The following is a 57,671-nucleotide window of genomic DNA, read 5'->3' as shown; positions in this document are numbered from 1 at the left end:
GGCCCGGGCCAATGTGATCCTGCACGAGATGGCGCACATGTGGTTCGGCGACCTGGTCACCATGGAGTGGTGGGACGACCTGTGGCTGAAGGAGTCCTTCGCCGACTTCATGGGCGCGTTCTCGCTGGTCGGCGCGACCCGCTTCACGGACGGCTGGATCACCTTCGCCAACCGCCGCAAGGCGTGGGCGTACCGCGCCGACCAGCTGCCCTCCACGCACCCGGTCACCGCGGACATCCGCGACCTGCAGGACGCCAAGCTGAACTTCGACGGCATCACCTACGCCAAGGGCGCCTCGGTGCTCAAGCAACTGGTGGCGTACGTCGGCCAGGACGCCTTCCTTGAGGGCGCGCGGCGCTACTTCAAGCGGCACGCCTACGGCAACACCCGGCTGGGCGACCTGCTCGCGGTGCTGGAGGAGACCAGCGGCCGGGACATGGGCGCGTGGGCGCGGTCGTGGCTCCAGACGGCCGGGGTCAACTCGCTGACCCCGCAGGTGGTGCTGGGCGCCGACGGCCGGATCGAGGAGCTGGCCGTGATCCAGGAGGCCTCTGTCATTGCCCCGGCGGATCACCCGGAGCTGCGCCCGCACCGGGTGGCGGTGGGCCTGTACCAGCGCTCCCAGGTGGGGGCGCTGGAGCGGTACGCGCGCGCCGAGACCGACGTGGCCGGCGCCCGTACGGTGGTGTCCGAGCTGGCGGGTGCGGACGCGCCCGATCTGGTGCTGGTCAACGACGACGACCTGACCTACTGCAAGATCCGCTTCGACGAGACCTCGCTGGCGACGCTGCGGGAGCACCTGGGCGGCCTGACCGATCCGCTGGCCCGCGCGCTGTGCTGGTCGGCGCTGTGGAACCTGACCCGGGACGCGCTGCTGCCGGCGCGGGACTTCGTCGGCCTGGTGCTGCGCTTCGCCGGCCGGGAGACCGACATCGGCGTGCTCCAGATGCTGCACGCCTGGGCGGAGTCCGCGCTGGTGCACTACGCGGCGCCGCAGTGGCGGGAGACGGGCGGGCGGGCGCTGGCCGAGGGTGCGCTGGCCGAGCTGCGGCAGGCCGAGCCGGGCAGCGAGCACCAGCTCGCGTGGGCGCGTTTCTTCGCCACGGCGGCCTCGGCGCCGAACGACCTGGAGCTGCTGAAGGGTCTGCTGGACGGCACGGAGGAGATCGCCGGCCTGGAGGTGGACCAGGAGCTGCGCTGGGCGTTCCTGGAGCCGCTGGCGGCGCACGGGGTGGCGGACGAGAGGGCGCTCGCCGCCGAACTCGCCCGGGACGACACCGCCTCCGGCAAGCGGCACCAGGTGCGCTGCCTGGCCGCGCGGCCCTCGGCCGCCGTCAAGGCGCGGGCCTGGGAACAGGTGGTGGACTCGGACGCGTTGTCGAACGCGCTGGTGGAGGCCACGATCGCGGGCTTCGGGCAGTCCTCCCAGCGGGAGCTGCTCGCGCCGTACGCGCCGAGGTACTTCGAGGCGATCGAGCGGGTGTGGACCGAGCGGTCCATCCAGATCGGCATGGACGTCGTGCGGGGGCTGTTCCCGGCGTTGCAGGACTCCCCGGAGACCCTTCGGGCGGCCGACGCGTGGCTCACCGCGCACGAGGGGACCGCTCCCGCGCTGCGCCGCCTGGTGCTGGAGGCCCGGGACGACCTGGCCCGTGCCCTGCGCGGACAGGAGTGCGACGCGGCGGCCGGAACGTCCGCCGGCTGATCCGTAGTTCTGGCCAAAGGTCGGGCCTGCGGTAACTGTTACAAGATGCGTGCCCGGCCTGCCGTAACCCCTGGTCCACCCGCGAGGGGACCAGGGGTTTTCGGCATCCGAACAACCGTCCTTTAGGGCGAGCTTGTCCAGGTTTGTCAACGGGCGTGTAACAGCGGTTAACGGCCGCATCCGGTGCGGGAAACGTGCCGGACATGAACCACGAAACCCCGCTCTCCCCCCGCCCCCTGCACCACCTCGCCGAGGCCCCGCGCCGGGTCCTGACCACCGCTCAGCTGCGCGAGCACGGAGTTCCGGCGGCCGAGGCCGCCGCACGGTGCCACGCCGGCGGGCCCTGGCAGGAGTTCCTGCCGGGGGTGTTCCTGCTCCATCCGGGCCCACCGACCAGTGAGGAACGGCTGCACGCGGTGCTCCTGTACGCGGCGCGCGGACCGCTCCCCCGCGCGGCCGCCGGGGTGCCGGCGCAGCCGACCGCCCACGGCCCGCACCGGCCGGTGTACGCGGAGGCGATGGTCACCGGTCTCGCGGCACTCACCCTGCACGGACTGGCCGCGTCGCCCGGCCTGCCGGCGCTGGAGAAGATCGACGTCCTGGTGGAGCGCGGACGGCGGCTGCGCTCGGCCGGCTGCGCGCGGATCGTCCGCACGGCCGGCCTGCCCGCCGCCGAGGCGGTCACCGGCCTGCCGGTGGCCCCGGTGCCGCGCGCCCTGGCGGACGCGGTGGCCGGTCTGTCTGACGCGGGCACGGTACGGCGGCTGCTGACGGAGGCGGTGCGCGGCGGGTACTGCGAGCCGTCCGCCGTGGTCCGCGAGCTGGCCGGGGCCGGGCTGCTGAGCCAGCCGCACGTGGTGGACGCGGTGGACCTGCTGCTGGCCGAGGGGCGGGCGCTCGCGGAGGACCGGCTGTACCGGATGGTGCGTGAGTACGGCCTGCCGGACCCGGTCTGGAACGTCGACCTGCGGCTGCCGGGCGGCCCGCTCCTCGGCGGCGTGGACGCGTACTGGCCGGAGCAGGCGGTCGCGCTGGAGCTGGACACCCGCGCCCACCGCCAGGAGGGCCGGCCGGACGACGAGGCCGCGGTCTCCGAGTACGCCGGCAAGCGCGAGCACCTGGAACGGCTGGGCATCACGGTCGTCCACCTGACCCCCAGAAAGCTGCGCGAGTCCCTGGAGCAGCAGGCGACGGTCGTCCGCACCGCACTGATGGCGGCCACCGACCGCGACCCGGCCGCATACGTGGTGGCGCTCCCCCGGCAGTGACGGACGTCCACCGGGGACGCACCAGGAGGGGAGAGGAGGGGCCGCCTGATTCCGATCGGGCGGCCCCTCCTCGTACGTCAGACGGGGTTTCCCGCCGCCGGGCGGGTGTGCCACAGGTGAAGGCCCACGTCGACCAGGCCCACCCGGGGGAGGGCGGACACCGCGGGCAGGGGGTGCCAGGCCGCCCGGTCGGTGGAACCGGCCGTCTCGTGGCGCAGTTCGCCGCCGGTGACACGGGCCTCGTAGAGGATGCGCAGGCCGTGGAAGTCGGCCTGGGCGCCCTGGGGGCGCGGGTAGTGGCGGCGGACGGAGTCCAGGCCCAGAAGGGCGACCGGTTCGACGGTGTAGCCGGTCTCCTCCTCGGCCTCGCGCACGACGGTGTCGTACGGGTTCTCGCCGTGCTCCATGCCGCCGCCGGGCAGGGTCCACCGCCGGGTGCCGTCGCCCGCCACCCAGCGGGCCAGCAGCAGCCGTCCGTCCCGTACACACACGGCGTAGGCCGCCACCCTCAACTCCTGGTTCATGGGGGGACGTTACGGCAGGAAGGGGGCTGTCCGTGGCGAATCGGCGAGAGGCCCCAGGTCTGCGGGTCCGGTGCGAGGCAGAGTGAATGCCCGTGACGACGGCGGCGGTTGCCCGCCCGTGCCACCGGGGGAAGCGCCACGGTTTGGACCCCTATGCCCCTCGTGGCGCATGGCGGAAGTACGCCATGCGTCCATCCTGTCAGGACCAACTCTCGTCAAACATCTTTCCTTTAGGTAAAGCTGAGCGATCATCCGACTCCGAAATTCGGACGACCGCGATCGACTCCGATCGCACCTCGCTTGGTTCCTTTACCTGCAAGGGATGCCGATGACCCCCGACCCCCAGCGCGCACCGCTCACGGGCGCGAGACGCCTGGCCCGTATCGCCATGGCCGCCGGCGTGGTGGCCGCGCTCTCCGTGGCCGGCCCGATACCCCTGGCCGTCGCCCAGGACGGCCCCGCGTCCACCGACCCGGCCGTCAAGCCGGCGGGCGACAAACTCGGTTCGGCCGGTGCCGAACTGCTCGCCGAGGCCAAGGCCGAGGGCGCCAAGAACGTCACCATGATGATCGCGACCGAGCCCGGCCAGACCGCTCAGGTCGCCAAGCAGCTGAACGCGGTCGACGGCGGCGCCGTGGGCCGCACCTACGACAAGCTCGGCTACGTCCGCGCCACCGTGCCGACGGGCAAGGCGGACTCCGCGATCGCCGCCGCCGCGAAGCTGTCCTCCGTGCAGGCCATCGACCTCAAGCAGGACATCCCGCTCGACGACCCGAGGCCCGAGGCGGACTCCCCCGAGGGCAAGGACAAGGGCAAGGGCAAGGACAAGGGCAAGGGCACTTACCCGGCGCCGGACAAGAACACCCCTGCCGAGAACCCGTACAACCCGTCCTTCGAGACGGGCGCCGTCGACTTCGTGAAGAAGAACCCGAAGGCGGACGGCCGCGGCGTGACCATCGGTGTCCTCGACTCGGGTGTCGACCTGGGCCACCCCGCCCTCCAGAAGACGACCACCGGCGAGCGCAAGATCGTCGACTGGGTCACCGCCACCGACCCGATCGTCGACAGCGACGGCACCTGGCGCCCGATGACCGCCAGTGTCACGGGCCCCCAGTTCACCTCGGGCGGCAAGACCTGGAAGACGCCGGCGGGCAACTTCCTGTTCAACACCTTCAGCGAGTCCGCCACCAAGGGCGGCGACGCCGACGGCGACCTGGACCGCGACGGCAGGACCACCAGCGTCTGGGGCGTCCTGTACGACCCGGCGAACGGCACCGTCCGTGTCGACCTGAACAACAACAACGACTTCACGGACGACGTCCCGATGAAGCCGTACAAGGACGGCTACCAGGTCGGCTACTTCGGCCAGGACAAGAAGGACCCCGCGACCGGCGCGGACATGCGCATCCCGTTCGTCGTGGAGATCCGCAAGGACGTGGCGATGGACCCCTACGGCGGGTCCTGGATCGGCAAGAAGGCCGACTTCGTCAACATCGGCCTGATCGAGTCCGAGCACGGCACGCACGTCGCCGGCATCACCGCCGCCAACAGCCTGTTCGGCGGCAGGATGAACGGCGCAGCCCCGGGCGCGAAGATCGTCTCCTCCCGGGCCTGCAACTGGAACGGCGGCTGCACCAACGTCGCACTCACCGAGGGCATGATCGACCTCGTCGTCAACCGCGGCGTGGACATCGTCAACATGTCCATCGGCGGCCTGCCGGCGCTCAACGACGGCAACAACGCCCGCGCCCAGCTGTACACGCGGCTCATCGACACCTACGGCGTGCAGCTCGTCATCTCGGCGGGCAACAGCGGCCCGGGTCTGAACACCATCGGCGACCCCGGCCTCGCCGACAAGGTCATCTCGGTCGGCGCGACCATCTCCAAGGAGACCTGGGCCGCCAACTACGGCTCCGTGGTGAACAAGTCGTACTCGATGATGCCGTTCTCCTCGCGCGGTCCGCGTGAGGACGGCGGCTTCGCGCCGGTCATCTCGGCGCCCGGTGCGGCCATCAACACCACCCAGACCTGGCTGCCCGGCGGCCCGGTCGCCGAGGCCGGCTACTCGCTGCCGGCCGGTTACTCGATGCTCCAGGGCACCTCGATGGCCTCCCCGCAGGCGGCCGGCGCGTCCGCGCTGCTGCTGTCGGCGGCCAAGCAGAAGCACATCGACCTGCCCCCGGCGAAGCTGCGCACCGCGCTGACCTCGACCGCCCAGCACATCAAGGGCGAGCAGCCGCACACCGAGGGCGCCGGCCTGATGGACATCGTCAAGGCCTGGAAGTCGATCGAGAAGGGCGCCTCGGCGCATGAGTACACGGTCAAGGCCCCGGTCAGCACCTCGCTGTCCTGGGCGCTTGCCACGCCGGACTTCGGCACCGGTCTGTACGACCGCGAGGGCGGTCTGAAGAAGGGCCAGAAGAAGACCTACGACGTCCAGGTCACCCGGACGACGGGCGCGGCCGGTTCGGTCAAGCACCACCTGAGCCTGAAGAACGACGACGGCACCTTCAAGATCGTCGGCTCGCACGAGGTCTCGCTGCCGCTGAACAAGCCGGTGACGGTCAGGATCGAGGCGCGTCCCGGTTCGGCCGGCGTGCACAGCGCGATCCTCGAGGTCGACGACAACCGCACCGAGGGTGCGGACAAGCAGATCATGCTGACCGTGGTGGTCGCCACGGACATCGCCAAGCCCTCCTACACCTACTCGGTGTCGGGTGTGGCACAGCGCAACAGCACCGAGTCGTACTTCGTGACGGTCCCCGCCGGCGCGAAGACCCTCGAGGTCTCGATGAGCGGCCTCAAGGACGGCAGCCAGACCCGCTTCATCGCGATCCACCCGTACGGCACCCCGGTGGACAACACCTCGACCCCGTACTGCTACCCGAACTACAACAACCCGGCCAACACCTGCCGTCCGGACGTGCGTTCGTACGCCAAGCCGATGCCGGGCGTCTGGGAGATCGAGGTCGAGGCGCGTCGTACCTCGCCGCTGCTCGACAACCCGTACAAGCTGAACGCGGCCGTGTACGGGCTGGACTTCAGCCCCGCGGTGCAGACGGTCGACGAGGCGAAGGCCGGTACGCCGACCCCCGTGTCCTGGACGCTGACGAACAAGCTCGCCGGTCTTGACGCCCAGCTCAAGGGCGGCTCGCTGGGCTCGTCGAAGTCGGACCGTCCCGGCATCCGTGACGGCGAGGAGCAGACGACGACCATCGTCGTGCCGGCCGGTGCGGAGCGCCTGGACGTCGCCATCGGCAACGTCTCGGACGCCGGGGCCGACCTGGACCTGTACGTGTACAACGCCGCCGGCACGCGCGTCGCCTACTCGGCCGCGGGCGGCTCGGAGGAGTCCGTCTCCATCGCCAAGCCCGCCGCGGGCACGTACACCGTCCTGATCGACGCCTACTCGGTGCCGGCCGGCACCACGGCCTACGACTACCGGGACGTGTACTACTCGGCGGCGCTCGGCTCGGTCAAGGTCGACGAGTCGAAGGTGTACACCCTCGCCCCGAACGGCACGGCGCAGATCTCCGCCGACGTCGTCGCGAACCAGCCGGCCCCCGCGGGCCGCGAGTTCTTCGGCGAGGTGCAGGTGCTGAACACCCGTGGCACCGCCGCGGGCCTCGGCAGCGTGAAGATCGGCAAGGTCGTCCAGTAACGGCGGTCTCCACCTCCGGTACGTGACGGCGGGGCGGGCTCCATACGGAGCCCGCCCCTCGCGTTTCCGGTGCGGCCCGTCCACCGGGCCGTCCCACTCCGTGGGCAATGATTGGACAGACGGACCCAGGACAGACGCATGATGGAACCGTCCTGCGCGTACCGCGTACGCAGAGTGAATGAGCAGAAGGAGTCCCCGTGAGGATCGGAATCGTCGGAGCCACCGGTCAGGTCGGCACGGTCATGCGCGGGATCCTCACGGAGCGCGACTTCCCGGTCACCGAACTGCGCCTGTTCGCCTCGGCCCGATCGGCGGGTTCGGTCCTCGACGGGGTCACGGTGGAGGACGCTGCCACCGCGGACTACACCGGCCTGGACATCGTGCTGTTCTCGGCGGGCGGCGCGACCTCCAGGGCGCTGGCGGAGAAGGTCACGGCGCAGGGCGCCGTGGTGATCGACAACTCCTCGGCGTGGCGCATGGACCCGGACGTGCCGCTGGTGGTGTCCGAGGTGAACCCGCACGCGATCGCCGACCGCCCCAAGGGCATCATCGCCAACCCGAACTGCACGACGATGGCCGCGATGCCGGTTCTCAAGCCGCTGCACGCGGAGGCGGGCCTCACGGCGCTGGTCGTCGCCACCTACCAGGCGGTGTCCGGATCGGGCCTCGCGGGCGTCGCCGAGCTGCACGGCCAGACCATGAAGGTCGTCGCGGAGGCCGACCGGCTGACCCACGACGGCGCGGCCGTGGACTTCCCCGAGCCCTCCGTCTACAAGCGCCCGATCGCCTTCAACGTGCTCCCCCTCGCGGGCAACGTCGTCGACGACGGCCTGCACGAGACCGACGAGGAGCAGAAGCTCCGCAACGAGTCCCGCAAGATCCTGGAGATCCCGGAGCTGAAGGTGTCCGGCACCTGCGTGCGCGTGCCCGTCTTCACCGGCCACTCCCTCCAGGTCAACGCCCGCTTCGCCCGCCCGATCGGCGTGGAGCGCGCGACCGAGCTGCTCGGCGGTGCTCCCGGCGTCGCCCTCTCCGACATCCCGACGCCGCTCCAGGCGGCCGGACAGGACCCGTCCTACGTCGGCCGGATCCGCCCCGACGAAACGGTGGACAACGGCCTGGCCCTGTTCATCTCCAACGACAACCTCCGCAAGGGCGCGGCCCTGAACGCGGTGCAGATCGCGGAGCTGGTGGCGGCGGAGCTCAAGGGCTAGTCACCAGTGGCCCGGCCCCTGCGCACCTCGTAGAGGAAGCAGCCGTACTCGACGGCCCGGACGTGGACGAGCGCCACGGCCGGGTCGTCGAACGCTTCCGCGAAGGCCGCGTCGAACCGGGCGGCGCCCTCCCCGACCAGCCGCCCGCCCAGGATGCGCCCGTCGGCGCCGTAGCGCCGGACCACACGGTGGGCGTCGCTGAACGGACGGCTCTCGCCGGCCGGCCCCGCGCACTCCCGCGCGTGGATGAAGACCGGCCCCTGCTCGTCGTACGCGCCCGGGGTGGCGCCCGTCTCCGCCGCCCAGCGCCGCAGCGGGGCGTAGGAGACCAGCGCGATCCGCTCCCCCGGCTCGCTCCTGCGCAGGCAGCAGCGCAGGGGCGCGCCGCCCTCCTCGTCGGTGTACGGGGCCGCCGGGCGTCCGGCGTCGTCCCGCTCCCGCAGCCGCGCCAGCACCACCGGGGCGATGGCACGTGCGCTGTATCCCGTCGTTCCGCTCACTGTCGTCATGCCCCCAGGCTCGCGCTCCCCCGCCCCGGTCACCGGCGGGTTCCGGTCGTCGCGTTCCGCGCGGGTCACGTGGAAAGATGGCGCAATCCACACATCACGAGGAGATGACCGCGTGCCTGGCACAAACCTGACTCGCGAAGAGGCGCAGCAGCGGGCGAAGCTGCTCACCGTTGACTCGTACGAGATCGATCTCGACCTCTCCGGCGCGGAGGGTGGGGGTCCCACCCGCTCGAACGGAGCTGAGAGTGGGGGAGGTACCTACAGGTCCGTGACCACGGTGCGCTTCGACGTCGCCGAGGAAGGCGCCGCCTCCTTCATCGACCTGGTGGCCCCGGCCGTCCACGAGGTGACCCTCAACGGCGACTCGCTGGACCCCGCCGAGGTCTTCGCGGACTCCCGGATCGCCCTGCCGGGCCTGCTCGCGGGCCGCAACATCCTGCGGGTCGTCGCGGACTGCGCGTACACCAACACCGGTGAGGGCCTGCACCGTTTCGTCGACCCGGTCGACGACCAGGCCTACCTCTACACCCAGTTCGAGGTACCGGACGCCCGACGGGTCTTCGCCTCCTTCGAGCAGCCGGACCTGAAGGCCACCTTCCAGTTCACCGTGAAGGCGCCCGAGGGCTGGACGGTGGTGTCCAACTCGCCGACGCCCGAGCCGCGGGAAAACGTCTGGGTGTTCGAGCCGACGCCGCGCATCTCGACGTACATCACCGCGCTGATCGCCGGCCCGTACCACAGCGTCCACAGCGTGTACGAGAAGGACGGTCAGTCGGTCCCGCTCGGCATCTACTGCCGGCCCTCCCTCGCCGAGTTCCTCGACGCGGACGCGATCTTCGAGGTCACCCGGCAGGGCTTCGACTGGTTCCAGGAGAAGTTCGACTACGCCTACCCGTTCGAGAAGTACGACCAGCTCTTCGTGCCGGAGTTCAACGCGGGCGCGATGGAGAACGCGGGCGCGGTCACCATCCGCGACCAGTACGTCTTCCGGTCCAAGGTGACCGACGCGGCGTACGAGCTGCGCGCCGAGACCATCCTGCACGAGCTGGCCCACATGTGGTTCGGCGACCTGGTCACCATGGAGTGGTGGAACGACCTGTGGCTGAACGAGTCGTTCGCCACGTACACCTCCATCGCCTGCCAGGCGTACGCCCCCGGCTCGCGCTGGCCGCACTCGTGGACCACGTTCGCCAACTCCATGAAGACCTGGGCGTACCGGCAGGACCAGCTGCCGTCCACCCACCCGATCATGGCGGACATCCGTGACCTGGACGACGTCCTGGTCAACTTCGACGGCATCACCTACGCCAAGGGCGCGAGCGTCCTCAAGCAGCTCGTCGCCTACGTCGGCATGGACGAGTTCTTCCGGGGCGTGCAGGCGTACTTCAAGCGGCACGCCTACGGCAACACGCGCCTGTCCGACCTGCTCGGCGCGCTGGAGGAGACCTCCGGGCGCGATCTGAAGACCTGGTCGAAGAAGTGGCTGGAGACGGCCGGCATCAACATCCTGCGCCCGGAGATCGAGACGGACGAGGCGGGGGTCATCACCTCCTTCGCCGTCCGCCAGGAGGCCCCGGCCCTGCCGGCCGGCGCCAAGGGCGAGCCCACCCTGCGCCCGCACCGGATCGCGATCGGCCTGTACGACCTCGACGAGGCGAGCGGCAAGCTGGTGCGCGCCGCGGACGGCCGGATCGAGCTGGACGTGGACGGCGAGCTGACCGCCGTGCCGCAGCTGGCCGGCCGGCGCCGCCCGGCGGTGATCCTGCTCAACGACGACGACCTGTCGTACGCCAAGGTCCGCCTGGACGAGGGATCGCTGGCCGTCGTCACCGAGCACCTGGGCGACTTCGAGTCCTCGCTGCCGCGGGCCCTGTGCTGGGCGTCGGCCTGGGACATGACCCGGGACGGGGAGCTGGCGACCCGCGACTACCTGTCCCTGGTGCTGTCCGGGATCGGCAAGGAGTCCGACATCGGGGTCGTGCAGTCGCTGCACCGCCAGGTGAAGCTGGCCGTCGACCTGTACGCCGACCCGGCCGCCCGCGAGGCCCTGCTCACCCGCTGGACGGACGCCACCTTGGCCCACCTGCGGGCGGCGGACGCGGGCAGCGACCACCAGCTCGCGTGGGCGCGCGCCTTCGCGGCGACCGCGCGCACGCCGGAGCAGCTCGACCTGCTCGAGTCCCTGCTGGACGGCTCGCAGACCATCGAGGGCCTGGTCGTGGACACGGAGCTGCGCTGGGCGTTCGTGGAGCGGCTGGCGGCCGTCGGCCGGTTCGACGAGGCGGAGATCGCGGGCGAGTACGAGCGCGACAGGACGGCGGCCGGTGAGCGGCACGCGGCCACCGCCCGCGCCGCCCGCCCGACCGAGGAGGCCAAGGCCGAGGCCTGGGCGTCGGTCGTCGAGTCCGACAAGCTCCCGAACGCCGTCCAGGAGGCGGTCATCGGGGGCTTCGTGCAGACCGACCAGCGCGAGCTGCTCGCGCCGTACACCGACCGGTACTTCGAGGTGGTCAAGGACCTCTGGGACGCCCGTTCCCACGAGATGGCCCAGCAGATCGCGGTCGGCCTCTACCCGTCGATCCAGGTGTCCGAGGACACCCTGCGCAAGACCGACGAGTGGCTGGCCTCGGCCGAGCCGAACGCGGCGCTGCGCCGGCTGGTCTCGGAGTCACGGGCGGGCGTCGAGCGCGCCCTGAAGGCCCAGGCGGCGGACACGGCGGCCCAGCCGTAACACGGCCCGTACGACGACAAGGGGCGTCCGGTGCTCGACCGGGCGCCCCTTTCCGTTCCGCTCTGCGCCCCCGCCCCGTCACTCTTGGCGCACGCATGCCTCCCGCACCGGACCGGCGAGCCGTACCTGACGGGCCGTGCGTCGAGACGGTGGAGCGGCCCCCGCTCGCCGACCCGAGGGAGAGCCCGCGTGGCCGACGTCCGCCCCCGGACCACCGCACCGCGCCCGCACACCGGCAGCCGCACCACCGCGCGCGCCGCCCCCGTGTCCGGGACCGAGCTGTCCCGCCACCGTCGCGCCGAACGCCAGTGCCATGCCGGCCAGTTGGACCGGGGTGAGCGCCTGTCCGAGGGCGGCCCAGCCGACCACGGCGGCGGTGAGCGGCGACAGGGGGCCGAGGAAGGTGACCCGGGTGGCGGAGAGCCGGCCGATGCCGCGGAACCAGAGCCAGTAGGCGAGCGCCGTGTTGGCCAGGGCGAGGTAGGCGTAGCCGCCGAGGGCGCGGGCGTCCAGCGCGGGCGGAGGCCCCTCGGCCAGCAGGGCGAGGGGCGCGATCAGCAGGCCGCCCGCGGTGAGCTGCCAGCCGGTCAGCGCGAGCGGACCGGCACCGGCCGGGCGGCCCCACCTCTTGGCCAGCACGGTGCCGGTGGACATCGAGGCGGTGGAGGCGAGGGCGGCGGCGACTCCCACGCCGTCCAGCGCGCCGGCCGCCCTCAGCACGACGAGGCTGACCCCGAACGCCGCCACGATCCCGGTGAGCAGCGCCCGCCCCGTCGGACGCTGCCCCAGCAGCGGCGCGGAGAGTCCCACGACGAACAGCGGCCCCACCGATCCGACGACCGCCGCCATTCCGCCCGGCAGCCGGTACGCGGACAGGAACAGCAGCGGGAAGAAGGCGCCGATGTTCAGTGCGCCGAGGACCGCCGCCTTCCACCACCAGGCGCCCTTCGGCAGCACCCGGGCCATCGCCAGCAGCAGGAGCCCGGCGGGCAGCGCCCGGGCCAGCGCGGTGAAGAGGGGCCGCCCGGGCGGCAGGAACTCGGTGGTGACGGCGTAGGTGGTGCCCCAGGAGACCGGGGCGAGGGCGGTGAGGGCGGCCAGGGACCAGATGGCGGCGGGACGCCGGGAGTCAGCCATGAAAATTAGCTTAGCTGCAAGCTACTTATCGTCAAGCTACTTTCTTGCGGCCGAACCGTAGGGCGGCGGATACTCGGTCCATGACTCAACGCCCCCGACCGCGCGCGGACGCCGTCGACGCGATCATCGACCAGTGGGCGGCCGTGCGGCCCGATCTCGACACCGCGGGGATGGAGGTCTTCGGGCGGATCTTCCGGCTCTCGCGGGCGATGGGAGACCGGATGGAGAGGGCGTACGCGCCGTTCGGGATCTCACGGGGCGAGTTCGACGTGCTGGCCACGCTGCGCCGTGCCGGCGAGCCCTACACGCTCTCGCCCCGGCAGCTCTCGGCGACGCTCATGCTCACCACGGGCGGGATGACCGGGCGGCTGGACAAGCTGGAGGGCGCGGGGCTGCTGCGCCGCTCGCCGGATCCGCACGACCGGCGGGGCCTCAGGGTCACGCTGACCGACAAGGGGCTGCGGCTCATCGACGAGGCGGTGGGAGCGGGACTCGCCGCGCAGACGCAGGCGCTGTCCGCCCTGGACGCCGAACGGGCGGGCGAGCTGGCCGACCTGCTCAGGGAGCTGCTGGCCGGGACGTCCCAGTCACCGGGGGCACCGGCGTAGGGCCCTCGCCCGGCGGCCCCGCGGCCGCCAGGCTCTCCGGTCCCGCAACGCACCCAGGGCGCCCACCTCACCCACGTACGGCGGCTGTGCGCGTACGTACGGCGAGGTCGGCGCCCTCGGAGGATCGTGCTGCTGACGGACCGCGGCGGGAGAGGCCCGCGTCAGGCCTCGGCCTTGACGTCCACGTCCCGGCTCGCGCGCGGCTGCCTGTCCTTGGACTTGTCCAGGACCATGACCAGGCCGGTGATGACCAGGAACAGCAGGAGCGGGAGACCGACGAACAGACCCAGCGTCTGGATGACGCTCAGGCCCTTGCCGGGGTCGTCGCCGTCGTCGCGCGTCAGCGCGAGCGCGGGGGACGACATGAGCAGCATCATCAGCGTCGTACCGGCGGCCAGAGCGCCGGCGCGCAGGGCGTTCTTCTTGTCCACGGTGCAAACGTAGCGAACCCCGGAACGGGTCACGCGCCCGGGGTGCCGTATTCGCACCGGACGGCCGCGGAAAAAACCCCACGGGTCGCACCCGCGCGGGCCCCGGCGCTTCCCGGTGGTCAGCCCGTGTCGTCCGGCGCGGTCCGTGCGTCCGTCCGCAGCACGTCCGTCAGGGCGCGCAGCCGGGGCGACGCGGCGAGTTCCTCCAGGGTGACCGGGCGGCCCTCGGCGTCGGCGACGGGCAGGCGCCAGTTCGGATACTGGTCCCAGGTGCCCGGCAGGTTCTGCGGACGCCGGTCGCCGACCGTGTCCGGCAGCCACAGGCCGATCATGCGGGCCGGGGTGCGCAGCAGGAAGCGGTGGACGGCCTGGATGCCGGCCTCCTCCTCCGCGGCCGCGCCGCCGGCGCCGTCCGTGCGCCGCAGCAGGCCCAGCTCCGTCAGCAGCGCCAGCCACTCGTCCGTGTCCGCGGCGGCCTCCGCGCGCTCCTCCTCCAGGGGGCGGGTGAGCAGGCCGAGGCGGTGGCGCAGGGCGACGTGTTCGCCGGTGAGGCGGGCCGCGGTGGACGGCAGGTCGTGGGTGGTGGCGGTGGCCAGGCAGTCCGCGCGCCAGCGTTCGGGGGGCAGCGGGCGGCCCGACCCCTCCCAGTCCCGTTCGAACCACAGCACCGAGGTGCCGAGCACCCCGCGCCGGTCCAGGGTCTCGCGCACCCCGGGCTCCACCGTCCCGAGGTCCTCGCCGATCACCACGGCCCCCGCCCGCGAGGCCTCGAGCACCAGCACGGCGAGCATGGCCTCGGCGTCGTAGCGGACATACGTGCCCTCGGTGGGCGGCAGGCCCTGCGGGATCCACCACAGCCGGAACAGGCCCATGACGTGGTCGATGCGCAGGGCACCGGCGTAGCGGAACAGGGCGCGCAGCAGCCGGCGGAAGGGCGCGTAGCCGGAGGCGGCGAGCCGGTCGGGGCGCCAGGGCGGCAGGCCCCAGTCCTGGCCGCGCGCGTTGAAGGCGTCCGGCGGTGCGCCGACCGACATGCCGGCCGCGAAGTGGTCCCGCTGCGCCCAGGCGTCGGCCCCGCCGGGGTGCACGCCCACGGCGAGGTCGTGCACGATCCCGATCCCCATGCCCGCCTCGCGGGCGGTGCGCTGGGCGTCGGTGAGCTGGGCGTCGGTGAGCCAGGCGAGCCAGGAGTGGAAGTCGACGCGGTCCCGCAGCGCGGCGCGGGCGCGGGCGGTCTCCGTCGAGCGCGGGTCGCGCAGCCCCTCGGGCCACCGGCTCCAGTCCGAGCCGTGCACCTCGGCGAGCGCGTACCAGGTGGCGTGGTCCTCCAGGGCCCGCCCCTGTTCGGCGAGGAAGTCGGCGTGGGCGGCGCGGCGGCCGGGCCCGAGCGGCACCCGCCGCACCAGCTCCAGCGCCTCGCGCTTGAGCTCCCACACCGCGTCCCGGTCGATCAGCGAGCCCTCGTCCAGTACGGCGGCGCGCAGCCGGCCGGCCCGCTCCAGCAGGGGCCGCAGCCGCTCGCGGTCCTCGGCGTACGCGAACTCCGGGACGTCCTCGACCCGCAGGTGCACCGGGTCGGGGAAGCGGCGCGAGGAGGGGCGGTAGGGGGACGGGTCGGCGGGCGGTCCGGGCACGGCCGCGTGCAGCGGATTGACCTGCACGAACCCGGCTCCCAGCGTCCGCCCGGCCCAGCCGCTCAGCTCGGCCAGGTCACCGAGGTCGCCCATGCCCCAGGAGCGGTGGGAGAGGAGGGAGTAGAGCTGGACGAGCAGCCCGTACGAGCGTGCCGCCGGGGTGGGCAGCCGGGGCGGGGCGGCGATCAGGTGCGCCCGCCCGGTGCGGCCGTCGGGGGCGGTGGCGGTCAGCCGGTGGACGCCGGGCGGCAGGGGGGCCACGGGGGCCGTCGGGTCCACGCGGTCGCCGCTCCGGTCCGCGCCGTGCACCCATGTGCGGGTCTCGCCCTGCTCGGTCTCGACGTCCAGCCGGGTGCCGGGGGGCAGCCCGGCGAGGGCGGCCGGCGGCAGCCCGGCGTCCGCGTCCGCCGCGGGGCCACCGCCCGTGGGAGCGTCCGCCGCGGGGCCCAGCCAGTGCACCACCGTCGGTGGCAGCAGTCGTTCGTCCCGTTCCCGTTCGCGGGCGGTGAGCGCGGCGCGCGCGGCCGCCGGGGTGCTCGCGTCGACGTCCAGGGCGGCCAGGGCCGCGACGATCGCCGTGGCGGAGGCGGTGACCGTACGGCCCGGGGAGGGGCTGTAGGAGGCGGCGACGCCGTGCAGCGCGGCGAGCCGGGCCAACTCGTCACCGAGAGGCCCGGAAGGCCCGGAGGACCCGGCAGTCCCGGCAGGTTCGGGAGACCCGGCGGATCCGGGAGGTTCGGCCGGCCGCGGTTGTGTCATCTACAACTCCGCGCGGCAGGGGTCCTGTTCGGCCGACTCGGCGACCGACTCGCTGGTCAGGGGGGCGGCCTCGGCGAGCGGCGGCTCGCTGGTGAGCGGCTCGGCGTCGGGCAGCGGCGGCTCGCTGGTGAGCGGGACGTCGGCGCAGGTGCCCTCCGCGCTGAACACGCTGGGGCCGGATTCGGCGGGCAGCCGGGGCTCGGGCAGCAGGTGGTCGGCGGGCGGCTCCGCCACGTGTTTGGACAGGGCCGAGAGCAGAAGGTGTGCCGGTGCGGCCACGGGGGCCTCCTTGTCGAGTACGGCGTCAAGGGGATTACCGCAGCCCTACCCAGTGCGCGCCGGGGCAGACGTAGGAGAACGGCCTAGGTGCCGCTGCTCACATTCCCTTCCACCAGGTTGGGGCAATCGCGGCACAACGGCCACTCTCGTTGACACCTTCCCCTGGGGATGGTGTGGTCAGGACTCTTCGACACCGCCTTCGGCTCCGCCCGGCGAAGGCCGATCGACGAGGAGGGGCCGTGCGGCTTCGGCGCGGTATGGGGCATGGGAAGAGCGCGGCCGCACTCGCGCTCGCCGTCCTGGCCGGAACAATGGGAGCCGCACCCGCGGCCGTCGCGGCGCCGTCCGCCCCCGATCCCGGCACCGGACTCCCGGCCGCGAAACCGGAGCACCCCGCCACGGCCTCCTCCGACCTCGCGGTGTGGCCGCGCCCGCAGTCCCTGCGGGCGACCGGCGGCGCGGTGAAGGTCGCCGACCGGGTCGTCGCCCTGGTCGCCGACGCGGACGCGGACCCGTACGCCCTGAGCGCGCTGCGCTCGCTGCTGTACGAGGCCGGGGCCCGGACAGTCACGGACCTCCGGGGGACGGACGCGGTTCCGGTGGGCACCCTGGCGGTGCGCGCGTACACCGAGCGGGCGCACAGCGACCCGATGCACGCGCTGCCCTCCGGCGGCTACCTCCTCACCGCGGGCAAGGACGCCGTGACGCTCACCGGCTCCGGCGAGGACGGCCTCTTCCACGCCGTGCAGACACTGCGGCAGCTCCTGCGCCCCGACGGGACCGTCCCCGGCGTGAACGTCCGGGACTGGCCGGGCACCGCCGTGCGCGGCACCACGGAGGGCTTCTACGGCACCGCGTGGACGCAGCGGCAGCGGCTCGGCCAGCTGGACTTCATGGGCCGTACCAAGCAGAACCGGTACCTGTACGCCCCGGGTGACGACCTCTACCGTCAGGAGCGCTGGCGCGAGGCGTACCCGGCCCTGCAGCGGTCCGCCTTCCGTGAGCTGGCCGACCGGGCGCGCGCCAACCACGTCACGCTCGGCTGGGCGGTGGCACCCGGCCAGTCGCTGTGCTTCGCCTCGGACGACGACGTGCGGGCGCTGAACCGCAAGCTGGAGGCGATGTGGGCGCTCGGCTTCCGGGCGTTCCAGCTCCAGTTCCAGAACGTCAGCTACAGCGAGTGGCACTGCGGCGCGGACCCGGCCCGTTTCGGCTCCGGCCCGGACGCGGCGGCACGGGCGCAGGCGCGGGTGGCGAACGAGGTCGCCCGCTACCTCGCGGAGCGGCACCCGGACGCGGCGCCGCTGTCGTTGATGCCGACGGAGTTCTACGAGGACGGGTCGACGCCCTACCGGCGGGCGCTGGCGTCCGCCCTGGACGCCTCGGTCCAGGTGGCCTGGACCGGGGTGGGCGTGGTGCCGCGGACCATCACGGGCGACGAACTGGCCGACGCCCGGGCGGCGTTCGCGCATCCGCTGGTCACCATGGACAACTACCCGGTCAACGACTACGCCGAGGACCGCATCTTCCTCGGCCCGTACACCGGGCGTGACCCGGCCGTCGCCAGCGGCTCGTCCGCCCTCCTTGCCAACGCGATGGAGCAGGCGGAGGCCTCGCGCATCCCGCTGTTCACGGCGGCCGACTACGCCTGGAACCCGCGCGACTACCGCCCCGAGGAGTCCTGGAAGGCGGCCGTCGCCGACCTCGCGGGAGGCGACGAGCAGCGCCACGAGGCGCTGTCGGCGCTGGCCGGCAACGACGCGTCCTCCGTGCTCGGCGGCACCGAGTCGGCGTATCTGCGCCCGCTGATCGCGGCCGTCTGGCAGGCCCGTACGACGACGGACCGGGCCGCGAACGAGCGGGCCGAGCAGCGGCTGCGCGACGCCTTCGAGGTGCTGCGCGAGCTGCCGCGGAACCTGTCGGGGGACGGCACTCTGGCAGCCGAAGTGGCGCCCTGGTCCGCGCAGTTGGCGCGCTACGGCAAGGCGGGCGATGCGGCCCTCGACATGCTCGGCGCCCAGCGCGCGGGCGACGCGGCGGGTGCCTGGACCGCGTACCGGACGCTGGACCGGCTGCGGGCCGGCATCAGGAGCGCCGACGTGACGGTCGGCAAGGGGGTTCTGGACCCCTTCCTCGACCGGGCGCGGCAGGAGTACGAGACCTGGGCCGGCCTGACCCACGAGCCGGCCGCGGACCCGGGTGGGGCGCCGGACGGCCGGACGGTCCGTTTCCCGAGCGCCCGCGCCCTCACCGCCGTGACGGTCCTCAGCGACCCCGGAACGACCGGTGCCGTCGAGGTCCACGTGCCCGGACAGGGCTGGCGCCGGGTGGGATCGCTGACGGAACAGGGGGCCACGGAGATCGTCACCGCGCAGTCCCCGTCCGCGGACAGCGCGGTCACGCACCCGCCGGCCCTCTGGCCGCCGGTCTCCCCGGCTCCCGACCTCTGGACGCGCCCGCCGGCTCTCGTGCAGCCCACTCCCCCGCCGGCCGGTACCCGCGTCGACGCCGTCCGCGTGACCGGCGCCTACGCCTTGCGGGTGCGCCACCTGGTCCCCTGGTTCGCCGACACCCCGGTGGCGGACCTGGTGCTGCCGCGTGCCGAGGCCGACGCGGAGATCGGCGGCACGGAGCGGCTGACCGCCCGGCTGTCCTCCGGCCGTCCGGCCGACGTGCGGGGAAAGGTCACCGTCGAGGCCCCCGAGGGCATCGAGGTCCGCGTCCCCAGCAAGCCGGTCACCGTGCCCCGCGGCACCACGGTGAACGTCCCCGTCGAGGTGATCGTGCCGCCGGGCTCGCCCTCCCGCTCGTACGACATCCGCGTCACCTTCGCCGGAGTGACCCGCACCGTCACGGTCCGCACCTTCCCGCGCACCGCGGGCCCCGACCTGGCGCGCACCGGCACGGCGAGCTCCTCCGCCGACGAGACCGCCGACTTCCCGGCCTCCGCCGCGATCGACGGCAACCCGGACACCCGCTGGTCCTCCCCCGTCGACGACGGCGCCTGGTGGCAGGTGGAACTCCCGCAGTCGGTGCGCCTGGGCAAGGTCGCCCTCCACTGGCAGGACGCCCATCCCTCCGCCTACCGCATCCAGGTCTCCACCGACGGCCGGCGCTGGCGCACCGCCGCGACCGTCCGCGGCAGCGACGGCGGCCGCGAGACCCTGCGCATGGACGCGCGGGACGTCCGCCACATCCGCGTGCAGGGCGACAAGCGGGCCACCCAGTACGGCTATTCGCTGTGGTCGGTGGAGGCGTACGCGGTCGCGGACTGAGCCCGCCCGGCGGAACGGGATCCTCCGTTCCGCCGGACCGCGATCGCCGGCTTTCTTCGGACCGCTTCCCGATCTTTCGGGCGTCACTATTCACTCAGTACATGTACTCAGTGCATACTGAGCTCATGAGCACCCGCCACATCCTGCTGGGGCTGCTCGCCGGAGGGCCGAGCCATGGCTACGACCTGAAGCGACGCCACGACGAACACTTCCCACAGGCCCGCCCGCTGGCTTACGGACAGGTCTACACGACCCTGCAACGGCTGGTCCGCGACGGACTGGCCCAGGTGGAGGGCACCGACTCCGACGGAGGACCGGAGCGCACGCTGTACCGCCTCACGGCCGAGGGCTCGCGCGAAGTCGCCGACTGGGCCGGGCAGGTCACGCCTCCCGCACCCTTCGTGGCGAACGAGATCTTCGCGAAGGTCGTCACGGCGATCCTCACCGGCGGCGACCCCGCCGCCCACCTGCTCGCGCAACGCGCCGCGCACATGGAGCGGATGCGGGAGCTGACGGCGGTCAAGACCGCCCCGGGCGCCGATCTGGCGACCGTGCTCTCGGCGGACTACGCCCTCAACCACCTCGACGCCGACCTGCGCTGGATGACCACCACCCAGGCCCGGCTCACCACTCTGACCGCTCTGACCGTGGAGGTCGACCGAGCATGAGCAACCCTCCGGTGCCCCTTCTGGAGGCCCGAGACCTCGTCAAGTCCCATGGCAGGACCCCGGCGCTGCGCGGGGCGAGCCTGGAGCTGCGCGAGGGCGAGATCGTCGCCGTGACCGGCGCCAGCGGCAGCGGGAAGTCCACGCTGCTGCACTGCCTGGCGGGCATCGTCCGGCCGGACGAGGGCTCGGTGACGTACCGCGAGGAACGCGTCGACAGGCTGCCGGAGCAGCGCCTGAGCGAACTGCGCCGCACCGACTTCGGGGTGGTGTTCCAGTTCGGGCAGCTGATCCCCGAACTGACCGCCGTGGACAACGTCGCGCTGCCGCTGATGCTGGCCGGGACCGCGCGGGGGACGGCCCAGGAGCAGGCGGGGGCGTGGCTCGAGCGGTTCGGGGTGGGGGAGCAGAAGGCAGCACGGCCCGGGGAGTTGAGTGGCGGCCAGGCGCAACGCGTAGCGCTGGCAAGGGCGTTGGTGACCGGTCCGAGGGTGGTGTTCGCGGACGAGCCGACGGGGGCACTGGACTCGCTGGCGAGCGAACAGGTGATGACGGCCCTGGTCGGAGCCGCCCGGGAGGCGGGCACGGCGGTCCTGCTGATCACGCACGACGCCCAGACGGCGGCGTACGCCGACCGCGAGGTGCGGCTGCAGGACGGCATGACGGTCGCGTCGGAGGTGCTCGCGTGAGGACCGATCTGCGGCTGGCCTGGCTGCTGGTGCGGGGCTCGGACCGGCGGGAGTGGTGGCGGATCGCGCTCACGGCGGTGGGGGCGATGTGCGCGACGGGGCTGGGGCTCGCGGCCGCCGTCCTGGCCACGGTGCGCGGTCAGTACAGCTTCTCCGTCGGCAACGGCCTGCTCGACCATCCCGGCGAGCGCTCCGGGGTGATCGTCACGCTGCTGCTCCTGCTGGTGCCCGTGCTCGGGTTCCTCGGGCAGTGCGCCCGGATCGGCGCGGTGCACCGCGACCGGCGGACGGCCGTGCTGCGGCTGGCGGGCGCGGAGCCGGGGCGGGTGCGGCGGATCGCGGCGCTGGAGACGGGGCTCGCCTGCCTGCTGGGCTCCGTGCTCGCCACGGCCGGGGCGGCGGCGGTGCTGGTGGCCGTGTGGGAGCGGCCGACCGCGTCGGCCTGGGCCGGGATGGCGCTGGTCGCGGTGGTGGTACCGGTGCTGGGCACGGCGGCCGTGGTGCCGGCGCTGCGCCGCGTGGTGGCCTCACCGCTGGGGTGGGTGCGGCGGAGCCACGAGCGACGGTCGGGTCGTGGTCCGGCGCTGCTGTTCGTGGGCGCACTGCTGGTCGTGGGCGTGGTGGCGCTGGGGGCGGTGGCCGGTACGTCCGCCGGCCCCCGGAATTCGGGCCTGGCGCGGGGTCCGGTCATCGTCCTGGCGGCGGTCCTCGCCGTCGGCGCGGGAGCGGTGTGGCTCACGGGCGCCCTGTCCCGGCTGACCGGCCGGCTGCTCGCGGCCCGGACGGGCTCCCCTGCGGTGCTGATCGCGGCGGAACGGCTGCGGGACGACCCGTGGGCGGCGGCCCGCACCCATGCGGCGGTGCTGCTGGTGACGGTGGTCGGGACCGGGTACATGGGGGTCCGGCAGGGCATGCTCACCGAACTGGAGGACATGCGCCGGCGGCAGACGCTCGGGATGGACATGTCCTTCTACACGACCGGGCTGGACCTCACGGCCGCGGCCATCGCCATCGCCCTCGCGATCGTCCTCACGGCGCTCGCCGTCGGCACCGCCGAGTCGGTCGCCACCCGGCGCCGGTCCCTGGCCGCACAGGTGGCCGCCGGAGTACCCCGACGGGCCCTCGCCCGGGCCCTCCTGCTGGAAACCGCGCTGCCCCTCGCCCCTGCCGTGCTCGTGGCCGGCGTGGGCGGCCTGGCCATCTGCATCTGGTACGGGCTCCTCACCTCCGGGACCGTGCCGTACACGGCCCTCCTGGTCCCGGCCGGCGTATACGCCACCTGCCTGCTGGCCACGGCCGCGTCCCTGCCACTGCTCCGCCGCTCGGTCCGCCCTGCGGAGCTGCGGTACGCGTGAGCGTGCGGTCCCGTGGGCACGGGGCCGCGCCGCCCTGTGCCGGGGAGCCGCCGGGCGGCCTCCCGCGCGTCGGTTCCGAGGGGCGGGTGCCCCGGGCCCGGGGTCCCGCCCGCGGGCCCGGGGCACCCGCCCCTCGGCAACGCGAAGGCCCGGAATCGTCAGGCGGAGATGCCGTCGATCCGGGCCAGGGCGTCGTCCGCGCCGTACGGCTGCAGGTAGGGCAGCCAGCGCGGGTCCCTATGCCCGGTGCCGATGATGCGCCAGGCCAGACCCGTGGGCGGGGCCGGCTTGTGGCGCAGGCGCCAGCCGATCTCGACCAGGTGGCGGTCGGCCTTGACGTGGTTGCAGCGGCGGCAGGACGCCACCACGTTGTCCCAGACGTGCTTGCCCCCGCGTGAACGCGGGATGACGTGGTCGACGCTGGTTGCGATGCCACCGCAGTACATGCACCGGCCCCCGTCGCGCGCGAACAGCGCCCTTCGGGTGAGAGGAACGGGCCCCCGGTAGGGAACCCGCACGAAACGCTTGAGCCGGACCACGCTGGGTGCGGGGACGGTGACGGTTGCGCTGTGCAGATAGGCGCCGGACTCCTCAAGGCAGACTGCCTTGTTCTCCAGGACGAGGATGAGCGCGCGGCGGAGCGGTACGACGCCGAGCGGCTCGTACGACGCGTTGAGGACCAGGACATGCGGCACGGATGCCTCCTTGTACGCCGGCGGCGCGTGGCTCGCGCCGGGGCTGCCTGCAGTCAGTTTCCCCTCATGCCTGGTGAACGCGCCACCATGTCCCGGTAACGGGCTGGGAGTGTTTTCGACCACACCTCATTCATCCCCCGGACCACGGCCCCTTCACACAGCCTGTTCAGAGGCCGGTGGTCACCGTCTCCCCATGCGCCCTTCCTGGAACTTCCCGGGAACCCACACACCCTGCCCCGTTAGTGTGGTGGTTCCGCCCGTCCGGTGATCCGTTCGTGACCCAGTCGATATTGACCCCGTGCCGGAGGGCGGATGCACCTGGAGGTACCTGCCGTGTCCTTGCCCGTCGTCCTGCCGGCCGCCGGCCCGTCGCCGTCGCCCTCCGAGTCGCCGGCCCTGACGGTCCCCACGTTCCAGGACGCCCACGAGACCGCGACGAACGCGGCCGGCTGGGTCGAGCAGAACTGGTCCACGTGGCTCGCCATCGGCTTGAAGATCCTGCTGATCCTGGTGATCGCGGCGGTGCTGAGAGGGGTGGTCCGGCGGACGATCACCAAGATCATCGACCGTATGGCCCGTACGGCGCAGGCGGTGGACGGCACCGCGCTGGGCGGACTGCTGGTCAACGCCGAGCGCCGTCGGCAGCGCTCGCAGGCGATCGGTTCGGTGCTGCGCTCGGTGACGAGCTTCCTGATCCTGGGCACGGCGGCGCTGATGGTGCTGGCCACCTTCGAGATCAACCTGGCGCCCCTGCTGGCCTCGGCCGGTGTGGCCGGCGTGGCGATCGGTTTCGGCGCCCGCAACCTGGTCACCGACTTCCTCTCCGGCGTGTTCATGATCCTGGAGGACCAGTACGGCGTCGGCGACTCGATCGACGCGGGCGTCGCCGCGGGCGAGGTGATAGAGGTCGGACTGCGCGTGACCAAGCTGCGCGGGGCGAACGGCGAGATCTGGTACGTCCGCAACGGCGAGATCAAGCGGATCGGCAACCTCTCCCAGGGCTGGGCGACGGCCGGTGTCGACGTCACCGTCAAGGCGGACGAGGACCTCGACAAGGTGAAGGCCACCCTCGACGAGGTCGCCGAGCGGATGAGCAAGGAGGAGCCCTGGAACGAGCTCCTGTGGAGCCCGATCGAGGTGCTCGGCCTGGACAGCGTGCTGATCGACTCCATGGTCGTCCGTGTCACGGCCAAGACCATGCCGGGCAAGTCGGTGACCGTCGAGCGGGAACTGCGCTGGCGGATCAAGCGCGCCTTCGACGCGGCCCACATCCGCATCGTGGGCGACGCGACGGCCCCGGCGGGCGAGGCCGCGGCAGCCGATCCGACGGCGGGCATGTCGGCCCCCTCGGCGTTCGCCAACGCCACCTCACCCCAGTCCCTGGCAGCCTCCCCGATCCCCCCGCAGTCACTGTCCAAGTAGGCCCACGGAGCCTCCGCGGAGACCGGCGGAACGGTTCAGCACACTCGTTCGAGTGAAGGGGCGCGGATTCCCCCCGTGCGACGCGCCCCGCACGCTCCATCGTTCTGCCGGGGCACCCGGCGCGGGCGTAGCCTGACACCAGCGCGACACGGAGATCAGCGATGAGCGCCGAACCGATCATGGAGCCGGTGATGACGCAGGTGGACCCCATCGACCTGTTGAACGCGATCGAAAAGGCGTCGCCGATGCCGATTCGGCCGGAGTACATCGAGGGGACGGTCATCGCGCCGCCGCAGCCGAACGACAACCACAATGACGGCGCCTTCAAGCTGGCGGTCCAGTTCTTCAACGCCGGGTTCGAACTGGCGGGCATGGGCAACGGCTATCGCGCCGCCAACAAGGACGGCGGCACCATGGCCCTGCTCATTCCGGACTTCTACGTCCGACGGCGCAAGGCCTCCGAACTCGACGAGTCCTACCGCAGGACCCACAAGGGCTGGTACCCCGTCGACATGATCTCCCTCGTCGGCGAGGTGACCTCCAGCAATCACTGGACGGACACCGGCCCCAAGCTCCGCACCTACGCGGCCGCCGGCGTCTCCGTCTACGTCCTGGTCAACCGCGAGACCCGGACCGCCCACTGCTACACCACTCCCGTGCTCCCCGGCGAGGACCCCACCAAGGCGTACTACGACGACGAGACCAAGGTCGACCTCGGCGAGCCGCTGCCCCTCCCGTCGCCGTACCCCACGCTGGACACGGCACCGTTCCTCAAGGACTGACCGGACCGGGGCTCCCGACCGCGCGCTCCCCTCGCCGTCCCCGTGGGTAACGACTCCGTTGCCGCAGGGACCCACTCTTGACGGCCACTTCACGGCGGGCATACCTTCCTGCCACTCGAAAAGGAAACTTTCCTAACAGTAACCGCAGGGGGGGCCGACGCATGGCAGACACCACCGGCACGCCCGGCACTCCGCGGGTCCTGCGCGCCATGAACGACCGCGCCGCCCTGGACCTCCTGCTGGAGCACGGGCCGCTGTCGCGCACCAGGATCGGCAAGCTGACCGGGCTGTCCAAGCCGACCGCCTCCCAGCTCCTGGCCCGGCTGGAGGCCGCCGGGCTGGTCCGCGCGACGGGGACCAGCGAGGGGCGGCCGGGCCCCAGCGCCCAGCTGTACGCGGTCGATCCGGCCGCCGCCCATGCGGCAGGGCTGGACGTCACCCCCGCCCGCATCCGCGCCGCCGTCGCCGACATCACCGGCCGCACCGTCGGAGAGTACGAGCTGCCGACCCCCGGCCGGCGCCCGTCCGGGCCCGTCGTGCGGCAGGTCACCGACGCCCTCGACGGCGCGGTGAAGGCGGCAGGGCTGGCCCGCGGCGACGTGCACCGGCTGGTCATCGGCACCCCCGGCGCCTTCGACCCCGGCACCGGCCGTCTGCGCTACGCCTCCCACCTGCCCGGCTGGCACTCCCCCACCCTGCTCGACGAACTCGCCGCCGCCCTGCCGATGCCGGTGGAGTACGAGAACGACGTCAACCTCGTGGCCCTGGCCGAGCAGCGGCTCGGCGCGGCCCGCGGCCACCGGGACTTCGTGCTGCTGTGGAACCAGGAGGGCCTCGGCGCCGCCCTGGTGCTCGGCGGCCGCCTGCACCGCGGCTGGACCGGCGGCGCCGGCGAGGTCGGCTTCCTGCCGGTCCCCGGCACCCCGCTGGTGCGCCAGGTGACCCGGGCCAACAGTGGCGGCTACCAGGAACTGGCCGGCTCGCAGGCGCTGTCGGCACTTGCCCGGGAGCTCGGCGTCGAGGACCCGCCCACGGGGCCCCCCGCCGCGGCCGCCGCCGAGCTCGTCGCCCGCGCCGCCGACCACGCCACCGGTCCCCACCGCACGTTCCTGGCGGCGTACGCGACCCGGCTCGCGACCGGTCTCGCCGCCCTCGTCTCGGTGCTCGACCCCGAACTCGTCGTCCTCAGCGGCACCTCGCTCACCGCCGGGGGCGAGGTGCTGCGCGCCCTGGTCCAGGCCGAGCTGGAGGAACTGGCCGCCTCCCGGCCCCGCCTGGTGGTCGGCGACGTGCATGAACACCCCGTCCTGCGGGGCGCGTTGGAGAGCGCACTCGCGTCCACCCGCGACGAGGTCTTCGACACCTCGCGCTGAACCGCCGTACCCGCTCCGCCTCTTCCCTCACCGCCCGCCCGTCCCAGGGAGATCCAGCCATGCCCGAAGTGTCCCGGAAAGCGGCCCTCGCCCTCGCCGCCTCCGCCGCCATGGCACTGCTCGCCACCGCCTGTACCGGTCAGCCCGACGCCGGCGCGAACGACGACGCGTCGAAGGACACGACCATCAACTTCTGGCACGCCTGGAGCGATCCGAGCGAGGTGAAGGCCGTCACGTCGCTGATCGACGGCTTCCGGAAGGCGCACCCCAACATCCGCGTCAACGTCGTCGGCAACATGACCGACGACAAGATCAACCAGGCGCTGCGCACCGGCGGAGCCAAGGCGCCCGACGTGATCTCCTCCTTCACCACCAACAACGTCGGCAAGTTCTGCTCCTCGGGCGCGCTGGTCGATCTCAACCCGTTCTTCGAGAAGACGGGCACGGACCCGGAGAAGACCTTTCCGAAGGCGATGAACGAGTACACCCAGTTCGACGGCAAGCGCTGCACGGTGCCGCTGCTGGGCGACGCCTACGGCCTCTACTACAACAAGGACGCCTTCGCCGCCGCGGGCATCAAGAACCCCCCGCGGACCTGGTCCGAGTTCGAGGCCGACGCCAAGAAGCTGACGATCCCCCAGGGCGACGGCTACCGGCAGCTCGGCTTCATGCCGGACTACCACGGCTGGGAGTCGACGACCGAGCACTACTTCGCGCAGTTCTCCCCGGCGTACTTCGACTCCAGCGGCAAGTCGAGCCTGGCCACGGACCCCGCGTTCGAGCAGGGCTTCACCCTTCAGAAGCGGCTCGTGGACGAACTCGGCGGCTACCGGAAGCTGGAGAAGTACCGCGCCGGCCTCGGCGACGAGTGGGGACCCAAGCACCCCTTCCACACCGGTCAGGTGGCCATGCAGCTCGACGGCGAGTGGCGCCTCGGCATGGCCGAGGAGGCCAAGCCGAAGTTCGAGATCGGCGTCGCCCCGCTGCCCGTCCCCGACGACCAGGCCGACCAGTACGGCAAGGGCTACATCACCGGAACCATCGCCGGCATCGCCGCCACCAGCAAGAAGCAGAACGCCGCCTGGGAGCTGGTGAAGTACATGACCACGGACACCGACGCGGTGGTCGGCTTCGCCAACGACATCCACAACGTGCCCTCCACGCTGGCGGCGCTGAAGTCCCCGAAGCTGAAGTACGACCCGCGCTTCAAGACGTTCCTGGACATCGCCGCCAACCCGGACTCGACCACGACGCCCGCCTCCATCAACGGCGGCCAGTACCTGGTGACGATCCAGCAGTTCGGCTACGACTACGAGAGCGGCAGGGCCAAGGACCTCAAGGCCGGCCTGCTCAGGACGGCCCGGCAGATCGACACGGACATCGCGCAGGCGAAGTAGGCGCGCATGACCACCCTCACCCTGGCGTCCAAGCGCCGCCGCTCGGCGCTGAAGACCCTCGCCTTCATGTCTCCGTGGCTGATCGGCTTCGCGGTCTTCTTCGCCTATCCGCTGATCTCCACCGTCTACTTCTCGTTCATGCACTACGACGGCTTCGGGCCGCCGACGTGGCGCGGCACCAGGAACTGGACGTACGTCTTCCAGAACTACCCGCTGTTCTGGCCGGCCCTGCGCAACACCCTCTGGCTGGTCCTGGTGATGGTGACCCTGCGGGTGGTCTTCGGGCTCGGCGTGGGTCTGCTGATCACTAGGATCAGAACGGGCACGGGTGTCTTCCGCACCCTGTTCTACCTGCCCTACCTGGCCCCGCCCGTGGCGGCGACCATGGCCTTCGCCTTCCTCCTCAACCCCGGCACGGGCCCGGTCAACTCCCTCCTGCAACGGGTCGGGATCCCCGCGCCCGGCTGGTTCGGCGACCCCACCTGGTCCAAACCGGCACTGACGATGCTCGCCCTGTGGGGAGTGGGCGACCTGATGGTCATCTTCATGGCCGCGCTGCTCGACGTGCCCACGGAGCAGTACGAGGCCGCTGAGCTGGACGGCGCCTCGCCCTGGCAGCGCTTCCGGTACGTCACGCTGCCGAACATCTCGCCGATCGTGATGTTCGCGGTGGTCACGGGTGTGATCCAGACGATGCAGTACTACACCCAGCCGCTGATCGCCGGAAAGGTCGCCTCGGGCGTGATCCAGGGCGCGGGCACCCAGTTCGAGCCCGGCTATCCGGACAGGTCCACGCTCACCCTCCCCCAGCTCGTGTACAACCTCGGCTTCCAGCGCTTCGAGTACGGCCCGGCCTGCGTGGTGGCGCTGGTGCTGTTCGCCCTGTCGATGGTGTTCACCGCGTTCCTGATGCGGCGCCGGGGCGGTCTCATCCAGGCAGGTGACTGACGATGACCCAACTACTGGACAGACCGGCGGGGTTGAAGACCCGGCCGTCCACCGCCGAGCGCACGGCCCGCCGCAGGGCGGCGCTGGAGTGGATCGCGGTCCACTCGCTCGGCGTGGCGGCCGCCCTGTTCTTCGTCCTGCCCTTCGTGTTCGTCCTGCTGACCTCGCTGATGAGCGACAGCCAGGCCCTCAGCCGCGATCTGGTCCCGCACACCTGGGAGTGGGACAACTACAAGAAGGTCCTCGACACCCCGGGCTTCCTCACCTGGTGGCGGAACACACTGGTCTACGCCGGTCTCGGCACGGTCCTCACGGTCGCGTCCTCGCTGCCCGTGGCGTACGCGCTGGCGAAGTTCCGCTTCCGGGGCCGCAACCTGTCGCTCATGCTGGTGATCTCGATGATGATGCTGCCCCCGCAGGTGGTCATCATCCCGATGTACCTGTTCTGGGCCAAGCAGCTGGACCTGTCCGGCACGTTGTGGCCGCTCATCATCCCGATGGCGTTCGGCGACGCGTTCTCCGTCTTCCTGCTGCGGCAGTTCCTGACGACCATTCCGAACGAGTACCTGGACGCGGCGAGGGTCGACGGCTGCGGCGAGCTGCGCACGCTGCTGAAGGTCGTCGTCCCCATGGCCAGACCCGGTCTCGCGGCCGTCGCCCTCTTCCAGTTCTTCTACGTCTGGAACGACTACTTCGGCCCGCAGATCTACGCCTCGGAGAACCCGGGCGCCTGGACCCTGTCCTACGGCCTGGAGTCCTTCAAGGGGGCCCACCACACCGACTGGAACCTCACCATGGCCGCGACCGTTCTGGTCATGGCCCCCGTGATCCTTGTGTTCTTCTTCGCGCAGAAGGCGTTCGTCGAGGGCGTCACACTCACCGGAGTGAAGGGCTGAACAGCATGAAACTCACCGTGGTCGGCGGCGGCTCGACCTACACCCCCGAACTCGTGGACGGTTTCGCGCGTCTGCGGGACACCCTGCCCGTCGAGGAACTCGTGCTGGTGGACCCGGCGGCGGACCGCCTGGAGCTGGTGGGCGGGCTGGCCCGCCGCATCTTCGCCCACCAGGGCCACCCGGGCCGTGTCGTCACCACCTCCGACCTGGACGCGGCCGTCGACGGCGCCGACGCGGTACTGCTCCAGTTGCGCGTCGGCGGCCAGGCGGCCCGGCAGCAGGACGAGACATGGCCCCTGGAGTGCGGCTGCGTCGGCCAGGAGACCACCGGCGCCGGCGGCCTGGCCAAGGCACTGCGCACGGTCCCGGTGGTCCTGGACATCGCCGACCGGGTCCGCCGCGCCAACCCCGACGCCTGGATCATCGACTTCACCAACCCGGTCGGCATCGTCACCCGCGCCCTGCTGCGGGCCGGCCACCGGGCGGTCGGCCTGTGCAACGTGGCGATCGGCCTCCAGCGCAAGTTCGCGGGGATGCTCGGCCTCGCGCCCGCCGACATCCACCTGGACCACGTGGGCCTGAACCACCTCACCTGGGAGACGGCGGTGCGGCTGGGCGGCCCGGAGGGCGAGGACGTACTGCCCCGGCTGCTGGCCGAGCACGGCGGGACGATCGCCGGGGGCCTGCGCCTGCCCCGCCCGCTCCTGGACCGTCTGGGCGTGGTCCCCTCCTACTACCTGCGCTACTACTACGCGCACGACGAGGTCGTGGAGGAACTGCGCACCAAGCCGTCCCGCGCGGCCGAAGTGGCCGCGATGGAGCGGGAACTGCTGACGATGTACGGCGATCCGACCCTGGTGGAGAAGCCCGCCCTGCTCGCCCGGCGCGGCGGCGCCTACTACTCGGAGGCGGCCGTGGACCTGGCGGCGGCCCTGCTGGGAAACCAGGGCCGCGGGCCCGCAGGGCCCTCGTCTGAGGGTGGCGGCGGGCGACGGGCGGGCGGAGGCGGCAACCCGTACCAGGTGGTGAACACGTACAACAAGGGCACCCTCCCCTTCCTCCCGGACGACGCGGTGATCGAGGTGCAGGCGGCGGTGGGCTCCAAGGGCGCGGCCCCCCTGCCCGTCCCCGTCGTGGACCCGCTGTACGCGGGCCTGATGGCCGATGTGGCGGCGTACGAGGACCTGGCCCTGGAGGCGGCCCTGCGCGGCGGCCGGGACCGCGTCTTCCGCGCCCTCCTCGCACACCCCCTGATCGGCCAGTACGCCTACGCCGAGACCCTCACCGACCAACTCGTCGCACACAACCGGGAGTACCTCGCGTGGGCCTGACCGCAAGCGTCCTCGCCATCGACGCGGGCAACAGCAAGACCGACGTCGCGGTGGTGGCGGCCGACGGGCACGTCCTCGCCACGGCCCGCGGCGGCGGGTTCCGGCCTCCCGCCGTGGGCGTCCGAACCGCGGTGGACGCACTGGAGGAAGCGGTCCGGCGGGCGTACGCGCAGGCCGGCGTCACCGGCGCCGGCCATGTCTCGGCGTGCCTGGCCAACGCCGATCTGCCCGTGGAGGAGGAGCAGTTGGCGTCGGCGCTGCACGCGCGCGCGTGGGGCACGACGGTGGAGGTCCGCAACGACACGTTCGCGATCCTGCGCGCGGGCGTGGCCGAACCGCGCGGGGTCGCGGTGGTCTGCGGCGCCGGCATCAACTGCGTCGGCATGCTCCCGGACGGCCGCACCGCCCGCTTCCCCGCGCTCGGCCGGGTCTCCGGCGACTGGGGCGGCGGCTGGGGCCTGGCGGAGGAGGCCCTGTGGTACGCGGCCCGCGCGGAGGACGGCCGCGGCGCGCCCACCGCCCTGTCCCGCACCCTCCCCGCCCACTTCGGTCTCGACTCCATGTACGCCCTCATCGAGGCGCTGCACCTGGGGCACGTCGACCATCTCCGCCGCCATGAGCTGGCCCCGGTCCTGTTCGCCACTGCCGACCAGGGCGATCCGGTCGCCCGCACGATCGTCGACCGCCAGGCCGAGGAGGTGGTGGCCATGGCGGCCGTCGCGCTGGCCCGCCTCGGCCTGCTCGACGAGGAGACGCCGGTCGTCCTCGGCGGCAGTGTCCTCGCCGCCCGCCACCCCCGGCTCGACGACGCCGTCCGCGGCCTGCTCGCCGGCCGCGCCCCCAAGGCGGTCCCGCGGGTCGTCACGGCCCGTCCGGTCCTGGGCGCGGCCCTGCTGGGCCTGGACCACGTGGAAGCACCGGCGGCGGCTCTGGAGAGGGTGCGGGCCCACTTCGAACGGTGAGGTGCCGGTGGTTTCCCGCGAAGACGCGGGAGGCGCGGGAGGCGTAGGAGGCGCGGGGAACCGAACTGATTCTCCCTGCGTATACATGGGCGAGGGGTGGTACGGGACGAGCGCACACGGTTCGGCCGAGATCGGGTGAAGACCGGTGCGGATACCGGTCACGGCAGCGATACTTGCGGCGACGGATGGCCATGGGGGAGGTCAGCAGTGACACAACCGCCGACGAGCAGACCGGCGCCGCCGGGTCCGGGCCTGCCCACGCTGCCGGCGGTCCCGCCGCAGCGCGCTGCCCCCGTCGTCGCCGCCCGGCCCCCGTCGCCCCCGCGCCGCACCGCCTTCGCGGAGGGCGCCGAGCGCCTGCGCACCGCCGCCACCACCGAGCCGGGCCGGCTCCGCGTCATCGGCGCCGTCCTCGCCCTCCTCGTCGTCGCCTTCGGCGCCGTCACCGCCCTGCAGACCACCGACCGTGCCACGGCAGCCGACGACGTCCTGCACCGCAGCCAGCCGCTCAGCTCCGACGCGGCCGACATCTACCGCTCGCTCGCCGACGCCAACACCATGGCGACCAGCGGCTATCTGGCCGGTCTGCAGGAGACGGCGGCCACCCGCGAGCGCTACGAGTCCGACATCCGCACGGCCGCCGCCAAGCTGGTCACCGCCGCCGCCAACTCCGCTCCCGGCAGCCCCTCCGCGGCCACCATCACCAAGCTGAACCAGCTCCTGCCGCGCTACAAGGGCCTGGTGGAGTCCGCCCGTGCCAACAACCGCCAGGGCTTCCCGGTCGGCGGCGCGTACCTGCGCGCCGCCAACGACACCATGCAGAACGAGATGCTCCCGGCGGCCGAGGACCTGTACCAGAAGGAGAACCAGCGGCTGCGCTCCGACTACGGGGACGCGACACCGTACCCGTGGGCTGCGATCGCCCTCGGCGTCGTCGCCCTGGCCGCCCTCGCCTGGGCCCAGCGGCGCAACTACCGGCGGACGAACCGGGTGCTGAACCACGGCCTGGTCACCGCGAGCGCCGCCACCGCCGTCGTCCTGCTGTGGCTGGTGACAGGCCACAGCGTCGCGCGCGCGGGACTCAACGGCTCCTACACGCACGGCGTGCGCTCCCTGAACGTGCTGCACGACGCCCGTATCGCCTCCCTCAAGGCCCGCAGCGACGAGAACCTCACCCTGGTCAGCCGCGGCGCGGAGACGAGGACGCTGAAGGACGGCACGGTCATGGACGCCTACGACTGGGCATACGACCAGGAGCTCGGCACCCTCGCCAGGACGCTGAACCTGGCTGGCACCCTCGCGGAGGACCCCGGGGGCAGGAAGCCTGTGGACACGGCGAACGAGTCGATGAAGGTGTGGAAGCAACGGCACGAACTGGCCCGCCAGGCCAACGACTCGGGCGACTACCAGAAGGCACGCGACCGGGTCATCGGCACCACCGCCGAGGACCGGGCGCAGTCCACGGGTGACTGCTTCGACAACGTCGACGCCTCCCTCGCGTCGGCGCTCACCCATGAGACGGGCAGGTTCCGGCAGGCCGCGCGGGACGGCCGGGCCGCCATGACGGGCCTGCCCGCCGGCTCCGCCGTGCTCGCGGTGCTCGGCGCGGCGGGCGCGGTCCTGGGCATCGGACGCAGGCTTTCGGAGTACCGGTGAAAGGGGGCGTGGCGATGCGAGCACGACGACTGCGGGCCGGTCTGAAGGGCTGGGGCGGTGTCGGCGCGATGGCTGCCGTCTGCGCCCTGGCGCTGGCGTTCGTCCTCCTGCTGCCCCGCACCCAGCCACACGGCGCCGGCGACCCCGTCCTGGGCGGGCGACACGCCGTGCGGGGCACACAGTCCAAGGCGGACGGCTGCCAGGACAGCCAGGCCCACAACCTGAGCCCGTCCCCGTCCGGCGCGGGCGGCCGCACGGTGAGCGCCATCCGCTCGCGCGGCTACCTGACGGTCGGCGTCGACCAGAACAGCTACCGCTGGGGCTACCGCAACCCGAACAACGGCTCCGGCGCGCTGGAGGGCTTCGACATCGACCTCGCGCACCGCATCGCCGAGGACATCCTCGGCGACCCGGACAAGGTCCAGTTCAAGGCCATCCCCACCAACGAGCGGATACCCGCGATCCGCAGCGGCCGGGTGGACATGGTGGTGCGCACCATGACCATCACCTGCGACCGGCTGAGGCAAGTGGCGTTCTCCGCCCCCTACTTCCTGACCGGCCAGCAGGTCCTGGCCCCCAAGACCTCGGACATCACCGGCTACGACGGCTCACTCGCCGGGAAGAAGGTCTGCTCGGCGACCGGTTCCACGGCCTACGACCACCTGGCCGCCGACACCAAGGACGGCACGCTTCCCGCGACCACCGACATCACCACCACCGTCCCCAACCAGCTGGACTGCCTGGTGCGGCTCCAGCTCGGCGAGGTGGACGCGGTGGTGACGGACGGCGCACTCGCCGCCAGCCAGGCCGCGCAGGACCCCACCGTGGCGCTGAAGGGGGCCTCCTTCACCAAGGAGTTCTACGGTGTGGCCATGAACCTCGGCGCCGAGGACCTGGTCCGCCAGGTCAACCGGACACTGGAGAACTACCGCAAGGACGGGGGCTGGAAGACGTCGTACGGGAGGTGGCTGTCCGCCACGCTGGGTAAGGACTCACCGTCGGCCACCGCGCCGACGCCGGCCTACCGGTGACCTGTCACCGGCCGGTGCGGCACCGACGGACCGGCACAACCCGACAGCACACAGGCGACACACAGCAGCGAGAGGTGATCGATGGGCGCCACGGACCCCGCCGGGCCGGTGATGGACCGGGACGAGGTGGACCGTGCGCTGGCGCGGCTCGGCGCGGAGCACGAGGCCATCGAGACCTCGCTGCTCGCCCTCCAGGACCACGCGGGCCGCAGACTCCTGGAGGGCGCCGAGCTGACCGGCGTCACCAAGGAGCGCTGGGCGGCCACGGAGGCGTCGATCACGCTGCTGTGGGCGTACTTCGACGCCTACAGCGGCGCCCTGCGCACCGCCCGTGAGATCCGCGCCCGCCGCCGCTGGTCCAGCCGTGAGGACCTGGTGGAGCTGACCGAGCTGCTGCGCGGCGAGTCCGTCACCGTCCCCGGCGCGGCCGTCGCGGGCGCGCCCGGTCCCGGCCGGCTCAGCCAGAGCTTCTCCCTGGTCACGCTGGTCGAGCGAATGAACGAGCTGTACGCGGCCGGTCTTGACATGGTGGTCGCCGCCGACGCGGTGTGGTCGGCGCTGCCCGCGCGGATCGATCTGCTGGCCGCGGAGCTCCAGCGCACCCGCCGGCTCGCGCACTCGGTCGGCGTCCGCCCCGGCGAGCACCCGGCGGGCGACGACCTGGACCGCGTCACGCACACGCTGACCGGGCTGCGCGCCGAGGTGATCTCCGATCCGCTCGCCTTCTGGGTGCCCGCGCAGGGCAGTTCGGCGCCGGGCGGCGGACGGCCGGACACCACGGTGTACGACCGTCAGGCCCGGGCCCTCGACGAGGTGCGCCGGGAGATCGAGGCCGTGCTCGGGGTGCGGCAGGACGCCGAGCAGCGGCTGATCAGACTGCGGGACGTGCTCTCGCGCGCGGACCGCACGCTCGCCGAGGCGCGCGCCGCGCGCGGCGAGGTGCTGGCGAAGATCGCCGCCACGGAGGTGCCGGTGGTCAGCGGTCCGCCGACCGCCCTCCAGGAGCAGCTGGCGACGGCCGCCGAGTACCGCAGGCAGGCCCGCTGGCACCGGCTGTCGCCGCTCCTGGAGTCTTTGGAGGAGAAGGCCGAGGACGAACTCCTGCGGGCCCGCGAGTCGTTGACGGCGGTCACCGCTCCGCTGGCGGTCCGTGCCGAGCTGCGCGGACGGCTGGACGCGTACAAGGCGAAGGTGGCCCGCCACGGTCTGGCGGAGGACCCGCTGCTGGTCGAGCGGTACGACGCGGCGCGGCGCATGCTGTGGAGCGCGCCCTGCGACCTGCGGGTGGCCGAACAGGCCGTGCTGCGCTATCAGCAGGCGGCGGCCGAGCTGCTCGGCGGCTCCCGGGTGCCGGAGCCGGGCGGGCGCGAGGGACGGTAGGGGGAGTCATGAGTCAGGCGGGGCAGACCTGTCAGCGGCCGGACTGCGGCGGCACGTACGAGGACGTCGGCGGCGGCGAGCTGTACTGCGACACGTGCGGTCTCGCGCCGGTGGTCTCGCCGACCGGCATGGTGGGTTCGCCGCCCACCGGGGTCACCGGCGGCGGGGACTCGCGGGGTTCGGCGGGCAGCCGGGGTTCGGCGGGCAGCTCCCGTACGTCGTCGCAGTCGACGGGTTCCTCACGGTCCCGCCGCTCGGTGTCGGGGCGGCTGTCGCGGTCGCTGTCGGGCAGGGCGACCGGCCGCTCGGTGTCGGTGCGCAGCTCCGGCTCCACGACGGGGTCCTCGGGCCGCGGCCGGCTGGGCGCGGGTCTGGTGCAGGTGCCGCAGGTGCCGCGGCCCGACCCGCGTTCGATGGTGCTGGAGAACCCCGAGGTGCCGGAGCGCAAGCGGTTCTGCTCGCGCTCGGACTGCGGGGCGCCTGTCGGTCGCGCGCGAGGTGACCGCCCGGGCCGTACGGAGGGCTTCTGCACCAAGTGCGGGCACCCGTACTCCTTCGTGCCCAAGCTGAGGGCCGGGGACATCGTCCACGGCCAGTACGAGGTCGTGGGCTGTCTGGCGCACGGCGGCCTGGGCTGGATCTACCTCGCCGTGGACCGGGCCGTCGCCGACCGCTGGGTGGTGCTCAAGGGCCTGCTGGACACGGGCGACCAGGACGCGATGGCGGCGGCGATCTCGGAGCGGCGGTTCCTGGCGGAGATCGAGCACGCCAACATCGTGCGGATCTACAACTTCGTCGAGCACCTCGACCAGCGCACCGGCTCCCTCGACGGCTACATCGTGATGGAGTACGTCGGCGGCAAGTCTCTGAAGGAGATCGCCAACTCCCGCCGCACCTCGCAGGGCGGACGCGACCCGCTGCCGGTGGAGCAGGCCTGCGCGTACGGCATCGAGGCCCTGGAGGCGCTCGGCCATCTGCACAGCCGCAACCTGCTGTACTGCGACTTCAAGGTCGACAACGCGATCCAGACCGAGGACCAGCTCAAGCTGATCGACATGGGCGCGGTGCGCCGGATGGACGACGACGAGTCGGCCATCTACGGCACGGTCGGCTACCAGGCGCCCGAGGTCGCCGAGGTCGGCCCGTCGGTGGCCAGCGACCTGTACACGGTGGGCCGTACGCTCGCCGTCCTCACCTTCGACTTCCAGGGCTACACGAACGTCTTCGCGGACTCCCTGCCCGACCCGGACAACATCGAGGTCTTCCGCCAGTACGAGTCCTTCTACCGGCTGCTGGTCCGCGCGACCGATCCCGACCCGGCCCGCCGGTTCGCCTCGGCGCAGGAGATGGCCGAGCAGCTCACGGGTGTGCTGCGGGAGGTCGTGTCCTTGCAGACCGGCCGGGCGCGGCCGGCCCTTTCGACGCTGTTCGGCCCGGAACTGCGAGTGACGGACACGGAGCTGTTCCCGAAGCTGGACGGTGACGTGTCCCGCCTCGGGGCGCGGGTGACGCGCCCGCGCGGGTCCGCCCCGGCCCTCACGGCCGGTGCCGGAAACGGCCACGGCGCCCCGGGCACGCCGAACGCTCCGGCCCACCCGGCCCTCGTCAAGCCCGTTGACGCGCCCGCCGCCGCGCTCGCCCTGCCGGTCCCCCACGTCGACCCGGGTGACCCGAACGCGGGTTTTCTCGCGGGCCTGTTGACGTCCGCGCCCGGCGAACTGGCGTACGCCCTCGCGGCGGTGCCCACCCCGTCGGCGGAAACCCGGCTGCGCCAGGTCCGCGCCCGGCTGGAGACCGGCGAGGCGGCCACGGCGCTGGAGGTCCTGCGCCAACTGGAGCAGAGCCACCCGGACGACTGGCGGGTCGTCTGGTACCAGGGCATGGCCTCCCTGGTCACCGGCGACCACGAGGAGGCGGCCCTCGCCTTCGACGCGGTCTACGACGCCTTCCCGGGCGAGGTCGCGCCGAAGCTGGCGCTCGGCCTGTGCGCCGAGGTGCTCGGCCAGCTCGACAACGCCGCCGAGTACTACCGCCTGGTGTGGTCGACCGACCCGAGCCAGGTCAGCGCCGCGTTCGGGCTGGCCCGCGTGCAGCTCGCCGGCGGCGACCGGAGCGGCGCGGTGCGGACACTGGAGTCCGTGCCGGGCTCCTCCATCCACTACACGGCGGCGCGTGTGGCGGCCGTGCGGGCACGGCTGCGGCACCGTACGGCGGCGGCCTCCGACACGCCGTTCCTGGACGATCTGACGGCCGCCTCCGGGCAGGTCGAGGCACTTCAGGCCTACGGTCTCGACCCGGCGCGGCGCGAGCTGTTGTCGGCGGAAGTCCTCGGCTGCGCCCTGGACTGGGTACTCTCCGGGGGCCGGGCCACCGACCCGGCCGCCCGGCGGGTGCTGCTCGGCAGCGACCTGGACGAGCGGGGACTCCGCTTCGGCCTGGAGCGTTCGTACCGCACGCTGGCCCGGCTGGCCCCCGGTGGCGAGGAGAGGATCGACCTGGTGGAACGTGCCAACCGTTACCGCCCCCGGACGTGGGTGTAGTTGATGTCGCAGATGCACCAGCAGGCCGCGCTGCCGAAGTGCCCGAGCTGCGCGGAGCCGCTCGAATCGGGTGACCGCTTCTGCGGCGCGTGCGGGTACGCCCTGCCCGCGGCCGCCGCGGGACCCAACGACACGCCGACGCTCACCATGGACCGCGGTGGTGTGCCGCGCCCGGCCGGACCCGGCGAGCGTGCCGACGACGCCGTATGGCCGCGCGCCCCGCACCCGGACGCCTCCGAGGCCCCACCGCGGCTGCATCTGCCGACGGACCTGCCGGGCACGGACTCCAACGGCTCCCCGCTGCCGGCACCGGTACCACAGGCACAGCCGCGGCAGGCCGCCCTGCCGCAACCGCAGGCTCCAGCGCAGGGCGCGGTCCAGGGACAGCCTCAGCCACCGGCTCCAGCGCAGGCCGCAGCTCAGGGGCAACCGCAGCCGCAGGCTCATGCCCAGGCCCGGGCGGCGGTCCAGCCGCAGCCGCACGCGGCGGAGGGGTCGCCGCGCCGGCCCCAGGCGGCCGTTCAGTCCCAGCCGCAGGCGCAGCCCCACCCCGAGCCTCGGACACAGACCACGGCCCAGCCCCAGGCACAGGCGGCGGGCGGACCGCAGCCGCAGCCGGCAGCCCAGCCTCCGCGACAGCCGCAGCCGCCCGCCCCAGCACAGGCCGCAGTTCAGGGACAGCCGCAGCAGCCACAGCCACAGCCGCAAGGACACGCGCAACCGCAGCCGCAGCCCGCCTCCGGTGTGCGGTTGGACCGGCCCGCGGAGCCCGACGAGTACCCCTTGCAGGCGCCGGACCCGCGCGTGCCCGCCGACGCCGACGCCGCCGCCCCGGACGAGGGCACCGCGGTGTGCGTGGCCTGCCGGGCAGGCCGGGTCGACAGCGACGGCTACTGCGAGAACTGCGGGCACGCCCAGCCGCGCGAACGCGACCACATGGAGCAGGAGTCGGGCCCGATCGCCGCCGTCAGCGACCGCGGTCTGCGCCACCACCGCAACGAGGACGCCTTCGCCCTCGGCCGCACCGCGCTGCCCGACGGCTCGCCCGCCCTCGCGGCGGTCGTCTGCGACGGCGTGTCCTCCGCGACCCGCCCCGACGAAGCGTCCCTGGCCGCCTCACGAGCGGCGAGCGAGTCGCTGCTGGCCGCGCTGCCCCGGGGCACGCACCCGCAGCAGGCCATGCACGACGCGATCGTCGCCGCCGCGCAGGCGGTCGACGCGATCGCCGGGGAGCCCGCGCCAGAAGGCCGGCACTCCGCCCATCAGAACGCGCCGGCCTGCACGTTCGTCGGCGCGGTGGTCACCCCCGGACTGCTGGTCGTCGGCTGGGTCGGCGACAGCCGCGCCTACTGGGTGCCGGTGGACCGCGGCGCGCCCGCGGCCCGGCTCACCGAGGACGACTCGTGGGCCGCGCAGATGGTCTCGGCGGGCCTGATGTCCGAGGCGGAGGCGTACGCCGACGAGCGCGCCCACGCGATCACCGGCTGGCTCGGCGCGGACGCCTACGAACTGGAGCCGCACACGGCGTCGTTCAAGCCGGACCGGCCGGGAGTGGTCGTGGTGTGCACGGACGGGCTGTGGAACTACGCGGAGACGGCACGGGAGATGGCCGACGCCGTCCCCCTCGACGCCGCCGTGCGCCCGCTGCACAGCGCCCGGGTCCTGGTCGGCCACGCCCTCGACGGCGGGGGCCACGACAACGTAACAGTGGCCGTCCTGCCGTTCCCGGCCGCGCCGCAGGGGGCAGGATCGGCCTGAGGGACGTACGCCGGGACGCGTGACGGAAACCCCGGCCGGGCCCTCAGCGCGGCGCAGCTCCGAGGGCCGGCGGGGGCCGGTCCGTTCACAGTCGTCGTCCCCGTTCACGGGGTCCAGAGGGGGATCTGGGACAGCATGGCGAATTTCTCGAAGTCCAGCGTGCCGCAGTTCTCGGTGGACGTGTACCAGAACGAGTACCTGCCGGAGGGCGGCCGGGAGGTCAACGCGATCGTCACGGTCACGGCGACCGGCGGCGGCACGATCGGCGGCGCGGTCGCGGCACCGCACCTGTACACGCCCGGGCAGGGGCCGTCCGCCGCGGTGGCGATCATGGTCGACTGCTCGGGTTCGATGGACTACCCGCCGGCCAAGATGCGCAACGCCCGGGACGCCACGGCGGCGGCGATCGACACCCTGCGCGACGGTGTGCACTTCGCGGTGGTCGGCGGCACGCACGTGGCCAAGGAGGTGTATCCGGGCGGCGGCCGGCTCGCGGTCGCCGACGCGACCACCCGCGACCAGGCCAAGCAGGCGCTGCGCAGGCTCAGCGCCGGCGGCGGCACGGCCATCGGCACCTGGCTGCGGCTGGCCGGCCGGCTGCTGTCCTCGGCGGACGTCGCCATCCGGCACGGCATCCTGCTCACCGACGGCCGCAACGAGCACGAGTCCCCGGAGGACCTGAAGCGGACGCTCGACGAGTGCGCGGGACGCTTCACGTGCGACGCGCGGGGTGTGGGCACCGACTGGGAAGTGAAAGAAGTCACACAGATCGCCTCCGCGCTGCTCGGCACCGCCGACATCGTCGCCGACCCGGCGGGCCTGGCCGCCGACTTCACGCGGATGATGGAGACGGCGATGGGCAAGGAGGTCGCGGACGTCCGGCTGCGGGTGTGGGCGCCGGTGGGCACGACGATCAAGTTCGTCAAGCAAGTCGCTCCGGCCGTGGAGGAGTTGACCGGCCGCCGGGCCGAGGCGGGCCCACGCGCCGGGGACTACCCCACCGGCTCCTGGGGCGACGAGTCCCGCGACTACCACCTGTGTGTGGAGGTGCCCGCGGCCGGCATCGGGCGGGAGATGCTCGCCGCCCGTGTCTCCCTGGTGGTGCCCGCGCCGGACGGGACGGCGCAGAACCTCGGGGCCCAGGGCCTGGTACGGGCCGTGTGGACCGACGACATGACCGCCTCCACCTCGATCAACCCGCAGGTTGCCCACTACACCGGGCAGGCCGAACTGGCCCAGGTCATCCAACAGGGACTGGACCTTCGCAAGGCGGGTGATTTCGATGGAGCAACGGCCAAACTGGGCCGGGCCGTTCAGCTCGCCGGTGTTTCGGGGAACGCGGATACTGCGAAACTCCTTGCGAAGGTGGTGGACGTGGTCGACGCCGCGACGGGTACTGTGCGACTGAAAGCGAAGGTCGACGAGGCCGACGAGATGACACTCGAAACCAGGTCCACCAAGACCGTTCGTGTGAAGAAGTGACGCGGGAAGACCGCACAGGACAGCGAGCCCGGCCCCTCGGGGTGGGAGGAATCCGGCCGCACCGGCCGGAGAAGGAGAAGGGGAAGCGCCGACATGCCGACCTGCCCGAACGGACACCAGTCGGGTTCCGACGACTGGTGCGAGGTGTGCGGTCACCGCATGGCCGGTGCCGTGCCTCCGCCTCCCCCGCCGCCCCCGGCCGGGGGCTACGGCTTCCCGCCCGCGCCGGGTGCGCCCGGCGCGGGCGGTGGGCACCCGCACCTGTCCGTACCTGACTCCGAGCCGCAGCTCTGCCCGCAGTGCCGTACGCCCCGCGAGGGCGGCGCGCCGTTCTGCGAGGAGTGCCGGTGGAACTTCCTGACGAACACGGCGACCTCGTACACGCCGGCCGCGCCGCCGCCCGGTGCCGGCCCTCGTTTCCCGCAGCCGCCCGGCCCGGGCTTCGGCGGCGACACCTTCGAGTACCAGGGCTCCCGGCCGTCCCAGATGAACCGGCCCGCCGAACCGATCCCGCACGCCCCGCCCTACGGCACCGAGCCGCCGGGCCGCCCGGGACCGCCGAACTTCGGCACCGAACCCCCGGGCCGCCCCGGCCCGCCCAACTTCGGCACCGAACCCCCGGGCCGCCCCGGCCCGCCCAACTTCGGCACCGAACCCCCGGGCCGCCCCGGCCCGCCCAACTTCGGCGCGGACCCATCACGGCCGGTTCCGCCGCCGCCCGGTGCACCCGGTGCTCCCGGAGCGCCCGGTGGTGGCCCGCAGGTGTACCAGCAGTCCGGCCCGCCGGCTCCGCCCGTGTTCCCGCAGGAGACGGGCCGGCCACGGCGCGGCGCCGACGACGACTGGGTGATCTCCCCGCCGTCCGGCGGCCCGTCCGGTCCGGGCGTCCCGGGCCGTCCCGGCCAGACGGGCGGCTACGGCTACCCGCAGCCGGGTGCCACCCAGGCCCCGCCGGGACCGGCGTTCCCGCAGCAGCCGCAGCATCCGCAGCAGCCCGCGACCTGGACGGCCACGATCGGCCCGGACCGCGACTACTTCATGGCGATGATGCACCGCTCGGGTCCCGAGGCCGCGGGCCTGAACCTGCCCGCGTACTCGCCCGAGCAGCAGCGCACGCTCTCCGGCAACCAGGTCACCATCGGCCGCCGCCGGCACTCCACCGGTGACACCCCCGACATCGACCTGGCGGTCCCGCCGGAGGACCCGGGCGTCTCCCACCAGCACGCTGTGCTGGTCCAGCAGCCCGACGGCAGCTGGGCGGTGGTCGACCAGAACTCGACCAACGGCACCACGGTCAACGGCTCGGAGGACCCCATCCAGCCCTTCGTGCCGGTCCCCCTCCAGGACGGCGACCGCGTGCACGTGGGCGCGTGGACGACGATCACGATCAGACGCGGCTAGCCGCGCCGGCCTCGGGCGGATCACGCCGTGACCGGCGGTCCCAGGTGCTGCCGTGAGGCAGGGACCTGGGCCTCCGGTCCTCCTCCGGCCGTCTGAGAGCATGGACGGGTGAATGAGATTCGGCGTGGCACGCTTCAGGAGCAGACCTTCTACGAGCAGGTCGGCGGCGAGGAGACCTTCCGCCGGCTGGTCCACCGTTTCTACGAGGGGGTGGCCCAGGACCCCGAGCTGCGGGCGATGTATCCCGAGGAGGACCTGGAACCGGCCGAGGAGCGGCTGCGGCTGTTCCTGATCCAGTACTGGGGCGGTCCGACGACGTACGGGGAGCGGCGCGGCCACCCGCGGCTGCGGATGCGGCACGCGCCCTTCCGGGTCGACCGGGCGGCGCACGACGCCTGGCTGCGGCACATGCGGGTGGCCGTCGACGAGCTCGGCCTGTCGCAGGAGCACGAGCAGACGCTGTGGAACTACCTCACGTACGCGGCGGCGTCGATGGTGAACACGCCCGACTGAGCCACCGCGCGGGAACCTGAGTACCGGATTCCGGTCGTTCGTCGCCGGAATCCGATCACGATCCGGTCAAACTCGACCCATGACCGCTTACCCGCGCCGTGTCCCCTCTGACAGCATCACCGTAAAGATCTGGACAACGGCAGGGGGAGCCGGGTGGCGGGGTTCACGGGATTCGTCCTGCTGCGGGCGCGGGCGCACCGGCTGCTGCTGGCCGCCGCGCTGCTCACGGTCCTGCTGACCACGGCGGTGCTGGCGACGCTCACCGCCTACTCGGGCGCGATCGGCGACGCGGCGCTGCGCCACTCCCTGCGGGACCCGCGCAACGCCGCCGACACCACCCTGGTGGTTCGCGGCGACACACCCTCCGAGGGACGCCCGGCCGTCGACGCCGAGGTGCGCGAGCAGACCCGCGAGGCCTTCGACGGGCTGCCGGTCACCGTGCGCACCCTGGTGCGCTCCGGCCCCTACGGCCTGCCCCTGTCCCTGCGGCCCCCGGCCGAACTCCCTCAGGCTCCCGACTCCGCCGAAGCGGGGGACGCCTCCGCCGGCGACCCGGACCTGACCTACTTCGCGGCCATGGACCCCACACAGGTGCGGCTCGTCTCCGGACGCCTGCCCCGCGCGACGGCGTCGGGTGACGTCGAGGTCGCGCTGCCGCAGACCGCCGCGCAGCGCCTCGGGCTGAAGCCCGGCGCCCGGCTCGCCCTCACCGACCGCCTCGGCGGCGGACAGGCCCACGCACGGATCACCGGGCTCTACCGCCCCGCACACGCCGACGCGCCGTACTGGCGGCTGGACGAACTGGGCGGCCGCGGCGTCCGCAAGATCGGCTTCACGATGTACGGGCCGCTGCTGACCGACCCCGGCGTCATCGACGGCGGCAGAGTGAGCGCGGGACAGAGCGCGTGGCAGGCGTCCGCGGACTTCTCCACGCTGACGACCGGGCGGATCGGGGCGCTGCGCGACGCGGTGCGCGAGAGTGCCGCGTCCCTGCGGAAGTCCACCGCGGTGAGCGGCACACCCGAGGTCACGAGCTCGCTGCCCGACGTCCTCGACCGGATCGACCGCTCCCTGCTCGTGGCCCGCTCGACGCTACTGATCGCCGCGGTCCAACTGGCGCTGCTGGCCGGTTACGCGCTGCTGCTGGTGGCCCGGCTGCTCAGCACCGAACGCGGCGCGGAGACACGCCTGCTGCGCGCCCGCGGCGGCTCCCGTGCCCGGCTCGCCGGCCTCGCCGCCACGGAGGCGCTGCTGCTGGCCGTGCCCGCCGTGGCGTGCGCGCCGCTGCTGGCGGGGCCGCTGACCGGGCTGCTGGCCGGTCAGGGCGCCCTGGCCCGGATCGGACTGCACCCGGACGTCTCCGCGACCGGGCGCCCCGGGGTCTGGCTGGTGGCGGCGGCCGTGGCCCTCGGCTGTGCGATGGCGGTGACGCTGCCCGCGCTGACCTCGACGTTCACGGCAGGACCGCGGTCCCGTCCGCTGCCCGCGCCGCTGCGCGCCGGCGCGGACCTGGGACTGCTGGCGGTGGCCGGCGTGGCGTACTGGCAGCTGAGCAGGCAGCCCTCCGGCGCGGTCGGCGGCGACCTCACGGGCGCGCTCGGCATCGACCCGCTGCTGGTCGTCGCGCCCGCGCTGGCCCTGCTGGCCGGGACGGTACTGACCCTGCGGCTGCTGCCGCCTGTGGCCCGGCTGGCCGAGCGCCGTGCGACCGGGGGGCGCGGGCTGTCGGCCGCGCTGGCGGGCTGGCAGTTCAGCCGCCGCCCGATGCGCGGGGCCGGACCTGTGCTGCTGCTCGTACTCGCCGTCGCGCTGGGCATGCTGGCGATCGGTCAGGACGCCTCCTGGAACCGTTCGCAGGACGACCAGGCCGACTTCAAGGCGGGTGCGCCGGTGCGTGTGCTGGCCGCCGGGGAGGGGGACCTCGGCCGCACCGAGCAGTACGCGGCCGTCCCGCACGTACGCTCCGCCGCCCCGGCCGTCCGCGCCCCGCTGCCCCTGGCCGGCGACCGCACCGCGACCCTGATCGCGCTGGACACCGCGAACGCGGCGGACACGCTGCTGGTGCGCCCCGACCTGGGGTCGGAGCCGGTGCGGTCGCTGCTGGCGGGGCTCGCGCCGAAGAGCCCGGCGGCGGGCCTGAAGATGCCCGCCGGCACGGCCCGCCTGCGGCTGACGGCCGGCATCCGCGGCTCCGGCACGAGGATGCCGGTGGACCTGGCGGTCACCGTCGAGGACGGCCGCGGGGTCCCGTACCGCATGCCGATGGGCACCCTGCCCGCCGACGGCCGCTCCCACCGCCTGGACCTGGACCTCCCCGCGGGCACCGGGCCCCTGACCCTCACCGGCCTCGAGCTGTCCCTGAACCAGCCCGACGACGTCGCCGAGCGCCACCGCCTCACCGTCTCCGAGGTGACCGCGACCGGCGCCGACGGGACGGTACGGCGGCTGAGCACGCCGGCGGCCTGGAAGGCGACCTCCGTCGTCAACAGCATCGCCCCGGCTCCCGACGGCGCCACCCCGGCCAAGGCGACCGTGACGTCCGCCCTCCCGCCGGCCGTCACCTACGGCACCGGCTACACGCCGCACGACCAGATCCGGGCGTCGGGCACGCTGACGGTGCGGCTCCAGGTGGCACAGCCCGCGCAGCCGGAGGTGGCGGCCGTGGCGACCGACCGCTTCCTGGACTCCACGAGCGCACACGAGGGGCAGCGGGTGGACGTGAGCGTCGGCGGCCAGAACGTCCCGGTCCGGATCGTGCGTTCGGTACGTGCGCTGCCGACCACGGGCACGGCCGAGCAGGGCGGTCCCCCGGACGCCGCGCACGACGGCGGTGGTCTGCTGATGGACCTGCGGTCGGTCAACCGGCTGCTCCAGTCGGGCTCCGGCGACCGGGCCGCGCCCACCGAGTGGTGGCTGCGCACCGACTCCCACCGGTCGGCCGACGTGGCAGCCACCCTGCGGGCCCTGCCCGACGTCGACCCGGGGCAGGTGATCGTGCGGGACGAGATCGCCGACCAGTTGCGCGACGACCCGTTCGGCGCCGGGCCCGCGGCCGCCTTCACCGCGGCCGCCGTGGTCGCGGCGGCGCTGGCCGCCGTCGGCTTCGTGGTCGGCGCGGTCGGGACCCGCAGGGAGCGGGACGCCGAGTTCGCCGTCCTGCGCGCCCTCGGCACCCCGCGCCGCCAGCTGGCCCGGACGCTCGCCGCCGAGCAGGGCGTGCTGGTGGCCCTGGCGGTGGCGGTCGGCGCGGCTCTGGGCACCGTACTGGCCCGCGCCGTGATCCCGCTGATCGTGCTGACCGGGCAGGCCGCGAAACCGCTGCCGGCCGTCCTGGTCGAGCTGCCCGCCGCCCGGGTGGTCCTGCTGCTGGCGGCCGTCGCCGCCGCGCCGCTCGTCGTCACGGCGGTGCTGACCCTGCGCCGGCCCGACCCGGCGCTGTCCCTTCGAGACCGCGGAGGTGAGTGAACTGAACGCCGTCACTCCCGCCTGGGTCCGGATACGCCTGCGCACCGCGCCGGGTGCCGCGGCCGCCCTCGCCCTGCTGGTCGCGCTGACCGCCTGCCTGGCGGCCGCGTTCCCCCGCGCGCTCGACCGGTACGAGAACGCCGGTCTCGCCCGGGCCGTCGACCGGGCGGGCCCGCCGCGCACCACCTTCACGATGTCCGCCCCGGTGCCCGCGGTCCCGGACCGGCAGCGCGAGCAGGCACTGCTGCCGCCCGCTCTGGGCCGGCAGCTCACCAAGGTCCTCGACGCCGTCCCGCGCCCGCTCGTCGCCGACCCCGGTCAGTCGTCGTACGGGGTCGCGAACGCCACCGACCTCGCCGTCCCCGACCGCTGGATCCCCCGGCCCAGCGGGCTGCCCGCGAAGATGCGCCTGGTCGCGCCCAACGGGCTGGCCGAGCACTCCTCGGTGCGCGAGGGCCGGCTGCCGCGGGCGACCGGGCGGGTGACGGCCTCGACCTCGGAGGTGGAGGCCGCCGTGAGCGCCGCGACGGCCAGGAGCCTGCACGTCAGGGTGGGTTCGGTCATCCACGTACCCGCCATGTCCGGCCCGCCGCTCGTGGTCCGCGTCACCGGCGTCCTCACCCCCCGGGAGCCCGACGGTGCCTACTGGTCGACCATGCCGCTGCTGCGCACCCCTGCCCTGGTGGAGGTGCCCTCGGACAGTCCCGAACCGCCGAAGTACTGGCTCGGCGCCCTGCTCCTGCCGTCCGAGGCCGCCCCCGCCCTGATGGGCACCGCGGGGACCCCCTGGCGCTACTGGCGGGTGGCTCCCGCCCCCCGCTCCCTGCACGCCCACGACCTGGAGGGCCTGAAGTCCGCGGTCGCGAGCCTGAAGTCCGGACCCGGCCTGGTGCGCGTACGTGCGGCCACCGATCCGGTCGCGCAGGTGGGCACCGAACTCGACGACGTCCTCCTCTCCTACGGCCGGCTGAGCTCCGGCATCACCCCGCTGGTCGCGGTCGCCGCGTTCGGCAGTGCGACGGTCGCCGCCGTGGTCCTGCTGATGGCCGGCGGCCTGGCCGCCGACCGCCGCCGCCTCGAACTCACCCTGCTGCGCGCCCGCGGCGTCTCCCTGCCCGGTCTGGCCGGCCGGCTGCTCGCCGAGACGGCGGTGGTCGCCGTGCCCGCCGGGGCGCTCGGACTCGGTGCGGCCCTGCTCGCCGTCCCCGGGGGCCGCCCGGGTCACTCCGTGCTCGCGGCCGCCGTGGTCACCGCCGTCGCCTGTGCCGCACTGCCCGTGCGCGCCCTGATCGCGCACCGCGTGGTCCGCGTCCACGGACCGCGCGAGGACACGGTGTCCGTACGTCCCTCCCAGCGCCGTACGGTCGCCGAACTGACGCTGCTGGTGATCGCGGCGGCGGCGGTGGAGGCGCTGCGGCGGTACGGGGTCGCGGGCGCCGCGGAGAACGACGGCGCCCCGGGCGGTTCGGGGGACCAACTGGTGTCCCTGGCGCCGGTGCTGGTGGGCGTGATCGCGGCCCTGGTGCTGGTCCGCCTGTACCCGTGGCCGCTGCGCTGGCTGATGCGTCCGATGGGCCGGCTGCGCGGGGCGGTGGGCCATCTGTCCCTGGCCCGTGCGGGGCGTACGTCCGTCCCGGCGGTGCTGCCCCTGCTGGCGCTGCTGACCGCGCTCACCACCGCCGCCTTCGGCGGCTCCGTGCTGGCCGGAGTGGCCGGTGCCCGCGACCAGGCGGCCCTCCTCGCCGTCGGCGCCGACGCCCGGGTCGACGGCGCCGAGGCGCTGCCGGACGGGCTGCCCGACCGGGTCCGCCGGACACCGGGCGTGCGGGGACTCACCGAGGTGAGCATGGACTACCAGGCCAGGACGGGGACGAACGCGCGGATCTCCGTAGCGGGCGTCGACCCGGCGGACTACGCGTCCCTGGCCCGGCGCACCGGGCTCGGCGCCTTCCCCGGGGAGCAGTTGCGGCGACCGGCCGCCGGCTCCGGGACTCCGCTGCCGGCGCTGGCCTCCCCGTCGGTCGCCGAGAAGTACGGCACCCGGCCGTTCACGGTGCAGCTCGGCGACGGGACCGAGGTGAACATCCGGATCGCAGTCGTCCGGGACCGGACCCCGGCCGTCATCGGCACCAACTTCCTGGTCGTGGACCGGGCCGGACTGAGCCGCGGGGTGGCCCGGGCGAGCGCGCTGCTGCTGACCGGCGACCATCTGGACGCGGGCGCCCTGCGCCGGGCGGCGGGCGCGGACGCGTCCGTGACGACGCGGGCCGGGGAACGCGGCGACTACGTCGACTCGCCCCTCCAGTCCGGCGCCGAGCGCGTCTACACGGTGGCCGTGGCCGCCGGTGCCGGCTACGCCGTCCTGGCGCTGCTCCTCGCACTGCTGCGCACCGCCCCCGAGCGGGCCGCGCTCCTCGCCCGCCTGCGCACCATGGGCCTCACCCGCGCACAGGGCCGCCGCCTGCTCGTCCTGGAGTCGCTGCCCCAGTCGCTGCTCGCCGCGGCGGGCGGAACGCTGACGGGCTGGGCGACCGTCCTGCTGCTCTCGCCCGGCGTCGACCTGACGGCCATCGCGCTGCCGTCGCCGGCGGTGTCCGCCGGCGGGAACGAGCTGCGGACCGACCCGCTCTCGCTGGCCCTGCCGGCCGCGGCCGTGCTGCTGCTGACGGTGGGCATCGCCGTGGGCCAGGCCTGGTGGACGGGGCGCAGGGGATCGGTGCGGGAACTGAGAGCGGGGGACGCGAGATGAACCGACCGGACGACCGCCACAGCCGCCACAGCCGCCGTAGCCGCCGCGCAGGAGAGCCCCGATGACGACGAACCCCACCCTGGCCGACCTGGCCGAGCGCGCCACCGCGAAACGCACCCGCCCGGCCTACGGCCACGACGCGGTGATCAGCTGCGACCGTCTGGTCCGCATCTTCACCGCCGACGGCGTGGAGGTACAGGCCCTCCAGGGCCTGGACCTGCTGGTCCGCGAGGGCGAGCTGATGGCCCTCGTCGGCGCCTCCGGCAGCGGCAAGTCCACCCTGATGAACATCCTCGCCGGGCTGGACACGCCCACGGCGGGCGCGGCCCGGGTCGGGGACCACGACCTGCTCGCCATGACCGCGAAGGACCGTCTGCGCTACCGCCGCGAGGTCGTCGGCTTCGTCTGGCAGCAGACCTCCCGCAACCTGCTGCCGTATCTGACGGCGGCGCAGAACGTCGCGCTGCCCATGCAGTTGTCCGGCGACCGCGGGCGCAGCCGCCGCGCCAAGGCCGAACGCTCCCTGGAGCTGCTGCAGTTGCTGGAGGTGGGCGACTGCCAGGACCGCCGCCCGCACCAGATGTCGGGCGGCCAGCAGCAGCGGGTGGCGATCGCGGTGGCCCTCGCCAACAACCCCGCGGTGCTGCTCGCCGACGAGCCCACCGGCGAACTGGACTCCCACACCGGCGAGCAGATCTTCGCCGCCTTCCGCACCGCCAACGAGCGTCTGGGCACGACCGTCGTCATCGTCACCCACGACCAGGCGGTCGCCGGCGAGGTGCGCCGCACCGTCGCCATCCGCGACGGCCGCACCTCCACCGAGGTGCTGCGCCGCAGCGAGGTGGACGCGACGACCGGCGACGAGACGCTGGTGAGCCGCGAGTACGCCATGCTCGACCGGGCCGGCCGTCTGCAACTGCCCGCCGAGTACACGCAGGCCCTGGGGATGCGTGACCGGGTGGCACTGGAACTGGAACCCGACCACATCGCGGTGCGGCCGGACGACAGCGAGGGAAGCTGAGCGCCGCTCGCGGTCAGCGGACGCTGACGCCCAGGCCGCCGAGTCCGGCCTCCGCGCGCCGTACCGCGATCGACCCGTACGGGGTCCGCAGCCGCAGCCACGTCCCCGACGAGAGCAGCGCGAGGTCCTCCTCGCCGGAGGCCGCCGGGGGCCCTGCGGTGTCGCCCTCGCAGGCAGTGGCGGGGGGCCTGAGGAACCGCAGCGACTGCGCCGCGTGCACGGCTCGCACGGGCAGTTGGGTCCCGCCGACCAGCCGGGACCAGATCTCCCGCCCGATCCGGTCGAGTTCGGCGCGCGTGCGGTGCTCCTGCGCCAACTCCCCCGTACGGGTACGGAACTCGGCGACCGCGGCGGCCACCGCCGCACCCAGGGCGCCGGCCGGGGGCAGCCCCGGCTCGGTCCGCCAGCCGCCGCGCGGGGGCAGGACGCCCGCCCACGGCGGCCCGGTCACCGCCGCGGGGACGGCGGCCGTGGCCGCCGGCTCGTCGACGGACTCGAGCAGTTCACCGGCGGAGACGGTCACGTCGAGGGTGGTGTCGGGCTCGTTCCGGTACGGCTCGGCGAGCCGCACGGCGCGTACCGCCAGCACCTCGAAGGACGCCGGCCGTCCGAAGACGGCGAGCGCGGTGCCGGCCGCCTGGAGCCGCACCGCGGCGGAACGGTCGTAGTGCAGCAGCCGGGAGAGGAAGGCGGCGAGGTCCGCCGCCTCCGTCTCGTCGGCGAGGTGGAGGACCGTCATGCGGCGACGGCCTCCTCCTTGTCGCCCGCGTCGGTGTACTCCTGGAGGAACTCGCGCTCCTCCGCGGTGATCCGGCGCGGACGCTGCGCCTCGAAGTCGAACGGCACGATCACCGTCGAGGCGCGGACGTAGATCTGGTCGCCGTCCTTGACCTCGTAGGTGAGGGTGAAGGACGCCGCCTTGATCTCGGTGACCCACAGCTCGATGTCCACCGGCGCGTGCCGGTGGACGAGCTGGCGCTTGTAGTCGATCTCGTGACGCGCCACCACGGACCCCTGCTTGAACTCCTTGTCCGGGCGGAACAGGAAATCGATGCGTGCCTCCTCCAGGTAGCGGAGGAACACCACGTTGTTGACGTGGCCGTACGCGTCCATGTCCGCCCAGCGCAGCGGGCAGCGGTAGATGTGGCGCATCTGCTTCGATCAGCCCCGGGTCAGCTTCTTGTAGGTGGCGCGGTGCGGCCGGGCGGCGTCCGGGCCGAGCCGCTCGATCTTGTTCTTCTCGTACGACTCGAAGTTGCCCTCGAACCAGAACCACTTGGACTCGCCCTCGTAGGCGAGGATGTGCGTCGCCACGCGGTCCAGGAACCACCGGTCGTGGGAGACGACGACGGCGCAGCCGGGGAACTCGAGGAGCGCGTTCTCCAGGCTGGACAGGGTCTCGACGTCGAGGTCGTTGGTCGGCTCGTCGAGGAGCAGCAGGTTGCCGCCCTGCTTCAGGGTGAGCGCCAGGTTGAGGCGGTTGCGCTCACCGCCGGAGAGCACACCGGCGGGCTTCTGCTGGTCCGGGCCCTTGAAGCCGAACGCGGACACGTACGCCCGGGACGGCATCTCGACCTGGCCGACGTTGATGTAGTCCAGCTCGTCGGAGACGACGGCCCACAGCGTCTTCTTCGGGTCGATGTTCCCGCGGCTCTGGTCGACGTAGGAGATCTTGACCGTCTCGCCGACCTTGATGCTGCCGGAGTCCGGCTGCTCGAAGCCCTGGATCATCTTGAACAGCGTGGTCTTGCCCGCGCCGTTCGGACCGATGACGCCGACGATGCCGTTGCGGGGCAGCGTGAAGGAGAGGTCGTCGATGAGGACCTTCTCGCCGAAGGCCTTGCTGAGGTTGTTGACCTCGACGACGATGCTGCCCAGGCGCGGGCCCGGCGGGATCTGGATCTCCTCGAAGTCCAGCTTCCGCATCTTCTCGGCCTCGGCGGCCATCTCCTCGTAGCGGGCCAGACGCGCCTTGGACTTGGCCTGCCGCCCCTTGGCGTTGGACCGCACCCACTCCAGCTCGTCCTTGAGCCGCTTCTGCCGCTTGGCGTCCTTCTGGCCCTCGACCTTGAGGCGGGTGGCCTTGGTCTCCAGGTACTTGGAGTAGTTGCCCTCGTAGCCGTGGAGGCGACCGCGGTCCACCTCGCAGATCCAGCCGGCGACGTTGTCCAGGAAGTACCGGTCGTGGGTGACGGCCACGACGGTGCCCTCGTACTTGGCCAGGTGCTGCTCCAGCCAGTTCACCGACTCGGCGTCGAGGTGGTTGGTGGGCTCGTCGAGGAGCAGCAGGTCGGGCTGCTCGAGCAGCAGCTTGCACAGCGCGACACGGCGGCGCTCACCACCGGAGAGGGTGGTGACGGGCCAGTCGCCGGGCGGGCAGCCCAGGGCGTCCATGGCCTGCTCGAGCTGGGCGTCGAGGTCCCAGGCGTTGGCGTGGTCGAGCTCCTCCTGGAGCTTGCCCATCTCCTCCAGCAGCGCGTCCGAGTAGTCGGTGGCCATCTGCTCGGCGATCTCGTTGAACCGGTCGAGCTTGCCCTTGACCTCGGCGACGCCCTCCTGGACGTTCTCCAGGACCGTCTTCTCGTCGTTCAGCGGGGGCTCCTGCAGCAGGATGCCGACGCTGTAGCCGGGCGACAGGTACGCGTCACCGTTGGACGGCTGCTCCAGCCCCGCCATGATCTTCAGCACGGTCGACTTGCCGGCACCGTTCGGACCGACGACGCCGATCTTGGCACCCGGAAGGAAGTTCAGGGTGACGTCGTCGAGAATCACCTTGTCGCCGTGCGCCTTGCGCGCCTTGCGCATGGTGTAAATGAACTCAGCCAAGAGAAACCGTCCGGCAGCTTGAAATCAGGCAGTGGGCAGATACACCCCATCTTGCCGTACCGCCACCCCTGGGAGGAAACGCGTGCGGCCGTGGGGCTGTGACCTGGGGTTTCGCAGCCGGTCGCCGTGGCCCGTCTGTCACTGTCGGTCGCCACTGAGTGCCCTTGGGCGGCCTCGCACGGCCCAGAGGCGGCCCGGAAGCGATCAAGTAGGCAACCGAATCTTCACCTGGTGATTGTGGTGGGCGTGATCAATCACTGTGCCTTCGATGTGGGCGCCCAAAGGGGGCAGCTCCATCCCCCGCGGCATGGCCGTGATCTCGGCGAGGGCCACGGCGTTCGAGACGCCCTCTACGCGTATGAAGACTCCGAAGCGCTGGCGCCCGATGACCTCACCGCCGACACGAGCCCCGACAGGCAGAGCGGCGACGGTCTTCGCCCAGCTCTGCCGAACCGCCTCGGCCGCCGGCACCTCTGGGCCCGTGGGCCACGCGTACTCGTCCATAGACAAATCATGTAGCGCACTCCGTGGGTGCGGTGGTAGGTCGCGGGGTGCCGCTCGGGGTGACCGGCAGGTGCCCAGGACGAGCCGGCGGTGGGTCGGATGCCGAGCGGGCCGAACTCGTCGAAGGCGAAAACGCGGTCCGGGAAGCGTTCCAGGACGTGCTCGCCTGCCGACGAAGGAGGAGGCCTCGGTCCTGCGAATCGGCTCTGCTTGGGCCGTACTTGCGATCACGCGCGTGGTGACGGACGCCGCTGGACGTGTGGTCGAGGCCGCGTTCCTGGTGTTCCCGGGTGATCACGCCGAGGCGGTCTTTACCACGCACCATCAGATCGCCCAGAGGGGGACGGAAGAGTGACAGCGCTAAACGAGTTGCGGCTACTGCCGTGGTCGGGACCCGACGGCAAGCCCTGCTACCTCAGCACCGACGACGGCGACGGCTACATGTCCCGACTGGCGGACAACATGGAATCGGTCCAACTCGGCATGACTGCCGAACTGCTGGAGCAGGCGCAAAAGGTACTCGACGACTCGGACGCGGAGCCGGAGGAATTGCGAGTCCTGGCGGCTGGATTGGCTGGAGCCCTGGGGGACGCGCTCCGAGTAGCGACCAGCCGCGGTGACCGCCTGTGATGACCGCGGCTCCAACTCGTGTGGCCTGACTTGCCGGTCTACTGATCAAGGGTCTCGCCGACCAGCGGGACTGACGAAGCCCACGGCTCTGAACTGCTCAGATGCCGTGGGCTTCTGTCGATGTAGGTTGTCGTCGGCCGACTCCGGACGGCCCAGGGACGGCCTGAACAGCGGCTCGGCGGCCCGTTCAGCGACCTACATGCTGAGGGGCAACTCCCGGGCTCGTTGGCGTGCCCCTTCCGCCGCCGCCACAGAGCCAGCAGGCATGGATACGCCTGTCAGACAACCTTGTTGAGCGCAGCTGACCCTCGTATCTGGCACGTCGACCCAGGTGAACTGGGTCCCAATCGGCAGCGGGCAGACGACTTCAACGCGCAGCTCGCCATCCAAGGGTTCGAGCGACTGGCGGATGCCATGCACGAAATGCGCCAGCAACTAGCAGCACTTGAGCCCTACTTCGAGCCAGAGTGGGACGACAACCAGTGGCCGATCACGGACGAAACGATGGTGTCCCACCGAGTGGTGTAACAGCGATCTCCGCATAGCCCCTGGCCATGGGGCGGCCACCGCGCAACTCTCCGAGTAGCGAAGCTCGTTCAACGAGAGGATGCACGATGGCCTTGTCCCAGCATGACTTACTCCGGCTGATGGAGTCACTGCGTACGGCGGACGGAATCGAGTTGGTCCGCACCCTGGCCCAGCGGATCCTGCAGGAACTCATCGAGGCCGAGGCCACCGCCCACATCGGTGCCGCACCGGGCGAGCACAGCGAGACCCGCACGACGATGCGCAACGGGCACCGCGGGAAGGTGCTGACCACACAGGCCGGGGACCTGGACCTGGCGATCCCCAAGGTCCGCACCGGATCCTTCTTCCCGTCACTTCTGGAACGCCGGCGCCGCATCGACCAAGCCCTCTACACCGTGATCATGGAGGCATACGTGCACGGCGTGTCCACCCGCAGCGTGGACGACCTGGTCAAGGCCCTGGGCTCGGACACCGGCATCTCCAAGAGCGAGGTCTCCCGCATCTGTGGCGCCCTGGACACGGAACTGAACGTGTTCCGCACCCGGCCCCTGGACCACACCCGCTTCCCCTACATCTACCTCGACGCCACCTACTGCAAGGCCCGGGTCTCGCATCAGATCGTTTCCCAGGCCGTGGTCATCGCGACCGGTATCACCGAGGACGGCGGCCGCGAAGTTCTCGGACTCATGGTCGGCGACAGCGAGACCGAGGTGTTCTGGACCGAGTTCCTGCGTTCCCTGCGCGAACGCGGCCTGACCGGTGTCCGCCTGGTCATCGCCGACCACCACTCCGGACTGGTCAAGGCAGTCCGCAAGGTCATGCTCGGCGCCGCCTACCAGCGGTGTCGCGTTCACTTCCTGCGCAACGTCTTCGCCGTGATCAGCAAAGACTCCGGCGAGATGGTGGCCGCGACCATCCGCACGATCTTCGCCCAGCCCACCGCCGAGGCCGTCCGTTCCCAGCTCGACACCGTCGCCGACATGCTCGGACGGCAGTTCCCCAAGGTCAAAGCCATGCTCCTGGAAGCCAAAACCGACCTGACCGCCTTCGCTGACTTCCCCGAGCGACATTGGAAGAAGATCCAGTCCACCAACCCCCTGGAACGGGTCAACCGAGAGATCAAGCGCCGCGTCGACGTCGTCCAGATCTTCCCCAACCCCGCCGCCCTCGAACGCCTCACCACCGCCGTCCTCATCGAGATGCACGACGAATGGATCGCCTTCCCCCGCAGCTACCTCCCCAAGGGCGGCATGGACTCGATCTACCCCACGACCGAAGATCCTCCCAACGCGGTTACACCACCACAGGGGACATGGCCGACGAACGACGAAACCGCAGCATCGCTCCTGGTCCAGCTGAAACGGGAGCGACAGCGTGTCCCTATGCGCGTAGGGCGGACCACCACCCGGTGAAGCGCCTACCTGCGTGCTGAGGCTGAAGCCGCGCTGACCTCCGCTTTAGGAGTTCGGTCACGCCCCGGCGTTGCTGCGGTCCAGCACGCGGACGCGTGTCGGACGTAGCTGCTGGTGCTCACCACTGTTCGTGGTTGTTGATGTCAACGTTAGATCTCAGCTGAACAGTTGGTGCGTGGCAGCCCTCCAGCGGCTCATCAGGGCGATCGGCCGAACTGCACCAGATGTCGGTTGGCCGATCTTCGCAGTCAACAGCAGGTTCGTCGGCAGTCGCCCTCCCGCCTGGATCCGCCATTGGTGACTCTTTACGGCTGGTGAGGCCCATGATCAGAGCCGGACGGTTTCTATCAAATTACGTCGAGATCGAACTTCTTTAGGGCAAATATTATCACCTTATACTGAAATGCAAGAAATTACCAACCGGGATTACTGAACCTTCCCCTTGATCGTGGACACCTGGAGACTGGGACGCGAGGTTCCAGAGGAAGTAGTGCCAGGTGGGAAGCAAGAGCAACCGCAGCAGGC

General features: G+C 72.7%; 42 protein-coding genes and 2 pseudogenes (1 of these 44 running past the window's edge). 32 read left to right on the top strand and 12 right to left on the bottom strand.

The window, feature by feature from the left end; translation table 11 throughout:
• Together pepN (ACIOWN_RS31565) and ACIOWN_RS31560 are read left to right on the top strand one after the other, a co-directional pair.
• Positions 1–1,705: the 3' portion of an aminopeptidase N gene (gene pepN / locus ACIOWN_RS31565; protein WP_401984084.1), read on the top strand. It extends 896 nt beyond the left edge of the window; only the last 1,705 of its 2,601 coding nucleotides appear in the window; its start codon lies off the left edge, out of view; its stop codon occupies positions 1,703–1,705.
• A gap of 203 nt (positions 1,706–1,908) precedes the next feature.
• Positions 1,909–2,973: a hypothetical protein gene (locus ACIOWN_RS31560; protein ID WP_401984082.1), complete on the top strand. Its 1,065-nt coding sequence runs from the start codon at positions 1,909–1,911 to the stop codon at positions 2,971–2,973.
• Positions 2,974–3,050: 77 nt separating this feature from the next.
• Here ACIOWN_RS31560 and ACIOWN_RS31555 read toward each other — a convergent pair whose 3' ends face one another.
• Entirely contained in the window at positions 3,051–3,497 is a 447-nt protein-coding gene (locus ACIOWN_RS31555; protein ID WP_362356570.1) for an NUDIX hydrolase, read from the bottom strand.
• A gap of 328 nt (positions 3,498–3,825) precedes the next feature.
• Here ACIOWN_RS31555 and ACIOWN_RS31550 point away from each other — a divergent pair, with 328 nt between their 5' ends.
• Both ACIOWN_RS31550 and ACIOWN_RS31545 read left to right on the top strand, forming a co-directional pair.
• Positions 3,826–7,158 (top strand): S8 family serine peptidase, encoded by a 3,333-nt coding sequence (locus tag ACIOWN_RS31550; protein ID WP_401984081.1) that lies wholly within the window; start codon positions 3,826–3,828, stop codon positions 7,156–7,158.
• Between the two features lie 197 nt (positions 7,159–7,355).
• Positions 7,356–8,372, top strand: a complete 1,017-nt coding sequence (locus ACIOWN_RS31545; protein ID WP_401984078.1) for an aspartate-semialdehyde dehydrogenase — start codon at positions 7,356–7,358, stop codon at positions 8,370–8,372.
• Here the strand turns inward: ACIOWN_RS31545 and ACIOWN_RS31540 are convergent.
• A complete protein-coding gene (locus ACIOWN_RS31540) occupies positions 8,369–8,881 on the bottom strand; it encodes a DUF1203 domain-containing protein (RefSeq protein ID WP_401984076.1) in 513 nt (170 codons plus the stop codon). The genes ACIOWN_RS31545 and ACIOWN_RS31540 overlap by 4 nt on opposite strands.
• Positions 8,882–8,993: 112 nt before the next feature.
• Here ACIOWN_RS31540 and pepN (ACIOWN_RS31535) point away from each other — a divergent pair, with 112 nt between their 5' ends.
• Entirely contained in the window at positions 8,994–11,612 is a 2,619-nt protein-coding gene (gene pepN, locus ACIOWN_RS31535; protein WP_362356562.1) for an aminopeptidase N, read from the top strand.
• Between the two features lie 78 nt (positions 11,613–11,690).
• Here the strand turns inward: pepN (ACIOWN_RS31535) and ACIOWN_RS31530 are convergent, their stop codons facing one another.
• The gene (locus ACIOWN_RS31530; RefSeq protein WP_362356560.1) at positions 11,691–12,749 is read right to left on the bottom strand and encodes an EamA family transporter; all 1,059 of its coding nucleotides are present in this window, start codon (positions 12,747–12,749) and stop codon (positions 11,691–11,693) included.
• Between the two features lie 80 nt (positions 12,750–12,829).
• On the opposite strand from ACIOWN_RS31530, the gene ACIOWN_RS31525 reads away from it, so the two are divergent.
• Positions 12,830–13,357, top strand: a complete 528-nt coding sequence (locus tag ACIOWN_RS31525; protein ID WP_362356558.1) for a MarR family transcriptional regulator — start codon at positions 12,830–12,832, stop codon at positions 13,355–13,357.
• A 161-nt stretch (positions 13,358–13,518) separates the two neighbouring features.
• Here ACIOWN_RS31525 and ACIOWN_RS31520 read toward each other — a convergent pair whose 3' ends face one another.
• From ACIOWN_RS31520 to ACIOWN_RS31510, 3 genes are all read right to left on the bottom strand, one after another.
• Complete coding sequence (locus ACIOWN_RS31520) at positions 13,519–13,788, bottom strand: hypothetical protein (RefSeq protein WP_362356556.1); 270 nt, start codon at positions 13,786–13,788, stop codon at positions 13,519–13,521.
• Positions 13,789–13,907: 119 nt separating this feature from the next.
• On the bottom strand, positions 13,908–16,181 hold the full coding sequence (gene malQ, locus ACIOWN_RS31515) for a 4-alpha-glucanotransferase (RefSeq protein WP_401984074.1): 2,274 nt from the start codon (positions 16,179–16,181) through the stop codon (positions 13,908–13,910).
• Complete coding sequence (locus ACIOWN_RS31510) at positions 16,182–16,460, bottom strand: hypothetical protein (protein WP_362356552.1); 279 nt, start codon at positions 16,458–16,460, stop codon at positions 16,182–16,184. It abuts the gene before it with no gap.
• 257 nt (positions 16,461–16,717) lie between these two features.
• On the opposite strand from ACIOWN_RS31510, the gene ACIOWN_RS31505 reads away from it, so the two are divergent.
• From ACIOWN_RS31505 to ACIOWN_RS31490, 4 genes are all read left to right on the top strand, one after another.
• Positions 16,718–19,735 (top strand): beta-N-acetylglucosaminidase domain-containing protein, encoded by a 3,018-nt coding sequence (locus tag ACIOWN_RS31505; protein ID WP_401984113.1) that lies wholly within the window; start codon positions 16,718–16,720, stop codon positions 19,733–19,735.
• A gap of 125 nt (positions 19,736–19,860) precedes the next feature.
• Positions 19,861–20,403, top strand: a complete 543-nt coding sequence (locus ACIOWN_RS31500) for a PadR family transcriptional regulator (RefSeq protein ID WP_362356550.1) — start codon at positions 19,861–19,863, stop codon at positions 20,401–20,403.
• Positions 20,400–21,089 (top strand): ABC transporter ATP-binding protein, encoded by a 690-nt coding sequence (locus ACIOWN_RS31495; protein WP_362356548.1) that lies wholly within the window; start codon positions 20,400–20,402, stop codon positions 21,087–21,089. Before ACIOWN_RS31500 ends, ACIOWN_RS31495 begins: the two co-directional genes overlap by 4 nt.
• The gene (locus tag ACIOWN_RS31490) at positions 21,086–22,444 is read left to right on the top strand and encodes an ABC transporter permease (protein ID WP_362356546.1); all 1,359 of its coding nucleotides are present in this window, start codon (positions 21,086–21,088) and stop codon (positions 22,442–22,444) included. Before ACIOWN_RS31495 ends, ACIOWN_RS31490 begins: the two co-directional genes overlap by 4 nt.
• A gap of 158 nt (positions 22,445–22,602) precedes the next feature.
• Here the strand turns inward: ACIOWN_RS31490 and ACIOWN_RS31485 are convergent, their stop codons facing one another.
• Positions 22,603–23,139, bottom strand: a complete 537-nt coding sequence (locus tag ACIOWN_RS31485) for an HNH endonuclease (protein ID WP_362347792.1) — start codon at positions 23,137–23,139, stop codon at positions 22,603–22,605.
• A gap of 312 nt (positions 23,140–23,451) precedes the next feature.
• Here ACIOWN_RS31485 and ACIOWN_RS31480 point away from each other — a divergent pair, with 312 nt between their 5' ends.
• The 19 genes from ACIOWN_RS31480 (at position 23,452) to ACIOWN_RS31390 (ending at position 51,246) form a co-directional block, all read left to right on the top strand.
• Entirely contained in the window at positions 23,452–24,561 is a 1,110-nt protein-coding gene (locus tag ACIOWN_RS31480) for a mechanosensitive ion channel family protein (RefSeq protein WP_362347794.1), read from the top strand.
• Positions 24,562–24,722: 161 nt separating this feature from the next.
• Positions 24,723–25,343 (top strand): Uma2 family endonuclease, encoded by a 621-nt coding sequence (locus ACIOWN_RS31475; protein ID WP_362347796.1) that lies wholly within the window; start codon positions 24,723–24,725, stop codon positions 25,341–25,343.
• 161 nt (positions 25,344–25,504) lie between these two features.
• The gene (locus ACIOWN_RS31470; protein WP_362347798.1) at positions 25,505–26,716 is read left to right on the top strand and encodes an ROK family transcriptional regulator; all 1,212 of its coding nucleotides are present in this window, start codon (positions 25,505–25,507) and stop codon (positions 26,714–26,716) included.
• A gap of 59 nt (positions 26,717–26,775) precedes the next feature.
• Complete coding sequence (locus ACIOWN_RS31465) at positions 26,776–28,113, top strand: ABC transporter substrate-binding protein (protein WP_362347799.1); 1,338 nt, start codon at positions 26,776–26,778, stop codon at positions 28,111–28,113.
• 6 nt (positions 28,114–28,119) lie between these two features.
• Positions 28,120–29,061 (top strand): sugar ABC transporter permease, encoded by a 942-nt coding sequence (locus tag ACIOWN_RS31460; RefSeq protein ID WP_362347801.1) that lies wholly within the window; start codon positions 28,120–28,122, stop codon positions 29,059–29,061.
• Positions 29,062–29,063: 2 nt separating this feature from the next.
• Positions 29,064–29,957, top strand: coding sequence for a carbohydrate ABC transporter permease (locus ACIOWN_RS31455; protein WP_401984071.1), 894 nt, complete (start codon positions 29,064–29,066; stop codon positions 29,955–29,957).
• Between the two features lie 5 nt (positions 29,958–29,962).
• The gene (locus tag ACIOWN_RS31450) at positions 29,963–31,288 is read left to right on the top strand and encodes a 6-phospho-beta-glucosidase (RefSeq protein WP_362347805.1); all 1,326 of its coding nucleotides are present in this window, start codon (positions 29,963–29,965) and stop codon (positions 31,286–31,288) included.
• Positions 31,279–32,250: a BadF/BadG/BcrA/BcrD ATPase family protein gene (locus ACIOWN_RS31445; RefSeq protein WP_362347807.1), complete on the top strand. Its 972-nt coding sequence runs from the start codon at positions 31,279–31,281 to the stop codon at positions 32,248–32,250. Before ACIOWN_RS31450 ends, ACIOWN_RS31445 begins: the two co-directional genes overlap by 10 nt.
• 207 nt (positions 32,251–32,457) lie before the next feature.
• Positions 32,458–33,906 carry a hypothetical protein gene (locus ACIOWN_RS31440; RefSeq protein WP_362347808.1) on the top strand — a complete coding sequence of 483 codons (1,449 nt, stop codon included), beginning with the start codon at positions 32,458–32,460 and terminating at the stop codon, positions 33,904–33,906.
• A 14-nt stretch (positions 33,907–33,920) separates the two neighbouring features.
• Complete coding sequence (locus ACIOWN_RS31435) at positions 33,921–34,937, top strand: glutamate ABC transporter substrate-binding protein (RefSeq protein WP_362347810.1); 1,017 nt, start codon at positions 33,921–33,923, stop codon at positions 34,935–34,937.
• 81 nt (positions 34,938–35,018) lie between these two features.
• Positions 35,019–36,317 (top strand): hypothetical protein, encoded by a 1,299-nt coding sequence (locus tag ACIOWN_RS31430; RefSeq protein WP_362347812.1) that lies wholly within the window; start codon positions 35,019–35,021, stop codon positions 36,315–36,317.
• Positions 36,318–36,325: 8 nt separating this feature from the next.
• Positions 36,326–38,857, top strand: coding sequence for a tetratricopeptide repeat protein (locus ACIOWN_RS31425; RefSeq protein WP_401984066.1), 2,532 nt, complete (start codon positions 36,326–36,328; stop codon positions 38,855–38,857).
• Positions 38,858–38,860: 3 nt separating this feature from the next.
• Positions 38,861–40,615, top strand: coding sequence for a protein phosphatase 2C domain-containing protein (locus ACIOWN_RS31420; RefSeq protein WP_401984065.1), 1,755 nt, complete (start codon positions 38,861–38,863; stop codon positions 40,613–40,615).
• A 135-nt stretch (positions 40,616–40,750) separates the two neighbouring features.
• Positions 40,751–42,097, top strand: coding sequence for a VWA domain-containing protein (locus tag ACIOWN_RS31415; RefSeq protein WP_362347818.1), 1,347 nt, complete (start codon positions 40,751–40,753; stop codon positions 42,095–42,097).
• Positions 42,098–42,190: 93 nt separating this feature from the next.
• Positions 42,191–43,498, top strand: coding sequence for an FHA domain-containing protein (locus tag ACIOWN_RS31410; protein ID WP_401984064.1), 1,308 nt, complete (start codon positions 42,191–42,193; stop codon positions 43,496–43,498).
• A 108-nt stretch (positions 43,499–43,606) separates the two neighbouring features.
• Positions 43,607–44,011 (top strand): globin, encoded by a 405-nt coding sequence (locus tag ACIOWN_RS31405; RefSeq protein WP_100566789.1) that lies wholly within the window; start codon positions 43,607–43,609, stop codon positions 44,009–44,011.
• A 153-nt stretch (positions 44,012–44,164) separates the two neighbouring features.
• Positions 44,165–47,476, top strand: a complete 3,312-nt coding sequence (locus ACIOWN_RS31400) for an FtsX-like permease family protein (protein ID WP_401984062.1) — start codon at positions 44,165–44,167, stop codon at positions 47,474–47,476.
• Between the two features lies 1 nt (position 47,477).
• Positions 47,478–50,225, top strand: coding sequence for an FtsX-like permease family protein (locus ACIOWN_RS31395; RefSeq protein WP_401984112.1), 2,748 nt, complete (start codon positions 47,478–47,480; stop codon positions 50,223–50,225).
• Positions 50,226–50,286: 61 nt separating this feature from the next.
• Positions 50,287–51,246 (top strand): ABC transporter ATP-binding protein, encoded by a 960-nt coding sequence (locus tag ACIOWN_RS31390; RefSeq protein ID WP_401984059.1) that lies wholly within the window; start codon positions 50,287–50,289, stop codon positions 51,244–51,246.
• A 13-nt stretch (positions 51,247–51,259) separates the two neighbouring features.
• On the opposite strand, the gene ACIOWN_RS31385 is transcribed toward ACIOWN_RS31390, so the two are convergent.
• The 5 genes and pseudogenes from ACIOWN_RS31385 to ACIOWN_RS31365 form a co-directional block, all read right to left on the bottom strand.
• Positions 51,260–51,985: a hypothetical protein gene (locus tag ACIOWN_RS31385; protein ID WP_362347827.1), complete on the bottom strand. Its 726-nt coding sequence runs from the start codon at positions 51,983–51,985 to the stop codon at positions 51,260–51,262.
• Positions 51,982–52,398: a thioesterase family protein gene (locus ACIOWN_RS31380; RefSeq protein WP_362347829.1), complete on the bottom strand. Its 417-nt coding sequence runs from the start codon at positions 52,396–52,398 to the stop codon at positions 51,982–51,984. Before ACIOWN_RS31380 ends, ACIOWN_RS31385 begins: the two co-directional genes overlap by 4 nt.
• Before the next feature lie 9 nt (positions 52,399–52,407).
• Complete coding sequence (gene ettA, locus ACIOWN_RS31375; RefSeq protein WP_362347831.1) at positions 52,408–54,072, bottom strand: energy-dependent translational throttle protein EttA; 1,665 nt, start codon at positions 54,070–54,072, stop codon at positions 52,408–52,410.
• Positions 54,073–54,276: 204 nt separating this feature from the next.
• Positions 54,277–54,576 carry a hypothetical protein gene (locus tag ACIOWN_RS31370; protein ID WP_401984057.1) on the bottom strand — a complete coding sequence of 100 codons (300 nt, stop codon included), beginning with the start codon at positions 54,574–54,576 and terminating at the stop codon, positions 54,277–54,279.
• Positions 54,577–54,587: 11 nt separating this feature from the next.
• Positions 54,588–54,740: pseudogene (locus ACIOWN_RS31365) on the bottom strand (IS630 family transposase); the annotation flags it as partial.
• Between the two features lie 2 nt (positions 54,741–54,742).
• Between ACIOWN_RS31365 and ACIOWN_RS31360 the strand changes: the two are divergent.
• From ACIOWN_RS31360 to ACIOWN_RS31350, 3 genes and pseudogenes are all read left to right on the top strand, one after another.
• On the top strand, positions 54,743–54,931 hold the full coding sequence (locus tag ACIOWN_RS31360) for a UTRA domain-containing protein (protein WP_401984111.1): 189 nt from the start codon (positions 54,743–54,745) through the stop codon (positions 54,929–54,931).
• The gene (locus tag ACIOWN_RS31355; RefSeq protein ID WP_401984054.1) at positions 54,928–55,206 is read left to right on the top strand and encodes a hypothetical protein; all 279 of its coding nucleotides are present in this window, start codon (positions 54,928–54,930) and stop codon (positions 55,204–55,206) included. Before ACIOWN_RS31360 ends, ACIOWN_RS31355 begins: the two co-directional genes overlap by 4 nt.
• 614 nt (positions 55,207–55,820) lie before the next feature.
• A pseudogene (locus tag ACIOWN_RS31350) lies at positions 55,821–56,996 on the top strand (IS256 family transposase); the annotation flags it as partial.
• Between the last annotated feature and the right edge of the window lie 675 nt (positions 56,997–57,671).

Source organism: Streptomyces sp. NPDC087787, assembly GCF_044743035.1.
Classification (GTDB): domain Bacteria; phylum Actinomycetota; class Actinomycetes; order Streptomycetales; family Streptomycetaceae; genus Streptomyces.
Note: the sequence above shows the minus strand (reverse complement) of the source record. Positions and strands in the feature narration are given on the sequence as shown.

Excerpts from the sequence above, each read along its gene's own strand:
- ACIOWN_RS31540 (WP_401984076.1), bottom strand. The coding sequence starts at position 8,881 with ATGACGACAGTGAGCGGAACGACGGGATACAGCGCACGTGCCATCGCC.
- ACIOWN_RS31380 (WP_362347829.1), bottom strand. The coding sequence starts at position 52,398 with ATGCGCCACATCTACCGCTGCCCGCTGCGCTGGGCGGACATGGACGCG.
- ACIOWN_RS31550 (WP_401984081.1), top strand. The coding sequence starts at position 3,826 with ATGACCCCCGACCCCCAGCGCGCACCGCTCACGGGCGCGAGACGCCTG.
- ACIOWN_RS31555 (WP_362356570.1), bottom strand. The coding sequence starts at position 3,497 with ATGAACCAGGAGTTGAGGGTGGCGGCCTACGCCGTGTGTGTACGGGAC.
- ACIOWN_RS31385 (WP_362347827.1), bottom strand. The coding sequence starts at position 51,985 with ATGACGGTCCTCCACCTCGCCGACGAGACGGAGGCGGCGGACCTCGCC.
- ACIOWN_RS31475 (WP_362347796.1), top strand. The coding sequence starts at position 24,723 with ATGAGCGCCGAACCGATCATGGAGCCGGTGATGACGCAGGTGGACCCC.
- ACIOWN_RS31420 (WP_401984065.1), top strand. The coding sequence starts at position 38,861 with ATGTCGCAGATGCACCAGCAGGCCGCGCTGCCGAAGTGCCCGAGCTGC.
- ACIOWN_RS31460 (WP_362347801.1), top strand. The coding sequence starts at position 28,120 with ATGACCACCCTCACCCTGGCGTCCAAGCGCCGCCGCTCGGCGCTGAAG.
- ACIOWN_RS31435 (WP_362347810.1), top strand. The coding sequence starts at position 33,921 with ATGCGAGCACGACGACTGCGGGCCGGTCTGAAGGGCTGGGGCGGTGTC.
- ACIOWN_RS31415 (WP_362347818.1), top strand. The coding sequence starts at position 40,751 with ATGGCGAATTTCTCGAAGTCCAGCGTGCCGCAGTTCTCGGTGGACGTG.
- ACIOWN_RS31480 (WP_362347794.1), top strand. The coding sequence starts at position 23,452 with ATGCACCTGGAGGTACCTGCCGTGTCCTTGCCCGTCGTCCTGCCGGCC.
- ACIOWN_RS31560 (WP_401984082.1), top strand. The coding sequence starts at position 1,909 with ATGAACCACGAAACCCCGCTCTCCCCCCGCCCCCTGCACCACCTCGCC.
- ACIOWN_RS31465 (WP_362347799.1), top strand. The coding sequence starts at position 26,776 with ATGCCCGAAGTGTCCCGGAAAGCGGCCCTCGCCCTCGCCGCCTCCGCC.
- malQ (WP_401984074.1), bottom strand. The coding sequence starts at position 16,181 with ATGACACAACCGCGGCCGGCCGAACCTCCCGGATCCGCCGGGTCTCCC.
- ACIOWN_RS31425 (WP_401984066.1), top strand. The coding sequence starts at position 36,326 with ATGAGTCAGGCGGGGCAGACCTGTCAGCGGCCGGACTGCGGCGGCACG.
- ACIOWN_RS31430 (WP_362347812.1), top strand. The coding sequence starts at position 35,019 with ATGGGCGCCACGGACCCCGCCGGGCCGGTGATGGACCGGGACGAGGTG.
- ACIOWN_RS31410 (WP_401984064.1), top strand. The coding sequence starts at position 42,191 with ATGCCGACCTGCCCGAACGGACACCAGTCGGGTTCCGACGACTGGTGC.
- ACIOWN_RS31505 (WP_401984113.1), top strand. The coding sequence starts at position 16,718 with ATGGGGCATGGGAAGAGCGCGGCCGCACTCGCGCTCGCCGTCCTGGCC.
- ACIOWN_RS31450 (WP_362347805.1), top strand. The coding sequence starts at position 29,963 with ATGAAACTCACCGTGGTCGGCGGCGGCTCGACCTACACCCCCGAACTC.
- ACIOWN_RS31525 (WP_362356558.1), top strand. The coding sequence starts at position 12,830 with ATGACTCAACGCCCCCGACCGCGCGCGGACGCCGTCGACGCGATCATC.
- ACIOWN_RS31370 (WP_401984057.1), bottom strand. The coding sequence starts at position 54,576 with ATGGACGAGTACGCGTGGCCCACGGGCCCAGAGGTGCCGGCGGCCGAG.
- ACIOWN_RS31390 (WP_401984059.1), top strand. The coding sequence starts at position 50,287 with ATGACGACGAACCCCACCCTGGCCGACCTGGCCGAGCGCGCCACCGCG.
- ACIOWN_RS31495 (WP_362356548.1), top strand. The coding sequence starts at position 20,400 with ATGAGCAACCCTCCGGTGCCCCTTCTGGAGGCCCGAGACCTCGTCAAG.
- ACIOWN_RS31500 (WP_362356550.1), top strand. The coding sequence starts at position 19,861 with ATGAGCACCCGCCACATCCTGCTGGGGCTGCTCGCCGGAGGGCCGAGC.
- ACIOWN_RS31530 (WP_362356560.1), bottom strand. The coding sequence starts at position 12,749 with ATGGCTGACTCCCGGCGTCCCGCCGCCATCTGGTCCCTGGCCGCCCTC.
- ACIOWN_RS31470 (WP_362347798.1), top strand. The coding sequence starts at position 25,505 with ATGGCAGACACCACCGGCACGCCCGGCACTCCGCGGGTCCTGCGCGCC.
- ACIOWN_RS31455 (WP_401984071.1), top strand. The coding sequence starts at position 29,064 with ATGACCCAACTACTGGACAGACCGGCGGGGTTGAAGACCCGGCCGTCC.